Raw genomic sequence first — 57,671 nt, 5'->3', positions numbered from 1 at the left:
GATGTTCTGGCCGCGCATCAGCCGTGCCGCCTCGACGACCGAGGCGTCCGGCCGTACGGCGACCACCCCGGGGGTCATCACGTCCTTCACGTACCGGGCCATGGTCAGCAGGCCTCCCTGTGCCGGACGGTCACGCCGTCTCCGTCTCCCGGGACCGGGTCAGCGCCTCGGCCAGCTCCTGGACACCGGTGTACCGGTCCTTGCGCGGCAGCCGCTCCAGCGCTTCGACGAGCGCGTCGGGGGCGTGCCGCCGGTCCAGGGCACGCATGAGTTCACGGGGACCCGCGGGGAACACCCCACGGCCCAGGATCCGGGCCAGTTCCAGTCGCGTCGACTCCAGCGACGTCGGACCGCGGCCCGGTGTCACGGGGCCGCGCGCGACCTCGGGGTCGTCGTCGGCGACGGGCTCCGGGTCGTGCCACTCCTCGGTGCGGGTCGGGTGCCCCGACCGCAGCAGGCCCTGCAGTTCGTGCTTCATCTCGTCGTCACGGTGGACGCTCAGCCGGTCACTGCCTCGCTGCATGTCTCCCTCCAGGTCCTTCGGGGGTGCCGACCGCGTACCCGAGGAGCGCGGGCCGACACCGGTACAAGGGCCGCGATCCGGGACGGATCCGAGCCGGACCGGAGTCGTCCTCCGAACGGCGGTCCGGGTCCCGACCGTGGGGAACCGGGCGGGGCCGGAGCGGGACCGGCCGACGTCCGCGTATCGCCGGGGTTTGGCGCAGGGACGCCGGGAGACCCGGAGCGCACGCCCCCCACGCGGCTTCCGGAAGGACCGGCCATGGCGGTGCTCGCCCTGCTCGTCCCGTCCCTCATGCTCGGCGTGATCCTGATGCTGGGCCGCTACGAGGACTTCGTCCTGCCACCCCGGGAGGCCGATCCCGAACCACGTGAGTCCCCCGCGGGACGTTTGCGCGGCTGACGCGGGGGCAGGCGGTCTTGAAGTGCTTCGGACAGGAGGCACGTCCGTGGTGGCGGAAACCCCCGCCGCGGCGCCCCTGTCCCCGGCGGGTGCGTCCGCCACGGTGACGGTCCGTCCCCGAGCACCTCCGAGGGAGCTGCGACGCACCATGCGCACCCGAACCGGCGCCAAGGCGCATCCCCACGACGACGCACCCGACACAGCTGCGGCCTTCCTCAGGCTCGCCGCACTGCCCGAAGGACCCGAGCGCGACGTGCTGCGGGACGAGATCGTGGAGGCCTGGCTGCCCATGGCGCACCGCCTCGCCGGACGGTTCCGCAGCCGCGGCGAGAGCTACGACGACCTGCGCCAGGTCGCCGCCCTGGGCCTGCTCAAGGCCGTCGACCGGTACGACCCCGAGCTGGGCAACGCCTTCGAGAGCTACGCCGTGCCCACCGTCACCGGCGAGATCAAGCGGCACTTCCGCGACCACATGTGGACCCTGCACGTGCCGCGCCGCGTCCAGGAGCTGCGCAACCGCGTCCGGCACGCCGCCCAGGACCTCTCCCAGACCGTCCAGGGCCGCGCCCCCACCGTGAGCGAGATCGCCGAGCACGCCGGACTGACCGAGGACGAGGTGCGCACCGGACAGGCGGCCTCGGAGAGCTTCAGCGCGCTGTCCCTCGACGCCGAGTTGCCCGGCAGCGACGACGGCTACTCCCTGAGCGACGCCCTGGGCGGTCCCGACCCGGCGCTGGACACCGTGGTCGACCGCCAGGCGGTCAAGGACCGGCTGGCCGAGCTGCCGGAGCGTGAGCGGGCGATCCTGTACATGCGCTTCTTCGACGACATGACCCAGAACAGCATCGCCCAGGAGCTGGGCCTGTCCCAGATGCACGTCTCCCGGCTGATCACCCGCAGCTGCGGCCGGGTGCGGGAGCAGGTCATGGGCGACATGGGCGACACCGACGAGGAGTGACCTCCCTTCACCCGCACGGGCGCGTCCGGTCCCGCCAATGGTGTCCGGCCGCGCGCGGGCCGGAGGCGGGCGGGCTGTGATGGCACCGGGACGACCGACGCGTCCCAGCCGCCGCTCGAAGGAGCCCGCACCATGCGCCGCACCGCCCGTGCCCTGTCCGTCGCCGCCGTCGCCGGCACCGTCCTCGGCGCGCTCGCACCGGCCGCGTCCGCCGGGACGGCCCCGGGCAGCGCCGGCGCGTGGGGGACCGCCCCGCCCTCGCCGTGCGCGTCGCCGACCGGCGGGCACAGCCGGCCGGGGCACCCGTCATGGAGCGCGGCGCCGAGCCCCGTGAAACCGGGCGCGCACGAAGCCGAGGAGTACGAGGCGGAGACCCTCGTGGAGGAGTTCACCGAGGCAGACCTCTACGGCGCGACATCCCTCGACGCCTCCGAGGGCCTCGCGCCCGAGGAGGCCGGGGAGGCGGACCCGCTCGCGCCCGAGTCGGCGGCGGAGCCGCCCGCGGCCCCCGACACCGCCTGGGAGGAGCTGATCCCCGACGCCGACGCCGAGGAGCGCGCCGGGGCCCCGGGCGCGGAAGGCGCACCCGGAGCACCCGGAGCGGCGGGTACGGCGGCGGACCCCGGTGCCGCGAACCCGTACGCCGCGGATCCGTACGCGGCCGACCCCTACACCGCCGACCCGTACGCGGCGGACCCCGCGACCATGGACCACAAGGCCCCTCCCCGCACGGCCGTGGACCCCGAGGCCACCGGCCCCGGGGCGGCCCCGCTCCGGACCACCCCGCCGAAGCCCACCCCGTCGCCCACGCACAAGCCCACCTCCTCGCCGAAGCCCACGGCGACGCACGGCACCCCTTGCCCGTCGCCGACCGCTCACCAGGGCGTCCAGGCCGGCCGGGGCGGTGCCTTCACCGACTCGGTGCCCGCCCAGGTCGCGGGCGGTCTGCTGATGGCGGGCGCGATCGGCGCCGCCGCGCACCGCGTGCTGCGCAGGCGCACCGGCGGAACGCATGCCTGACCCCCGGCTCGGCGCCCGGTCCCTCGGTCCCGCCGCCCTGCCCCGTGGCCCCGCACGCCGTGCCGCGCGGCGCGCGATCCGGCACCGTGCTCATGACGGGCCGATCACGGGGTACTGAGTTCGCCGAGGGCGGCACGAGCGGACGCCGGGACACGGCACCGGGGCACCAGAAACTGCGCGGAGGTAGGGATGCGGCGGACGGAACCGGAAGGCCACGGCCCGGTCCGCTTCGGGCCGCCGCTCCCCGACGACGGGCTGCCGGTGCTGCCCGAACTGGCCGGCGTCCTGGCGGCGGCCGCCGCGCGCGGCGGGGCCGAACCGGTCGGCGGCGGGGCTGCCCTGCTCGACGCCGCCTGCGGCCACGGAGACCGGCGCGGACTGCCCGCCGTCCCCGACCGCACCGCTCTCGCCCCCGGCGCGCCCGCCCTGCTGACCGCGCTGACCGCCGCCATCGACGGCGACGTCCTCGTACCGAGGCCCTGCGCCTCCTGGTGGCCGCCGTACGCGCGTCTGCTCGGCAGACCCGTCTTCCACGTGCCGACCCCCGCCGAGAGCGGCGGCGTCCCCGACCCCTACGCCCTGCTGGAGACCGTGCGCCGGATGCGCGCCGAGGGCCGCGACCCGCGCCTGCTGGTGCTGTCCGTGGCCGACGACCCCACGGCGACCGTCGCCCCGCCCGAGCTGCTGCACGCGACCCTGGAGGCCGCGGCCGACGAAGGGCTGCACCTGGTCAGCGACGAGACCTGGCGCGACACCCTGCACGACCCGCACGACACGGTGCTGCTCAGCCCCGCCGAGATGCTGCCCGACCGGGTCACCGTCGTCACCGACCTCGCCGGTTCCCTGCTCCCGCCGGGCTGGCCGGCCGCCGTGGCCCGCTTCCCCGCGGGCGAGGAGGGCGCCGCGCTGCACGCGCGCGTGCTCGACGTGCTCACCGCGCTCGACGCCCGGGTGGCCGCCCCCGTCGCCGCGGCCGCCGGGTACGCGCTGTCCGAACCCGAACCGGTCACCGCGCGCGTCGCCGCCACCGTCCGCGTGCACGCGCGCGTGGCCGCCGCCGCGCACCACGCCGTGGTGTCCGCGGGCGCCCTGGCCCGCCCCCCGCGGTGCGGCCGGCACCTCTACGTCGACCTCACCCCCCTGGCGCCCGCACTTTCCCAGCGGGGCATCGGCGACGCCCAGGAACTGGAGGACTTCCTCACCGCCCGGCTCGGCATGCCCGCGCCCGGCGGCCACCGCTTCGGCGACGACTTCGAGACGCACCGCGTACGGCTGTGCACCGCCCCCCTGCTGGGCGACAGCCCCGAGGAGCGCGCCCGGTGCCTGGACGCGGACGACCCGACGGAACTGCCACAGGTGCGACGCGCGTTGAACCATCTGACATCGGTCTTCGACGATCTCCGTGACGACGCTCGGCGATGGGAGTCCTCTCGATGACGCAGCGGCACGAGTCGACCGGAACGACGTCCACAGCGGGGGACGCGGGGCCCCCGTCCGGCGGCTCCCACCCCCCGCTCGCCGAGCCGCGTCCGCTCGCCGAGCGCCGGGTGTGGCCCCGCGCCTTCCACGACCGGCTGACCGCCCCGCTGCCCGGGCTCAAGGCCGTCGCCCGCTTCGCCCGCGAGGGCGCGGTACGGCCCACCCCGGAAGGCCTCGCCGGCATCCCCGACCTGCCGTACGCCCCCGGCCCGGTGCCGGACGTGGACGCCCGCACGCTCGCCGTGACCTGGGCGGGTCACGCCAGCTGGGTGGTGCGGATCGGCGGGCTCACCGTGCTCACCGACCCGGTGTGGTCCCGGCGCATCCTCGGCACCCCCGCCCGCGTCACACCCGTCGGCGTGGCCTGGGAGGCGCTGCCGCGCGTGGACGCGGTGGTCATCAGCCACAACCACTACGACCACCTCGACGCCCCCACCCTGCGCCGGCTCCCGCGCGACACCCCGATGTTCGTGCCGGCCGGTCTGGGCCGCTGGTTCCACCGCCGCCGGTTCACCCGGGTCACCGAGCTCGACTGGTGGGAGGCGGCCGAACTGGGCGGTGTGCGCTTCGACTTCGTACCGGCGCACCACTGGTCCAAGCGCACGCTGACCGACACCTGCCGTTCACTGTGGGGCGGCTGGATGCTCACCGACCCCGACGGCCGGCGGGTGCATTTCGCCGGCGACACCGGCTACGGGCACTGGTTCTCCCGCATCGGCCGCCGCTACCCGGGCATCGACCTGACCCTGATGCCGATCGGCGCGTACGACCCGCGCTGGTGGCTGGCCGACGTGCACTGCGACCCGGAGGAGGCGGTCCGCGCGGCCCAGGACCTCGGCGCGCGCCACATGGCGCCCATGCACTGGGGCACCTTCGTGCTCTCCGCGGAACCGGTCCTGGAACCCCTCACCCGGGTCCGCGACGCCTGGGAAGCGGCCGGACTGCCCCGGGAGCGCCTGTGGGACCTGCCGGTGGGCGGATCGCGGGTGATGGAATGACCGGGGGCGTCTGCCCGCCGGCGTGCCGCCGGGCGTCAGCCGGCCGGAGTGCCGCGCACCCGCCGCCACAGCCCGGGAGCCACGCTGAGCAGGACGGTCAGCACGACCGCCGCGAGCACCCCCTCCCAGGGCTCGTCGAACAGCGAGCCCCCGAGGACGCCGATCAGCTGGTAGGTCGCCGCCCAGGCCAGACAGGCCGGCAGATTGCCGCGCACGAAACGCCGCAGCGGCCACTTCGCGACCAGACAGGCCAGCATCACCGGCAGACGCCCGGCCGGCACCAGCCGGGACAGCACCAGCACCGCCACCCCGTGGTCGGCGAGCTTCTCCTGGGCCTGCGCCAGCCGCTCCTCGGGGGCCCGCTCCCGGATCGCCTCCAGCCACCGCGAGCCGTTCTTCGACGTCATCCCGCGCCGCCCCAGCCAGTACAGCGCCACGTCGCCCAGGAAGGCGGCCAGCGACGACGTCAGGAACACCATCGCCATCGCGTAGGGCGACGTCTGGTGGACGGCGACCACGGCCGCCGAACTGACCAGCGCGCCCGTCGGCACCACCGGGACCAGCGCCCCGATGAGCACCAGCAGGAACAGCGAGGGGTACCCGATGGCCTGCTGGGTGGACTCGGGCGCCACGGCCGCCGGCGGCACCAGGACACCGGCCGCCTGACCGAGGGCGGCGGCAGATATCACCGCGTGACCCCCAGGCGCACGCTCTCCCCGTGCCCGAGCCGGTGCACCACCGCGTCCGGCGCGTACCGGGCGGCCAGGCGCTCGAACTCGTGCCCCGGCGCGTGGAATTCGTGCGGGCGCACCGCGTCCATCCCGATCGGCCAGTACGTGCCGTAGTGCACCGGCACCGCGCTCGCCGCGCCCAGCAGCGCCAGCGCCTGGGCCGCCCGCCCCGCGTCCAGGTGCCCCTCGCCCAGGTGCGGGCCCCAGCCGCCCACCGGCAGCAGCGCCACGTCGACCGGGCCGACCTCCTTGGCCATCTCGTCGAACAGGCCGGTGTCCCCGGCGAAGTAGGTGCGCGCCTCGCCCTCCACCACGAACCCGAGGGCGGGCGCGCCCCGGCGGCCCACCGGAAGCCGCCGCCCGTCGTGGCGCGCGGGCACGGCCCGCACCACCAGCGGGCCGACGGTCGTCTCGTCACCGGGCGCCACCTCGCTCACGTCGAGCCCGGTGAGCCGGCGCAGCCCCGGCACCGCGCGGAGCGCGCCCCGGGGCACGAGCACCCGGGTGCCGGGCGCGAGCCGGGCCAGCGACGGCAGGTGCAGATGGTCGGCGTGCAGATGGGACACCAGCGCCACGTCCGCGCGCAGCGCGCGGGGCGGGGGCACCGCGCCACGCCTGCGCCGCAGATGCGCCAGCCGGCGTGCGAACAAGGGGTCGGTGAGGACGCGTGTGTGCGCGTCCTCCAGCGTGCAGGTGGCGTGTCCCCACCACGTGACCTCCACCGGCACCTCTTCGCCTCCTTCGCGCGACTCCCCGAAGCCTACGCGCAGGAGTAGGGTCGTCGGCGAAAACCGGAGGTGAGGGGGACGCCATGGCGCCGGTGCGGGTCACGACCATCGCGAGCCTGACGCCGCTGGAGGAACTGGACGCCGATCCGTTCCTGGTGGACTCCCGCGGCCAGCACACCATGTGCGCCCGCTGGGCCGCCGAGCACGGCTACGTGGTGGCCCGCGAACTCCTCGTGCACGGCCTGCGCCCCGACCACTCCCTGCTGTGGGACGGGGTACGCCCCGGCACCGATCTGTTCGTGGCGCCCAGCCTGCGGGTGCTGGAGCGCGCGCTGTCGTCCGCCGCGGAGTTCACCGCCGAGTGCGCGCGGCGCGGGGTGCGGGTGGAGACGGTGGGCCGCGCGGAGCCGTCGTACGACGCGGTGATGAAGGCCCGGGTGCACCGCAGGCTGTCCATGCCGACCGCCGGTTACGACGGCCGCTGAGGCGCCTGGGACCGCGTACCAGGGGGACGAAACGCCTCATCAGGGCGTTGTGACAGGGTGGAGGCGGTCCAGAGACCGGAACGTGAGGTGTACGGGGCGTGGGTGGCGGGCGATGGCGACGGGTCGCCAGTCAGATCGGTCGGAGTGTCACGGTGTGGGTGGTCTCCACGCTCACCATGCTGGCCCTCGCGGGCATCCTGCCGGACTTCCGGCTGCGCTCGGCCGACGGCAGCAGCGCCACCGACATCGCGGTCACCGCCGCGCTCGGGGCCGGCGCTTTCGGTCTGCTGTCCGCCCTGGTCTGGCCCCTGCTGGTACGGCTGCTGCTGCTGGTGCCCGCCCTCGTCCTCGGCCTGCTGGTGTTCTTCCTCAACGGCGCCCTGCTCTGGGTGGCGCTGCGCGTCAACCCCGTCGAACGGGGCTCCGCGGCCCCGGAGACGGCCGTCGTGGTCGCCGCCGTGATGTCCGCCGTCGCCTCGGCCACCGGCGGTGCCCTCGCCGTCCGTGACGACGACGCCTACCGCCGCCGCCTGTACCGGCTCGCGGACCGAAGACGGCGCTCCACCCCGCCCTGCCCGGCGACCCCCGGCACGGTGTTCGTGCAGCTCGACGGCGTCGGCCACGACGTCCTGCTGTCCGCCGTCGACAAGGGGCTGATGCCCACCGTCGCCCGCTGGCTCGGCACCGGCGGCGACCGCCCCAGCCACCGCCTCACCCCCTGGCGCACCGACTGGTCCAGCCAGACCGGCGCCAGCCAGCTCGGCATCCTGCACGGCAGCAACTTCGACGTGCCCGCCTTCCGCTGGTACGAGAAGGCCCGCCGCGAGGTGATGGTGTGCAACCGGCCCACCAGCGCCGCCGAGCTCCAGGCGCGCGCCATCGAGCACTCCGGCCACGCCGGCCTGCTCGCGCACGGCGGCGCCAGCCGGGGCAACCTGTTCAGCGGCGGGGCCGACGAGCAGGCGCTGGTGCTGTCCATCGCCACCCGCCGCAGGGGACCGGCGGCCCGCTCCCGCGCGGGCTACTTCGCCTACTTCTCCGACCCCGCCAACGCCGTGCGCACCGCGCTCTCCTTCGTCGCCGAGGTGGGCCGGGAGATCGGCCAGTCCGTCCGGTCCCGCATGCGCGCGCAGCGCCCGCGCGTCTCGCGCGGTGGGCTCTACCCCCTGGTGCGGGCCTTCGCCACCGTCGTCGAACGCGACGTCGTGGTGGCCGCCGTGATGGGCGACCTGCTGGCCGGCCGCAGCGCCGTCTACGCCGACCTGGTCGCCTACGACGAGGTCGCCCACCACTCCGGGCCCACGAGCCGGGACACCGACAAGGTCCTCCAGCGCCTCGACCGCGCCCTCGCCCTGATCGCGAACGTCGCCGAGCACGCGCCCCGCCCGTACCGCATCGTGGTGCTGTCCGATCACGGGCAGAGCCCCGGCGAGACCTTCCGCTCCCGCTACGGCCTGACCCTAGGCGACCTGGTGCGGGCCGGCTGCGGCCTGCCCGTGCCGCGCCGCGCCCGGCGCACGCACAGCGGCGCGGAGGCCCGCGCGGCGGTCCGCGCGGCGCTGCGCAGGCCCGTCGAGGAGGGCACCGAGCAGTACCGCCCCTCGCGCGGCTCGGAGCCGGTCGTGCTGGCCTCGGGGAACCTGGGCCTGGTGTCCTTCCCCGACGTGCCGCACCGGATGACCAAGGAGGAGATCGACGCCCGCCACCCCGCGCTGCTGCCGACCCTCGCCAACCACCCGGGCGTCGGCTTCCTGCTGGTGCGCAGCGAACGCCACGGCGGGGTGGTGCTCGGCGCGTACGGCGCGGAGATCCCGCTGGACGAGCTGGACGACAACCCCGGGCCGCTGGCAGCCTTCGGTCCCGGCGCGGCCGACGTCGTGCGGCGCACCCACACCTTCCCGCACACCGCCGACATCATGGTCAACTCCTTCCACGACCCCGCCGACGGCGAGGTGCTCGCGTTCGAGGAGCAGATCGGCTCCCACGGCGGCCTCGGCGGCGCCCAGTCCCGTCCCTTCCTGCTGTCCCCGCTGATCCTGTCCGCCCCGGTGCCCGAGGGCACGGAGCTGGCCGGCGCCGAACAGGTCCACCACGTGCTGCGCCGCTGGCTGACCGAGGCCGACGAGTCCGACACCCGCCCCCTCCCGGACCACACCGGACGAGCGGCCTGAGCGACGGCGACGGGCGTCACGGGCGAATATTCGCGTGACGGACACACCCCCCGGTTGAGAACCTCGACGGCGAACCGTCCACCCCGCCGCAAACGCGCCCGTCGAGGCGCGGAGAGGGAGTTCCTGCGTGCAGGCAGCCGTCACCGTCACCCCCGCCCGTGTCCCGGAGCTGCTGCTCGGTCTCGCCACCGTGCGGCCGGTGTTCCTCTGGGGCGCGCCCGGCATCGGGAAGTCCTCCCTGGTGAGGGAGTTCGCCGAGAGCCTCGGGCTGGAGTGCGTGAGCCTGCTGGGCACCCAGCTGGCCCCCGAGGACCTGATCGGCGTGCCGCAGATCCGCGACGGCCGCTCGGTGTTCTGCCCGCCGGAGGCGATCGCCCGCGACGAGCCGTACTGCCTGTTCCTGGACGAGCTGAACGCGGCCACCCCGGACGTGCAGAAGGCGTTCTGCGTTCTACTCGCTGATCCTCGACCGCCGCATCGGCGACTACGAACTGCCCAAGGGCTCCGTCGTGATCGGCGCCGGCAACCGCTCCACCGACAACGCCCTCGCCCGCCCCATCGCCTCCGCGCTGGTCAACCGGCTGACCCACGTGCACCTGGAGGCGTCCCCGAAGGACTGGCTGGTGTGGGCGGCGAACAACGGCATCCACCCGTGGATCACCGACCACCTCACCGACCGTCCCGACCACCTGTGGTCCAAGCCGCCCAAGACCGAGGAGCCGTTCTCCACGCCCCGCTCCTGGCACATGCTCTCCGACGCGCTGCACTCCTTCGGCCGCGACCTCGACGAGGACACCCTGAAGGTTCTCGCCCACGGCACGCTCACCCCCGCGCACGCCACCGCCTTCTGCGGCTACGTGAAGATCGTGCGCAGCCGCTTCGGCATCGACGCCGTGCTCAAGGGCGAGGCCCGCTGGCCGCACCGCCCGGAGGACCGCGACCTGCTCTACTACCTCGCCGAGTCCTTCCGCGGCCGGCTGGTGAAGGAACTGCCCGCGTCCAAGGAGCACATGTCGGCGGCCGGCCGGCAGATCGCCTACCGGGCCAAGAGCCTGCTGGTGCAGCTCGCCGAGATCTCCGTCGAGGTCGCGCAGACCGTCATCGCCCCCGACGCCGACGGCAACCCGCTGCTGCCGTCGTGGTTCCTCGTCGAGGCGGCCCGCGACATGCCCCGCCTGGTGGAGGCGCGCCGGTGAGCCGCACCCGCGGCAAGGGCCCGCAGCCCAAGGGCGGCAAGGGGCAGCGCAAGCGCGACCTCGCGGCGGAGCGGTTCGCCGACGGGCTGCGGCTGATGCGGGCCAACCCCGCCCTGGCGGCCGTCGAGGTCGACGTCTGCCGCCGCGAGGACTGCGAACTGGCCCCGCGGGACGGTCTGGTGCGCGTCGACTCGGACGCCGTGCTGCACGTCCACCCCGACCGGCGGGCCGACCCGGAGACCTGGGCGTGGGCCCTCGCGCACGCCGTCCTGCACCTCGGCTTCGGCCATGTCCCGGCCGCCGAGGGGCCCCGCACGCAGCCGGACCGCTGCGAGCTGGCCGCCCGCTGCGTCGTCGTCAACCGTTTCCTGCTCGGCTTCCCCGTCGGCAAGGTGCCCGAGGACCTGCCCGCCGCCTACCCCGACGGCGACGAGGAGCGGCTCGCCGCCGCCTGGCGGCGGAGCGGGATCCCCGCCGTCTACGAGCGCTGCGGCACCGCGGGCGACGAGGCGGACCTGCACCTGGAGCGGTGGCAGGGCTGGTACGGGCAGCCGCCGGACCACCAGCTGGCGTTCGCCACGGCGCTCACCCGCACGGTGTCCGCCGCGATGGACATGGCGGGCGGCCGCCGGGACAGCCTGGACGGCGCGCCGGCCCCGCGCCGCCCCTGGCAGAAGGCGCTGAGCTGGTTCGTCTCCTCCTATCCGCTGCTCGGCGGCATCGCCTCCGGCATGACCCTGGTCGCCGACGCGGAGCTGGCCCGCGCGCACGGGATCTCCGTCGCCGCCGTCAACGCCGGGGCCGGCGAGATCTACGTCAACCCGCTGCGGCACCTGGAGGACGAGGAGTGGCGGTTCGTGCTGGCGCACGAGATGCTGCACGCCGCCCTGCGCCACGGCGACCGCTGCGGCCCGCGCGATGCGTTCCTCTTCAACGTCGCCTGCGACTTCGTCGTCAACGGCTGGCTGGTGGAGATGGACATCGGCACCATCCCCGAGGGCCTGCTGTACGACAAGGACCTCGCCGGTCTGTCCGCCGAGGAGGTCTACGACCGCGTCGTGGGTGACCGCCGCGCACGGCGCCTGGCCACCCCGCGCGGCAAGGGACTCGGCGACGTGCTCGGCGCCCCGCTCGGTCCGCCCCGTGACTGCGTCGACCTCGACGGCTTCTACCGGCGCGGTCTCACCCAGGGCATGGACCTGCACGACCGTCAGGAGCGCGGGCTGCTGCCGGCCGGGCTGGTCCAGGAGATCCGCACGCTCAGTCATCCGCCGCTGCCCTGGGACGCCCGGCTCGCCCGCTGGTTCGACGAGTTCGTGCCCCGCCCCGAGCCGCTGCGGTCGTTCGCGCGGCCCTCCCGGCGTCAGGCGTCCACTCCGGACATCCCGCGCGCGGGCCGCTGGTTCCCGCCCGAGGAGGTCGCCCGCTGCACGTTCGGCGTCGTCCTCGACACCTCCGGCTCCATGAACAGCGTGCTGCTCGGCAAGGCGCTCGGCGCGATCGCCTCCTACGCCGGGTCCCGGGACGTGCCGGCCGCCCGCGTGGTGTTCTGCGACGCGGCACCGCACGACGCGGGCTACCTCCCGGTCGCCGAGATCGCCGGGAGGGTGCGGGTGCGCGGCCGGGGCGGCACCGTGCTCCAGCCCGGCATCGACCTCCTCCGGCGCGCCGACGACTTCCCGCCCGGCGCGCCCGTGCTGGTCATCACCGACGGCTGGTGCGACGTACTGCGGGTCCGGTGCGAGCACGCCTACCTGATCCCGCAGGGCGCGCGGCTGCCCTTCACCCCGAGGGGGCCCGTCTTCCGGGTGAGTTGAGCCGTGATGTGATCGGATGGGACAGGACGCCCGGGTGATCCGGGCGTCCGGACCGAGCACCGCCGGACACCCGGCCGGACATTTCTCGAAAGGAATGCGTCATGGCAACCACGCGCGCCGCACACACCGTCTGGGAAGGCAGCCTCTTCAAGGGCAGCGGGGTCGTCGCCTTCGACTCCTCGGGCGCCATCCCCGAGCAGCCGGTCACCTGGGCCTCGCGCGCCGAGGACGCGAACGGGAAGACCAGCCCCGAGGAACTGATCGCCGCCGCGCACTCCAGCTGCTTCTCGATGGCCCTGTCCAACGGCCTCGACAAGGCGGGCAACCCGCCCACCCGGCTGACCACCAACGCCGAGGTCACCTTCGTGCCCGGCCAGGGCATCACCGGTATCCACCTCACCGTCGAGGGCACCGTCCCCGGCCTGGACGAGGCCGGCTTCGTCGCCGCCGCCGAGGACGCCAAGGTGAACTGCCCGGTCAGCCAGGCGCTGAAGGGCACCGAGATCACCCTGACGGCGAAGCTCGCCTGACCGTCCGTACCGCCAGGTCACCGCAGGCAGCCCCCGCCGGGTCACCGCAGGCCGCCCCCGCCGGGGCGGCCTGCGCCGCGTCCGTCCCCGAAAGCCGCCACCATGACGCCACGCCCCGCCGTCTCCGCCCACCGGGGAGGCACCGAGCGCGCCGCCCCGGCCACCTGGGAGGCGTACCAGGACGCGCTCGCCACCGGCGCCGAGTACGTCGAGTTCGACGTCCGGCGCACCGCCGACGGGGTGCTCGTCGTCCACCACGACCCCCGGGTGGGCGGCACCGGCCCCTTGCTGTCCACCCTCACCCGCGCCGAACTCGACGCCCGCGCCGGACACCCGGTACCGCTCGTGGACGACGTGATGGCGCTGGTGGCCGGGAAGCTCGTCGCGCACCTGGACCTGAAGGAGACCGGGTACGAGCGGGAGCTGACCGACCGCGCGGTCGCCCTGCTGGGTGAGGACGGGTTCGTCGCCACCACCCTGGAGGACCGCTCCGTCGCCGCGGTCACCGCCGCCCGCCCGGGCGTACGCACCCTGCTCTCCCTGGGCCGTGACGGCCGGGGCCTCGGCCGGCGCCGGCTGGTGCGGACCCGGATCAGCGAACTGCTGCCCCTGCGCCGCGTCCGGGCCTGCGGCGCCCACGGGGTCGCCGTGCACCAGCGGCTGGCCCGCGCCACCGTGCTGCGCGAGGCCGCCCGGGCCGGACTGTTCACCATGGTGTGGACGGTCAACGAGGACACGGCGATGCGGGCCTTCCTCCGTGACCCGCGGGTGGACGTCCTGGTCACCGACCGCCCCCGCCGCGCCGTGCGGCTGCGCGACCACCCGGACGGGCCCACCGGGCGCTGACAGCTCCCCACCGGCACTCTTGACAACGGCCCGCTCAAGTTTTGTGCTGGAAGTGTTCGGAAGTCCGGAGAGGTGCCCTGGCGGAAGGGGACAGCGATGGGACGTGCCGTCGGAATCGACCTGGGAACCACGAACTCGGTGGTCGCCGTGCTCGAGGGCGGTGAGCCCACCGTCATCGCCAACGCGGAGGGCGCCCGCACCACGCCCTCGGTCGTGGCCTTCGCCAAGAACGGCGACGTGCTGGTCGGGGAGGTCGCCAAGCGGCAGGCGGTGACCAACGTCGACCGCACCGCACGTTCCGTCAAGCGGCACATGGGCGACGCCGGGTGGCGGTTCCCCGAGCAGGGCGACATCGACGGCACCCGCTACCGGGCGCAGGAACTGTCCTCCCGGGTGCTGCAGAAGCTCCGCCGGGACGCCGAGTCCTACCTCGGCGAGGAGGTCACCGACGCGGTCGTCACCGTACCGGCGTACTTCGACGACACCCAGCGCCAGGCCACCAAGGAGGCGGGCGAGATCGCCGGCCTCAACGTGCTGCGGATCGTCAACGAGCCCACGGCCGCCGCCCTGGCGTACGGGCTGGACAAGGAGAACGACCAGACCGTCCTGGTGTTCGACCTGGGTGGCGGCACCTTCGACGTGTCGCTGCTAGACATGGGGGAGGGCGTCATCGAGGTCAAGGCCACCAACGGCGACACCCACCTGGGCGGCGACGACTGGGACCAGCGGGTCGTGGAGTGGCTCGCCAAGCGTTTCAAGGGCCAGTACGGCGTCGACCTGGCCCAGGACAAGATGGCGGTGCAGCGACTGCGGGAGGCCGCCGAGAAGGCCAAGATCGAGCTGTCCTCCTCCACCGAGACCACGATCAACCTGCCCTACATCACCGCCTCCGCCGAAGGCCCCCTGCATCTCGACGAGAAGCTCACCCGGGCCCAGTTCCAGGAGCTCACCGCGGACCTGCTGGACCGCTGCAAGCAGCCCTTCCACCAGGCCGTCAAGGACGCCGGGGTGCGGCTGTCCGACGTCGACCACGTCATCCTCGTCGGCGGCTCCACCCGGATGCCCGCCGTCACCGACCTGGTCCGCGAGCTCACCGGCAAGGAACCCCACAAGGGCGTCAACCCCGACGAGGTGGTGGCCCTCGGCGCCGCCCTCCAGGCGGGCGTCATCCGCGGCGACGTCAAGGACGTCCTGCTGCTCGACGTCACGCCGCTGTCCCTGGGCATCGAGACCAAGGGCGGCATCATGACCAAGCTGATCGAGCGCAACACCACGATCCCCACCCGCCGTTCGGAGATCTTCACCACCGCCGTCGACAACCAGCCCTCGGTCGGCATCCAGGTCTACCAGGGTGAGCGCGAGATCGCCGCGTACAACAAGAAGCTCGGCGTCTTCGACCTCACCGGCCTTCCCCCGGCCCCGCGCGGCGTCCCGCAGATCGAGGTGGGGTTCGACATCGACGCCAACGGCATCATGCACGTCTCCGCCAAGGACCTGGCCACCGGCCGCGAGCAGAAGATGACCGTCACCGGCGGCTCGGCCCTGCCGAAGGACGACATCGACCGCATGATGCGGGAGGCCGAGCAGTACGCGGAGGAGGACCGCAGGCGCCGCGAGGCCGCGGAGACCCGCAACCAGGCCGAGCAACTCGTCTACCAGACCGAGAACTTCCTGCGGGAGAACGGCGACAAGGTGCCCGGGGACACCAAGGCCGAGGTCGAGGAGGCCGTCACCGCGCTCAAGGGCCTGCTGGGGCAGGAGAACCCCGACACGGCCGAGCTGCGCACCGGCGTCGAGAAGCTCGCCTCGGTCAGCCAGCGGATGGGTCAGGCGATGTACGCGCAGACGGCGTCCGCCCCCGAGGGCGAGGCCGCCGGCCCGGGCACACCGCCGCAGGAGGACGACGGGGTGGTGGACGCGGAGATCGTCGACGACGACACGCACACCGGTGAGGGGAGCCGCAAGGACGGCGCCGCCTGAGTCCGCACCCCGCACCCGCGCCCCCGCCTGAGCCGGCGTCGGCCGAGCCGGCCGGTGCACGCCGCGCGAAGGGGGTGTGGGCAGCGGGGGCCGGGAGGTCCGCGCGACGACCCGGTGCGGCGGGCGCGGATGACGCACACGCCCTCCCGGCCCCCGAGGCCGGCCCCGCCGGGCTCAGCAGCGTTCCCGGCACTCCCGCAGCAGCTTCTCCGTGCGCTGGGTCGTGGCCGCCCGGGCCGTCATGTGGTCCAGTACCTCCAGGTGCACCGAGACCTCCTTGCGGGAGTCCAGGTACAGGGCGCCGGTCAGGTACTCGGTGAACACCATGTCCGGCAGCTCCGGCTCGGCGAACCGGAACAGCGAGAACGGCGCGTACGTCCCCGGGTGCGGGCCGTCCGCGAACTCGGCGACCTGCAGCGTGATCCGGTCCCGTTCGGAGTACTCCAGCAGCTTGTCCAGCTGCTCGCGCATCACCCGGCTGTCCGGGCTCACCGGACGGCGCAGCACCGTCTCCTCCATCAGCACCCACAGGTGCGGCGGGTCCGGGCGCTCCAGCAGCCGCTGGCGTTCCATGCGCAGCGCCACGTGCCGCTCGACGGCCTCCGGGCCCGCCGTGCCGATGGTCCCGGCCTCCAGGACCGCCCGCGCGTAGTCCTCCGTCTGGAGCAGGCCGGGCACGAAGTGCGGCTCGTAGGAGCGGATGATCCGGGCGGCGCCCTCCAGACTCACGTACAGGCTGAACCACTCGGGCAGCACGTCGTGGTACCGCTGCCACCAGCCGGGACGGTTCGCGTCCTCGGCGAGCAGGACGAACGTGTCGGTCTCGCTGTCGGGCACCCCGTAGGCCGTCAGCAGCATCTGCACGTACGGGATCTTCAGGGCGACCTCGGCGGTCTCCATCCGGCGGACGGTCGCCGGCGCCACCCGCAGGATCCGGGCGGCCTCCTCCCGGGAGAGCCCCGCGGCCTCCCGCAACTCGTACAGCCGCCGTCCCAGGACCACCTGGCCCACGGTGGGTGCGGCCCGCCGCTCACTCAACGCCACGCCTCCCCAACGCGCCCGGGCATGCGCTCATCCTGTCATGTCCCTCAGAGACTCTCACGCGCCGTGGACGACCGCCCTGTCCCACCGCCTCGCGCCGCATTACCCCGCACGTAATCGACCCGGTCCGGCCCGCACGGGATCGTGGACGCACCACATCCGGTGACCGCTCCCGACGGAGGATGATGCCCGTGTCCGCGACCCCGCTCGCCGCGCCCGCCCGCACCGTGGAACCGCTGCGGACGCTGCGCCGCCTCCTGGCCCTCGACGCCGTGGTGACCGGCGCCAACGCCGTCGCCTACCTCGCCCTGTCCGGACCGCTCGGCCGCTTCCTCGGGGTCGGGTCCGGCCTGCTGCTCGGACTCGGGGCCTTCCTCGCCGCCTACGCGGCCGGCGTGGGCCTGCTGGCCGCCCGGCCGCATCCGCCGGTGCCCGGCGTGCGGATCGTCGTCGAGGCCAACCTCGCCTGGACGACCCTGAGTTTCGCCGCCCTCGCGCTGTGGCTGACGCCGACCGCCGCCGGCGCGCTGTGGATCGCCCTCCAGGCGCTCGCCGTGGCCGGCCTCACGCTGCTCCAGTACCGAGCCCTGAAAGCGCGTCAGCTCAGCCAGGTCTGAAGGTACTCGGCCGTCGCCGGGTCCGCCGGGAGCAGCGTCTCCACGGCCAGCTCGGCGACGGTCACGTCCATCGGGGTGTTGAAGGTGGAGATGGACGACACGAACGACAGCGTCCGTCCCCGGTGCTCGATCACCATCGGCAGCGCGAAGTACGCCACCGGCTCGGCCGGTTCCTCCGGGCCCGCGGTGTCCGGTACGGGGTACGCCGCCACCTCGTCGTACAGCGCCCGCAGCCGGTCCGAGCGGCGCAGGGCGATGTTGCGCCGCATCTGCTCCAGCAGATGCCCGCGCCACTCCCGCAGGTTGCGGATCCGCGGCGCCAGCCCCCGCGGGTGCAGGGTCAGCCGCACCGCGTTCAGCGGCGGCGTCAGCAGCGCCTCGGGGACGCCGTCGAACAGCGCCAGGACCCCCCGGTTGGCCGCCACGACGTCGTACATCGCGTCCACCACCAGCGCCGGATACGGCTCGAACCCGCCGATCAGCCGCTCGATGCCGGCGCGCACGACCTCCAGCGCGGGATCGTCCAGCGGGGTCTCCGGGTAGCGGGGCGCGTAACCGGCCGCCAGCAGCAGCGCGTTGCGCTCCCGCACGGGCACGTCCAGGTGCTCGGCGAGCCGCAGCACCATCTCCTCGCTGGGCCGGGAACGGCCGGTCTCGACGAAGCTGATGTGGCGGGCGGAGGAGTCGGCGCGCAGGGCCAGCTCCAGCTGGCTGACCCGCCGCTGCTGCCGCCAGGCGCGCAGCAGCGGACCCACGCCCTCGGTGCGGGAAGCGGTGTCGGTCGTGACGGTGGTCATGCCAGGACGGTAGCCGAGGAGCCGACGCGCGGGGGAGGCGCCCGCCGTCCGCCCAGGGCACGAGGGGGGCTTCTGTGGCAGCCTGGACGCGGCACGAGAGCCGACCCCGGCGAAGGAGCACCGACCATGCCCGTCGAACCGCTGTCCCGGACGGAGATCGAGGCCCGGCTCGCCGAGCTGCCGGGCTGGACGCTCGACGGCGACCGCCTCACCCGCGCCTACCGGCTGAGCTCGCACATGGCGGCGGCGGCCATGGTCGTCCATGTCGCCCGGGTGCAGGACGAGCTGGACCACCACTCCGACCTCACCCTCGGCTACCACACCGTCTCCCTGTCCGTGCACACGCACAGCGCGGGCGGCGCCGTCACCGAGAAGGACCTCGAGCTCGCCCGCAAGGTGGACGACCTGGCGCCCGCCCACGGGGCACACTGAGGCGCGTGCTGGACTACGACGAGGAAGCCGAGCGCTACGACGCCCTGCGCGGTGGGGAACCCCGCGCGGCGGCGGCCGCCGAGGCCGTACTGAGCCTGGTCCCGCGGCAGGCGCGGCACCTGCTGGACGTGGCCTGCGGCACCGGCATGGTCACCCGGCTGTTCCCGCGCGCCCGCCCCGGGCTGCGGGTCACGGGCGCGGACCTCTCCGCGTCGATGACCCGGCGGGCCGCGGGCCGGCTGCCCGGGGCCGTGGTCCGCGCCGACAGCCGCCGGCTGCCCTTCCGCGACGCGTGCTTCGACGCGGTGGTCAGCGTGTGGCTGCTGCACCTGCTCACCGACCCCGGTGACGTGCGCGCCGTCATCCGCGAGTGCGCCCGCGTGCTGCGGCCCGGGGGCGTCTACGTCACCACCGTGCACAAGGGGCTCTCGCACAACGTCGGCAGCGACATCGACGCGGTGCTCGCCGACCGCCCTCCGAGCCCCGTGCCCGACGCCGCGGAGGCCGTCGCGTCCTGCGCGGCCGGGCAGGGCCTGGTCCCCGCGGGTCAGGCCCGCTTCCGGGGCCACGGCCAGGGCCGCAGCCCCCGCCGCACCGTGGACGACCTGCGACGCGGCTGGTTCGTCACCCTCCCGCCCGGCCACCCCCTCGTGGACGACTTCGCCACCCGCCTCTCGGCCCTCCCGGACCAGAACCGCCCCCGCCCGGACCCGGTCTTCACGCTCAGGGCGTTCCGCAAACCGTAGTGTCCCCCGCCCCGGACACGGCGCCCACCGACTCCCGGAGCTGTTCGAAGGCGGTGGGGGAGGGGCGGTGGGGCAGGAAGGCGGCGATGGCGCGGGCGCAGTCCGCCGGGCTCGTCGTGGTCGTGTCGCACTCGACGTCGTACAGGCCGTGCGCGTGCACCCGCCCGTGCTGCCGCGCGGCGAGCCCCGCCGGACGGTCGCCCCTCTCCCGCTCACGCCGCTCGGTCTCCTCGAGGGAGCACCTCACACCGACCAGAACCACCTCCCGCGGGTCGAACAGCCCGAGACAGTCGGCGAGTCGCCACTCCTCACTCAGCACATGGTCGACGACTACGTTGTTTCCCGCCGCGGCCATTCCCGCGACCGCCCGGTGGTATCCCCGCCAGGTCCGGTGCAGTACCTCCGGAAGCCGGTCGGCGTCGATCTCCCGGCTCGTCCGCATCCGGTGGAAGGCGTCCACGGGCATGTGGAAGTACGGCTCGTCCAGGACGTGCAGCAGTTCCCTCGCGATGCTGGACTTTCCCGAACTGGACGTCCCGTTCAGGAAGATGATCCGTCCGTGCATCGGGGCTCCTTCGGGGTCGCCGGCGGTGGCGGCCCCATCATCCCCCGCCGGCGGTCGCTCTTCGCACGGCGGGGGTGTCCTTCCTCGTGGGGGGAGGGTCGGGGTCGGAGCGTGCGAGGGCCGGACGGCCCCCCGCGTGAGGGGGCCGCCCGGCCCGGTGGTGGCCCCGGCGTCAGGTGCCGGGGCCGGTACACGGAGCGTCGGCGGGGACTATTCGAGAAGCTCCGCGTACGCGCCCATGGCCGTGGCGATGTCCGCCTGGGCCCAGAACCGGTGGTACGTGAAGACCGGCGCGGCGCCGCCCTTCAGATAGCTCTCGATCTTCGACCAGGCCGGGTCGTCCTTGTAGAAGGACCGGATGGACAGGAACGTCGACGACGAGTCGATCCGGTCGCCGTTCGGCATGGTGCCGGTCCAGCCGGACGGGACGTGCACCGGGTCGTCGAAGCGCTCGTAGTCGCTGCGGGTCTCCGGGACGGCGATGCCGAGGTCGTCCTGGTTGTTCTCCCACATGCCGTCCAGCAGCGCCTTCGCCGTGTCCGCCGCCTCGGTGTCACCGGAGCGGGCGGCGTAGTACGTCAGGATCTTGGCGTAGGAGCCGGCCACACCGACGTCGTTGGTGTAGTCGACGACCTCGACGTGCAGCCCGTTGTTGGCGCCGGGCGAGGACGCGTTCCAGGTGTCGGGGCTGCCGGACCACTTCAGCGTGGACGGGAAGAGGAAGGAACCGTCCGGGTTGACCGTGGTCTCGGACAGCGCCCAGTCGACCCACTTGTCGAGGACCGACTTGGCGAGCGCGTTGCCCGTCTGCTGGTACACCTCGGCCACCCGCTCCAGCGACCATGCCTGGAAGCCGAACCACTGGTTCGACGGCGGGTCGTGGTACACCGGCTTCTCGTCGTAGTACATGCCGTAGAAGGTCGGTGTGCCGGACGGCGGGGTGGTGTAGCGGCCCGCCCAGCTGTTGGTCGCGCCGCCCGCGATGCCGCCCTCGTCGGACTGCAGCCAGCGGTAGAACTCCAGCTGGCGCTGGAACGACTTGCCCCAGTCCTCCGCGCCCGTCGCCGACTTCGGTTTCAGCGGCGCGTGGTGGGCCAGCGCGTACGCGGCGAGCGGGTTCTGGTAGCCGCCGTGCGCGTGGCTGGAGCCGATGCGCCAGGCCCAGCCCGCCGAGGTGTCGGTGGCGCCGCCCCAGGCGTAGTACCAGGAGAGCAGGTAGTGCGAGGCGTCCTTGCCGGTGCCGGCCGGGCAGGACGTGCTGGAGCAGTTGCCGATCTTCTTGAAGTACTTGTCGTACATCGCGTAGCGCAGGTAGTCGCCCATCTTGGCGGCCTTGGCGACGGTCCCGGCGACCTCGCCGCCCTTGCCCTGCTCCTTCGCCCACAGGTCCGCCCAGTACGCCGCCTGCACCGCGCGCGCGTCGGCGTCGGGGGCGTTGGTGAACTTCCACTGCTTGGCGTAGGACGCGTCCTTGGTGAACAGGTCCAGGTAGCCGTTGGTGCCGCCGTACTTGAAGGCGTCACAGGTGGGCTGGGTGACGGTCTCCCACACCGACTCCTGCGGGCCGCGCTGGAAGGTGTTGATGTAGGACGGGCCGGTGTCGGAGGGGCCGGCCTCGCACTTGCCGGGCGAGTTGCCGTAGCCGTAGACGTTGTCCACGTCCTGGATCCAGTGCATGCCGTACACGTTGTCGGTGCCGTACGCCGACTTCAGCTCCGCCGCGATCGGGTCACGGCCGACGGAGACATTCGAGTCGAGCTGCGACGGGTACTCGTCCGGGGTGTCGTGCTCGGGCGCGTACGTCGCCGGCTTCGAGGGGTCGTAGAAGGAGGTGGTCGGCTGGTCGGCGGCGGTCGGGATGGCGTACTGCTCCATCGTCTCCCAGGCCTCGTTGAACCGCGCCCAGTCCCCGGTGATCCTCCCGTACATGGCCTGCAGCCACAGCAGGTAGCTGTACGCCTCCGACGTGGTCTCGTGCCCGTGGTCGGGCGCCTCGACGATCAGTGTCTCCACCGAGTGGTACGGGATGCCCTCGGGGGAGAAGTAGCCGTTCGCCGGGTCGGTGATCTTGTCGTAGAGCTCCAGGAAGCGCGCCTCGTACGACTTGGTCGCGCCCAGCTGGGTCACGGTGACCGCGGCCTTGGCGTGACCGGGCGCCGAGGACTCGAAGACGGCCGAGCCGGTGCCGGAGTCGTCGGCGGCGACGGTCACCTTCTGCGCGGTGTTCCAGTTCGACGGCGTGAAGGTGAGGGCCGCGCCGGAGGACACCGACAGCCCGGTGTTGCCGCTCGCCCGGGCCGTCGTGACGGTCACGTCCGCGCTCGGCTGCTTGGACAGCTTCACCTCGAAAGTGCCCGACTCGCCCTGGCGCACGCCGAGTTGGGAGGGGCTCGCGACCACTGTGGGTCCCGAGGCCACCGTGATGCCGACCGGGGTGGAGGAGGCGGAGGCGCCCAGGCTGTCGTACGCCTTCGCGACCAGCGAGTGGGCGCCGACGGTCAGTCCGCCGACCGCCAGCGTGTACGGGGCGGAGGTGTCCGTGCCGAGCAGTTCCGTGTCGTCGTAGAACTCCACCTTGGTGACCGTGGCCTGGTCGGCCGCGGCGGCGGTGGCGGCGAGCGGCACCGTCTCGCCCTGGGTGAAGACCGAGCCGGCCTCCGGGCTGGTCAGCAGGGCGATGGGCGGCTGGTGGGCGCCGGTGCAGGTGGTGCCGTTGACCGCGAAGGAGGCGGGCGCCGCGTTGGAGCCGCTGTAGGAGAACTGGGCGCCGGTGGTGACGGCGGCGCCGGCGGCGATCCGGCCGTTGTGGCCGGCGTTCCGGACGGTCACGGTCGAACCGGACTGGGACCAGCTGCCGTTCCAGCCGTTCACCAGGCGCTGGTTGCCCGTGTAGGAGTACGTGAGGGTCCAGCCGTCGATGACGTCCGTACCGCGGTTGGTGACCGTCAGGTCGGTCGTGAAGCCCGACCCCCAGTCGTTCGTCTTGTGGTCCACGCTGCACTGGACGGCCGCCGCGCGGGCGGGGGTGGAGCCCGTCGAGAGCATCGTCAGGGGCAGGGCGAGAGCCGTCACGGCGACGGCCAAGAGGCGCCGCACGCCACCGCGTCTGCGGGGTGGGGGATGCATGTGCTGGTCCTTCCTGCGACTCGACATGTCAAGGCTTGAACCAGTGGGAGCGCTCCCATAGTGGGGACGGGGTGGTGACCGGTCAAGCCTTGGGGCAAATCGAAAAGATTCGACGGACGCGGAACCGCCAAAGTCCGCACACCCTCTGTTCTTCATCGTCACTTGGCGCTAGCTTCGTGTGCACCAGTGGGAGCGGTTCCATCAGTCGACGCGTCCGTCACGACGCGTCCGAGCTGCAAGGAGTCGCTCGATGCGCCACCCCCCGCGTTCAGTACTTTTAGCCACCCCCGTGCACGTGTGGAGCACCTGACGCGGGGGCGCTCATCCCCGTGGGATCCCTGTGCCGTCGTGCTGCCCGGAGACGTCCGGCCGGCATCACGGACCCGCCCGTGCGGATCCGGGACGGCATCCCCCACCCCGTAAGGCACCAGGCCGCGCGATCGTCCGCGCGCGCCCTTGAAGGAAAGCCCCCTACGGATAGGAAACCCGCACAATGAGTCGCACCAGAACCGCGCTCCTCGCCGCCATGGCGCTGGTCGCCGGCGCCACGGGTTCGGCGATCGCCGCCGTCCCGGGCGACGCCGGCGCGGCCGCCGTCCCCTGCACCGTCGACTACACGGTGCAGAACCAGTGGGACACCGGCTTCACCGCGTCCGTGACGGTGACCAACCACGGCGCCGCGAAGTCGTCGTGGGCCGTGAACTGGACGTACGCCGGGAACCAGAGGGTGACCAGCGGCTGGAACGCCAGGGTCACCCAGTCCGGCGCGAACGTCACGGCGGCCAACGAGTCGTACAACGCCACGCTCGCCACCGGAGGCTCCGCCACCTTCGGCTTCCAGGGCAGTTACAGCGGCACCAACGCCGTACCCGCCACCTTCACCCTCGACGGCGTGACCTGCAACGTCGACTCCGGCGGCCCGACGGACCCGACCGACCCGACCGATCCCACGGACCCGACCGACCCGGGTGACCGCGTCGACAACCCGTACGACGGCGCCAAGGTCTACGTGAACCCCGAGTGGTCCGCGAACGCGGCCGCCGAGCCGGGCGGCAGCCGCATCGCCGACCAGCCCACCGGCGTCTGGCTGGACCGCATCGCCGCCATCAACGGGGCGGGCGGCAAGATGGGGCTGCGGGACCACCTCGACGAGGCCCTGGAACAGCAGGGCTCCGACGAACTCGTCGTCCAGCTCGTCATCTACAACCTGCCGGGCCGCGACTGCGCCGCCCTCGCCTCCAACGGCGAGCTGGGCCCGACGGAGATCGACCGCTACAAGAGCGAGTACATCGACCCGATCGCGGAGATCCTCTCCGACCCGAAGTACGCCTCGCTGCGGATCGTCACCACGGTCGAGATCGACTCGCTGCCCAACCTGGTCACCAACGTGTCGCCGCGGGCCACCGCCACGCCGAACTGCGACGTGATGAAGTCCAACGGCAACTACATCAAGGGCGTCGGCTACGCCCTCAACAAGCTGGGTGACGCGCCCAACGTCTACAACTACGTGGACGCGGGCCACCACGGCTGGCTGGGCTGGGACGACAACTTCGGCCCCTCCGCCGAGCTGTTCAAGCAGGCCGCGACGGCCGAGGGCGCGACCGTCGCCGACGTGCACGGCTTCATCGCCAACACGGCCAACTACAGCGCGCTGGAGGAGGACCACTTCTCCATCGGCGACAGCGTGGGCGGCACGTCCGTGCGCGAGTCGAAGTGGGTCAGCTGGAACCGCTACGTCGACGAGCTGTCGTACGCCCAGGCGCTGCGCGAGGAACTGGTCTCGCTCGGCTTCGACTCGGACATCGGCATGCTGATCGACACCTCCCGCAACGGCTGGGGCGGGGCGGACCGGCCCACCGGGCCCGGCGCGACGACCAGCGTGGACACCTACGTCGACGGTGGCCGCTACGACCGCCGCTTCAACACGGGCAACTGGTGCAACCAGGCCGGAGCCGGACTGGGTGAGCGGCCCCAGGCGTCCCCGGAGCCCGGTATCGACGCCTACGTGTGGATGAAGCCCCCGGGTGAGTCCGACGGCGCGAGCGAGGCCATCGACAACGACGAGGGCAAGGGCTTCGACCGGATGTGCGACCCCACGTACACCGGCAACCCGCGCAACGACAACAACATGTCGGGGGCGCTCGGCGACGCCCCGATCTCCGGACACTGGTTCTCCGCCCAGTTCCAGGAGCTGATGCAGAACGCCTACCCGCCGCTGTCGTGACGGCCTGACCCCGGTCCGCCGGGCCCGGACCTCTCGCGGGGCCCGGGCCCGGCTGACCCGTGTCCCGTCCGGATTTGCGGGAGTGGCAACACCGTTTGCCCCTTCCCGGTGCGTCGTCGCACGCTGACCGCATCCGAGCGGAGAGGCTGACCACCATGGCGCACCACCACCACACACCCGGGCACGACGACGACCACCGGCGGCACGATGACCAGCGGCACGGACACGGGCAGCACGGGCACGGGCAGCAAGGGCACGACCACGAAAGCCTCGACTGGGCCGATCTGGCACCGCTGCTGGAGTCGCAGGCGGAACTGTTCACCCCGCTGTACGAGCGGGCCCTGACCTGGCTGGCGAAGGAGGTCACCGAACCGGGGCTGGTCGTGGACGCCGGCAGTGGTCCCGGCGTGATCTCCGGCCTGTTCGCCGAGACCTTCCCGGGCGCCCGGATCGTGGCCGTCGACGGCTCCGAGCCGCTTCTGGAGCGGGCCCGCGCCCGCGCCGAACGCCTGGGGGTCGCCGACCGCTTCGACACCCTGACCGGCGACATGCCCGGTGTGCTGGCCGAGCTGGACTACCCGGCCGACCTGCTGTGGGCCAGCCGCAGCGTGCACCACCTCGGCGACCAGGGCGCGGCGCTCGCGGCCTGCGCCGAACGCCTCGCTCCCGGCGGCACCCTGGCCGTGATGGAGGGCGGGCTGCCCGCCCGTTTCCTGCCCCGGGACATCGGTTTCGGCCGCCCCGGACTCCAGGCGCGGATCGACGCCGTGGAGGAGGAGCGGTTCACGCGGATGCGCGAGGAGCTGCCGGACGCGGTGGCCCAGGTGGAGGACTGGCCCGCGCTGCTCACCGCGGCGGGGCTGCACCACACCCGCTCGCGCACCTTCCTCCTCGACCTGCCGGCTCCGGTGCCGGAGCGTGCCCGCGCCTACGTGGTCACGTCACTCACCCGCACCCGCGAGATGCTCGGCGAGTACCTGGACGCCGACGACCGCGCGACCCTGGACCGTCTGACCGACCCGGACGACCCGGCGAGCGTCCACCACCGCCCGGACGTGTTCGTCCTGGCCGCGCACACCGTCCACGCGGCGGTGCGCCCGGTGTGACCGTGTGTCGCTTGACTTGGAGAGCGCTTCAAGTGGTGGACTTCCCCGCACTCACACACAAGGGGGACAGATGACCGACGACACGCGCGTCACGCTCGTCACGGGTGGCGGGAGCGGGATCGGGGCCGCCGTGACACGGCGGCTGCTGGAGGCGGGTGAACGGGTCGCCGTCACCGGGCGTGGGGAGGAGCGGCTGCGGACGTTCGCCAAGGAACTGGGCGATCCGGAGCGGCTGTTGACCCTCCCCGGGAACGCGGCGGTGTACGACGACGTACGGGCGGCGGTCGACGCCGTGCTGGAGCGGTTCGGCCGGCTGGACACCGTCGTCGCCAACGCCGGGTTCGCCACCCACGACACGGTCGCCGAGGGCGATCCCGCCGGGTGGACCGAGATGGTGCTGACCAATGTGCTGGGCCCGGCCCTGCTGGTCCGGGCGTCCGTCGACGCGCTCAGGGAGAGCGGCGGGCGGATCGTGCTGATCGGCAGCGTCGCCGGGTTCGTGCCCACCCCGGGCAATCTGTACGGGGCCACGAAGTACGCGGTGACCGGGCTCGCCGAGAACACCCGGAGGCAGGTCACCGAGTGGGGCGTCGGGGTCACCCTGATCGCGCCGGGCCGGGTGGAGACCCCGTTCTGGGACGGCGGGGACGGTCTGCCGCCGGGCAACCTGCTCACCGCCGGCCAGATCGCCGACTCCGTGGTGTGGGCCCTCGGGCAGCCGGAGGGGGTGGACGTCAACACCGTCGTCGTCCGGCCGGTGGGACAGCCGAACTGACCGGCCCGCACACGCCGGTGGGACAGTCGGACTGACAGCCCCGCACACGCCGGTGGGACAGTCGAACCGTCAGCCCCGCACACGCCGGTGGGACAGTCGGACTGACAGCCCCGCACACGCCGGTGGCCGGCCACCCGTCACCACGGGGGCCGGCCACCGGCGCCTGTGCCGTCAGGCCTGGTTGAACTCCGCGGGGTTCAGACCCACCCGCCGGTCCTCGTTGAGCGCGCTGATCGCCGCGAGGTCCTCGGCGTCCAGGGTGAACCCGAAGACGTCGATGTTCTCCTTGATGCGGGACGGCGTCACCGACTTCGGGATGACGACGTTGCCCAGCTGGAGGTGCCAGCGCAGCACCACCTGGGCGGGGGTGCGGCCGTGCTTCTGCGCGATCGCCACGATCGCCGGGATCTCCAGGATGCCCTTGCCGGAACCGAGCGGGGAGTAAGCCTCCGTGGCGATGCCCTGCTCCGCGTGGTACTCACGCGTGGCGGCCTGCTGCAGATGCGGGTGCAGCTCGACCTGGTTGACCGCCGGGACGACCGACGTCTCCGCGATCAGGCGCTCCAGGTGCTCCGGCAGGAAGTTGGACACGCCGATCGCGCGGGCCCGCCCGTCGGACAGCAGCTTCTCGAACGCCTTGTACGTGTCGACGTACAGGTCGCGGGCCGGGGTCGGCCAGTGCATGAGGTACAGGTCGACGTAGTCGAGGCCCAGCTTGGCCAGCGAGGTGTCGAAGGCCTTCAGGGTGGAGTCGTACCCGTGGTCGCTGTTCCACAGCTTGGTGGTGACGAAGATGTCCTCGCGGGGGACGCCCGACCGCGCGATGGCCTTGCCGGTGCCCTCCTCGTTGCCGTAGATCGCCGCCGTGTCGATGCTGCGGTAGCCGGCCTCCAGTGCCGCCGCCACGGCCGTCTCGGCCTCCGTGTCCGGTACCTGCCAGACGCCGAACCCCAGCTGGGGCATCTCGACGCCGTTGTTCAGGGTGATCGGGGGGACCTTGCTCACGAGCTCTCGATCCTTAAGGTTGTGGTCAGGTGATACCCCCATCGTCAACGATCACGGTGCCCGGCGCATTCCTGACCGCGGAATTCATGCCCGGTAGAGCGCCTCGACCTCTTCCGTGTAGGCCTTCTCGATCGCCTTGCGCTTCAGCTTCAGCGACGGCGTGAGCAGTCCGTGCTCCTCGGTGAACGGCTGCGCCAGGATGCGGAAGGTGCGGATCGACTCGGCCTGCGAGACCAGGGTGTTGGCCGCGACCACCGCGCGCCGCACCTCTGTCTCGAGGTCCGCGTCGCGCACCAGTTCGGCCGGGGGAAGCTGCGGTTTCCCGCGCATCGACAGCCAGTGCTCGACGGCCTCCTGGTCGAGGGTGACCAGCGCGGCGACGTACGGCCGGTCGTTGCCGACCAGGAGGCACTGGTTGACCAGCGGATGGTCGCGCACCCGCTCCTCCAGCACTCCCGGTGAGACGCTCTTGCCGCCGGACGTCACCAGGATCTCCTTCTTTCGCCCGGTGATCGTCAGATAGCCGTCCTCGTCCAGCGCGCCCAGGTCGCCCGTGGCCAGCCAGCCGTCGTGCAGCGTCTCGTCGGTGGCCTTGGGGTTGTTGAGGTAGCCCTGGAAGACGTTCTCGCCGTGCAGCCAGATCTCACCGTCGTCGGCGATGTGCACGCTCACCCCGGGGATCGGCTGCCCCACCGTGCCGTAGCGGGTGCGCTCGGGCGGGTTGGCGCTGGCCGCCGCGGTCGACTCGGTCAGCCCGTAGCCCTCGTAGATCTGCACGCCGGCGCCCGCGAAGAACAGGCCCAGCCGGCGGTCCATGGCCGAACCGCCCGACATGGCGTGCCGGATCCTGCCGCCCATCGCGGCGCGGATCTTGGTGTAGACGAGCTTCTCGAAGAGCTGGTGCTGCATCCGCAGCGACGCCGACGGGCCGGGCCCTGTGCCCCAGGCCTTCGCCTCCACCGCGTCCGCGTACCGCACCGCCACCTCGACGGCTTTCTCGAAGGGCCCGCCGCGCCCCTCGCGCTCGGCCTTGCGCCGCGCCGCGTTGAACACCTTCTCGAAGATGTACGGCACGGCCAGGATGAACGTCGGTCTGAACGCGGCCAGGTCCGGCATCAGCGCGGCCGCGTTCAGCTGCGGCTGGTGGCCGAACTTCACCTTGCCGCGGATCGCCGCGACCTCGACCATCCGCCCGAAGACGTGGGCGAGGGGGAGGAACAGCAGCGTCGACGCCTCGTCGCCCCGGCGGGAGTGGAACACCGGCTCCCAGCGCTCGATGACGGTGTCCGCCTCGTACATGAAGTTGCCGTGCGAAAGCGCGCAGCCCTTGGGGCGGCCGGTGGTGCCCGAGGTGTAGATGACGGTCGCCACCGAGTCCGGGGTGACCGCCCGGCGGTGCCGGTGCACCACGTCGTCGTCGAGGTGCGCCCCCGCGTCGTACAGCTCCTGCACCGCGCCGGCGTCGAGCTGCCACAGCCGGCGCATCCGAGGCAGCCGGTCGATGACCGTGGCGATGGTCATCGCGTGGTCCTCGTGCTCCACGATCGCGGCCGTCACCTCCGCGTCGTGCAGCATCCAGGAGCACTGCTCCGCGGAGGACGTGGGGTAGACCGGGACGACCTGCGCGCCGATCGCCCACAGCGCGAAGTCGAACAGGGTCCACTCGTAGCGGGTGCGGGACATGATCGCGACCCGGTCGCCGAACCGGATGCCGCCCGCCAGCAGGCCCTTCGCCAGGGCGAGCACCTCGTCACGGAACTCGGCGCAGGTCACGTCGCGCCAGTGGCCGTCGTCGTCCTTGCGGCCGAGCGCCACGCGCAGCGGCTCCTCCTCGGCGTACCGGAACACCACGTCGGCCAGACCGCCCACCGAGGGCGCCTGTGACAACGGAGGGTTGGTGAACTCGCGCAATCCCGCTCCCCGCTTCCTGGCGCTCGGACCGGTGCGGCAACACCGTCGTCCCGCACAGCGCGGTGAAAGCTACCCCACGGGTCCGAGGGGCGGAACCGGGTCGAAAGCCACGAATGGGGCGGCCTGGTGCCGGCCGGTGAAGGAGAAACCTCCCACATGGGGAGGGGTCCGGCACATTCCTGACGGCGGAGTAAGTTTCGGTGCGGCAATCTCCACGGAATCTGTACGACCCCATGACCGCCCCATGGCCGTCGCGACGGTCCTCACCCAGCTCAGCGCACGGACGGCCCGGACCGTCACCCCCGCCCGCCGCGGTGCAGCCGGTCGCCGCCCGCGAGGATCGCCGCCGCCAGCGCGTCCGCCGCGCCCTGCGCCGAGGGGCGGCGCCGGCCGTGCACCACCACGAAATCCACCGCACCCGGCTCCGGCAGCCCGGCCCGCTCCGGCATCCGCACCAGCCCCGGCGGGACCAGCCCGCGCGCGTGCACCATCACTCCGAGCCCCGCCCGGGCCGCCGCGAGCAGTCCGTTGAGGCTGCCGCTGCTGCACACGATCCGCCACTGCCGTCCCTCCCGCTCCAGCGCCCGTAGCGCCAGGTCCCGGGTGATGCCGGGCGGCGGGTAGACGATCAGCGGCACCGGGCGGTGCGGGTCGAGGCGCAGGCCCGGCGTGCCGATCCACACCAGTTCGTCCTGCCACACCAGCCGGTGCGGGTCCGCGCGCGGATCCTCCGGCCGCCGCTTGGCCAGCACCAGGTCGAGGCGGCCGGCGGCGAGCTGCTCGTGCAGGGTGCCCGACAGCTCGACCGTCAGCTCCAGGTCGACCTCGGGGTGCTCGTGCCGGAACCGTTCGAGGATCTCCGGCAGCCGGGTCAGCACGAAGTCCTCGGACGCCCCGAAGCGCAGCCGCCCGCGCAGCCGGGTGCCGGTGAAGAACTGCGCCGCCTGCTCGTGCACGTCCAGGATGCGCCGCGCGAAGCCGAGCATCGCCTCGCCGTCCTCGGTCAGCTCCACGGAGTGGGTGTCCCGGGTGAACAGCAGCCGCCCGGTCGCCTCTTCCAGCCGCCGCACGTGCTGGCTCACGGTCGACTGGCGCAGCCCGAGCCGCCGCGCCGCCTGCGTGAAGCTCAGCGTCTGGGCCACGGACAGGAAGGTCCGCAGGTGGGTCGGCTCGTACATGCCCGGCAGCCTACCCCCGTCATCACGTTCCGCGATCACAGTGAGAGCGGTGTACGGGATTCCCGATCACGGGACGGACGAGCAGGATGGAGCGGGGACGCCTTGTCCCCGGCCGCCGGGGGACCCGTCCTCGGCGACCGCACCGCCGAGCACACACACCCGAGCACGTGGAGCACCGTGAAACGCCCGCACTGGCCGCGATGGATGCCGATCGACCCGTACATCACGCTGCTGCTCGGCACGGTGGGTCTGGCCGCGCTGCTGCCCGCCCGCGGCACCGGCGCGGACATCGCCTCCGGCGCCTCCACGGCCGCGATCGCGTTCCTCTTCTTCCTCTACGGCGCCCGGCTCTCCACCCGCGAGGCACTGGACGGGCTGAAACACTGGCGGCTCCACGTCACCGTGCTGATCTGCACCTTCGCCGTCTTCCCCCTGCTGGGCCTGGCCTCCCGCGGACTGGTCCCGGTGCTGCTCACCGACCCGCTGTACCAGGGGCTGCTGTTCTGCACGCTCGTCCCCTCCACCATCCAGTCGTCGATCGCCTTCACCTCGATCGCCCGCGGCAACGTGCCCGCCGCGATCTGCGCCGGCTCCTTCTCCTCGCTGGCCGGCATCGTCGTCACCCCGCTGCTCGCGGCGGCGCTGCTCGGCGGCGGCGCCGGCGGCTTCTCCGCGGACTCGGTGGTGAAGATCGTGCTGCAGCTGCTGGTGCCGTTCCTCGCCGGGCAGTTCACGCGCCGCTGGATCGGCGGCTTCGTCGCCCGCCACCGCAAGGTGCTGGGACTGGTGGACCGGGGCTCGATCCTGCTCGTCGTCTACACCGCGTTCAGCGAGGGCATGGTGCAGGGCGTCTGGAGCCAGGTGAGCCCCGCCCGGCTCGGCGGACTGCTCGTCGTCGAGGCCGTGCTGCTCGCGGTGATGCTGGCGCTCACCTGGTACGGCGCCAAGGGCCTCGGCTTCGGCCGGGAGGACCGGATCGCCATCCAGTTCGCCGGGTCGAAGAAGTCGCTGGCCGCCGGACTGCCCATGGCGAGCGTGCTGTTCGGCGCGCACGCCTCGCTGGCCGTGCTGCCGCTGATGCTGTTCCACCAGATGCAGCTGATGGTGTGCGCGGTGATCGCCAAGCGCCGCTCGAAGGACCCGGTCCCGGAGGTCACCCCGGAGTCCCGAGCCGCACGGTCACGAACCGAGGTCGGTACGGGGACACGTAGCGGCTGAGCAGCACCGCCGCCGCGGACGTCTCCGGCCGGCCCAGGTCGTGGCTGAGCACCAGAGGCTGGTCCAGCCGTCGCGCCGAGCGCCCTGGTCGCCGTGGCGGGCGAAGGCGGAGGTGAGCCCGTCGTCGGGCGCCCGCGAGACGGCCGTACGGGGCGCGCACGCCGCGCCGTCGTCCCCCTGCCGCTCTCCGGCCGGCGCGACCCCGAGGGCCAGGGGCAGCGCCGGTGCGATCCCGGCCCCCCGTCCGCCCTCGTGCGCGTGCGGTGTCGTCGGGCATGCCCGGTGACGGCAGTGGTCGCCGGAGCCCGGGGTCCGCCTGTTCGCGGCGGGGCCCCGCGGCGCAGGGGGCGCTCCCCGCCGGCTGGGGCCCCGCCGCCGTGCAGCGGGGGGACCGGTCAGGCCCGGACGGCCGCGGCCCGCAGGGCGATCCGCTCCTCACCCGCGTACACGTTCATGGAACTGCCCCGCAGGAAGCCCACCAGCGTCATGCCGGTCTCCGCCGCCAGGTCCACGGCCAGCGAGGACGGCGCCGAGACCGCCGCCAGCACCGGGATGCCGGCCATGACCGCCTTCTGCGCCAGCTCGAACGAGGCCCGCCCGGACACCATCAGCACCGTCCGGGACAGCGGCAGGTTCCCCTGTTGCAGCGCCCGGCCGACCAGCTTGTCGACCGCGTTGTGCCGGCCCACGTCCTCCCGTACGTCCAGCAGCTCGCCGTGCTCGTCGAACAGGGCCGCCGCGTGCAGTCCGCCGGTGCGGTCGAAGACCCGCTGGGCCGCCCGCAGCCGGTCCGGCAGCTCCGCCAGCAGCTCCGGCGTCACCCGCAGCGGCGGGCTGTCCGCGATCGGGTGACGGGTCGTGGTGCGCACCGCGTCCAGGCTGGCCTTGCCGCACAGACCGCAGGAGGACGTCGTGTAGACGTTCCGCTCCAGCGTGATGTCCGGGATCTCCACCCCGGGGGTGGTCGTCACGTCGACCACGTTGTACGTGTTCGACCCGTCGGCCGTGGCCCCGGCGCAGTAGACGATGTTCCGCAGGTCCGTCGCGGCCGCCAGCACGCCCTCGCTGACCAGGAAGCCGGCCGCCAGCGCGAAGTCGTCCCCCGGGGTGCGCATGGTGATCGCCAGGGGCTTGCCGTTCATCCGGATCTCCAGGGGTTCCTCGGCGACGAGCGTGTCCGGGCGGGTGGACACCGCCCCGTCCCGGATGCGGATCACCTTGCGTCGTTCCGTGACTCGTCCCATGTCCCTGTCCGTTCCGTTCAGTCCCGGTTCTGCACGTGCTGGTAGCCGAACCGGCCCTTGATGCACAGGTTGCCGTGGGTCACCGGGTTGTCGTGCGGCGACGTGACCTTCACGATCTCATTGTCCTGCACATGGAGCGTCAGGTTGCAGCCCACGCCGCAGTAGGCGCACACGGTCGTCGTGCGCGTCTGCCGCGACTCGTCCCACGTACCCGCCCCCCGCATGTCGAACTCCGACTTGAACGACAGCGCCCCCGTAGGGCAGACCTCGATGCAGTTGCCGCAGTACACGCACGCCGAGTCGGTCAGCGGGGCGTCGTGCTCCACCGCGATACGGGAGTCGAAACCGCGCCCGGCGACGGAGATCGCGAAGGTGTTCTGCCACTGGTCGCCGCAGGCGTCCACGCACTTGTAGCAGAGGATGCATTTGCCGTAGTCGCGCACGTAGAGGTCGTTGTCGACCCGGGGCTCCTCGTTCAACCGGGCCGCGTCCGGTCCGAAGCGGTCCGGTTTCGCCTCGTACTCCTTGAGCCATTCGGCGACCCGGGGCGTCGTCGACAGGTCGACCGACGAGGCGAGGAGCTCCAGGACGACCTTGCGGCTGTGCCGCGCCCGCTCGGTGCCGGTACGCACCTCCATGCCCGCCTCCGCCCTGCGCGAGCAGGCGGGGACCAGGGTGCGCGAGCCCTCGACCTCCACCACGCACACCCGGCAGGCGTTCTTCGGGGTGAGCGTGTCGCCCTCGCACAGCGTCGGGATGTCCTTCCCCGCGGCCCGGCAGGCGTCCAGGATCGTCGATCCCTCGGGCGCCCGGACCGGCTCGCCGTCCAGGGTGAACTCCAGCAGGCGGCGGGGGATCCCCAGCGGTGTCACGGTCATTCGTACGCCCCCAGACGGTCGATGGCGGATTCCACGGCGTTCCACGCGGTCTGGCCCAGACCGCAGATCGAGGCGTCACGCATCGCGCGCCCGACCTCGCGCAGCAGGGTGATGTCGGCGGCGGCGTCCGCGCCGGTGCGCTCGGCGATCCGGTGCAGCGCCTCCTCCTGGCGGACCGTGCCGACCCGGCAGGGCACGCACTGCCCGCAGGACTCGTCACGGAAGAACTCCGCGATGCGCAGCAGGAGACGGGGGAGCGGGACGGTGTCGTCGAAGGCCATGACGACTCCGGAGCCGAGGGTGGTGCCGGCTTCCCGGGTGCCTTCGAAGGTGAGGGGGATGTCCAGTTCGTCGGGGCGTACGAATCCGCCGGCGGCCCCTCCGAGCAGCACCGCCCGCAGACCGTCCCGTACGCCGGCGAGCGTGAGGAGCTCGCCGAGGGTCGCGCCGAACGGCAGCTCGTAGATCCCGGGGCGGGCCACGCTGCCCGAGACGCAGAACAGCTTGGGGCCGGTGGACGCCCCCGTGCCGATCGCCGCGTACGCCGGGGCGCCCAGGGTGAGGATCGGCAGGACGTTGACCAGCGTCTCCACGTTGTTCTCGACGGTCGGCTTGCCGAACAGCCCCTTCTCCACCGGGAAGGGCGGCTTGGAGCGGGGCTCGCCCCGATACCCCTCGATGGAGTTGAACAGGGCCGTCTCCTCGCCGCAGATGTAGGCGCCCGCACCGCGCCGGATCTCGATGTCGAAGGAGAAGCCCTGGCCGAGGACGTCGTCACCGAGCAGGCCGCGTGCCCGTGCCTGGGCGATGGCATGCTCCATGCGCTCCAGGGCGCGCGGGTACTCGCCGCGCAGATACAGGTGGCCGTGTCGGGCGCCGGTCGCGTACGCCGCGATCGTCATGGCCTCGACCAGCGCGTACGGGTCGCCCTCCATCAGCACCCGGTCCTTGAACGTGCCCGGCTCGGACTCGTCGGCGTTGCAGACCAGGTAGTGCGGGTGGTCCGGCCGGGACGCGGTGGCCTGCCACTTGCGGCCCGTCGGGAAGGCGGCGCCGCCGCGTCCGAGCAGACCGGAGTCGGTCACCTCCCGGATCACCCCGGCGGGCCCGAGGGCGAAGGCGCGGCGCAGCGCGGTGTAGCCGCCGTGCGCCCGGTAGTCGTCCAGGTCGGCCGGGTCCACGGTGCCGACGCGGCGCAGGAGCAGCAGCCCGGGATCGCCGGCCTGCGGGACCGCCGTGGCGGCCGGCGGCTCGTGAGGGGCGTTCTCCGGGGCGAGCGCCGCGCTGACCACGGCGTCCGGGGTGGCGGGCGCGCACACGGCGGTGGCCCGGGGAACGGCGCCGGGCACTCCGCCGTCAGGGGCCGTGGAAACGTCCTCCCCGGCCCGGACCACCAGCGCCGCCGGGGCCCGCTCGCACAGGCCCAGACAGGGGCTGCGCTCCACCGCCACCCCGGACCGCGGGCCCAGACGGGCCTCCACCGCCTCGCACAGCTTCGGCGCGCCCGCCGCCGCGCAGGCCAGGTCCGTGCACACGTGCAGCACCGTGGCCGGGCGCGGGCGTACGGAGAACATGGCGTAGAAGGTCGCGACCCCGTACGCCTCGGCCGGCGGGACCGTCAGCCGGCGGCACAGGTAGTCCAGCGCGCCCTCGCTGATCCAGCCGACCCGGTCGTTGAGCGCGTGCAGCCCCGGCAGCAGCAGGTCGCGGCGGTCGCGCGCCGCCCGCCCGCCGCGCGCCCACCGCAGGTCCGCCTCGGAACGGTCGGCGCCCTCCCAGGACGACTCGGGCGGGCCCAGCAGGGCGTCCACGGCGGCGCGTTCCTCGTCGGTCGGTTTGCTGTCACCGAAGTGCAGGTCCACGCTTGCTCACCTCACGTGTGTCGGAGCCGGGAGCTTCTCGATCCGGATCGCCGACGCCTTGAACTCCGCCGTCCCCGCGATCGGGCAGTTCGCCTCGATCGTCAGCTGGTTGGTGTCCACCTCGTCGGGAAAGTGGAACGTCATGAAGGCGAGCCCCGGCCGCAGCGCGGGGTCCACCCACACCGGCGCCAGCACGGACCCGCGCCGCGAGGTCACCCGCACCTCCTCGCCCACCATGACGCCGTACCGCTCGGCGTCCTCCGGGCACAGCTCGACGGACTCGCCGCGCCGCAGCGGGGAGGCGAAGGAGCCGCTCTGCACCCCGGTGTTGTAGGAGTCGAGGCGGCGCCCGGTGGTGAGGCGGATCGGGTACCGCTCGTCGGTAAGGTCCACCGGCGGGTCGTGCTGAACGATCCCGAACGGCGCCGGACGGCCACGGCGTCCGGGGTCCTTCTCCCACAACCGGGCGTGCAGGTACGGCGGTTCCAGCCCGTCCGTGCTCGGGCACGGCCACTGGATGCCCTGGTGCTCCTCCAGGCGGGCGTACGTCATGCCGTGGTGGTCCGGGGAGACCGAGCGCAGTTCGTTCCAGACGGCCTCGGAGTCGGCGTACTTCCAGTCGTGGCCGAGGCGCGTGGCGAGGTCGCAGAGGATGTCGATGTCCTCGCGCGCCTCACCGGGCGGGGTCACGGCCCGGCGGACGCGCTGCACCCGGCGTTCGCTGTTGGTGGTGGTGCCCTCCGTCTCGGCCCAGCCGGCGGTCGCGGGCAGCACCACGTCGGCCAGTTCGGCGGTCCTGGTGAGGAAGATGTCCTGGACGACGAGGAAGTCCAGCTCCTTCAGCCGGCGGACGGCCTGGTCGCTGTCCGCCTCCGACTGGGCCGGGTTCTCGCCGATGCAGTAGACGGCACGCAGCGAGCGGTCCTCCATCGCCTCGAACATCTCGGTCAGGGTCATGCCGTGGTGCGGCTGGATGACGGTGTCCCAGGCGGCCTCGAACTTGGCGCGCACGCCCGCGTCGAGGGGGTCCTGGAAGCCGGGGAGCCGGTTGGGGATCGCCCCCATGTCGCCGCCGCCCTGCACGTTGTTCTGGCCGCGCAGGGGCTGCAGGCCCGAGCCGTAGCGGCCGACGTGCCCGGTCAGCAGGGCGAGGTTGATCAGGGCGCGCACGTTGTCGGTGCCGTTGTGGTGCTCGGTGATGCCGAGCGTCCAGCACAGCTGGGCGCGTTCGGCGCGGGCGTAGGCGTGCGCCAGTTCGCGGATCGCCGCGGCCGGGACGCCCGTGACCTTCTCGGCGAGGGAGAGCGTCCAGGGCTCGACCAGCGCCTTGTACTCCTCGTAGCCGGTGGTGGCCCGCCGGACGAACGCCTCGTTGACCAGACCGGCGTGGATGATCTCGCGGCCGATGGCGTGGGCCATCGCGATGTCCGTGCCGACGTTGAGCCCGAGCCAGCTCTCCGCCCACTCGGCGGTGGACGTCCGGCGCGGGTCGACGGCGTACATCCGGGCGCCGTTGCGGATGCCCTTCAGCACGTGCTGGAAGAAGATCGGGTGCGCGAAGCGGGCGTTGGAGCCCCACATGACGACGACGTCGGTGTGCTCGACCTCCTCGTACGACGAGGTGCCGCCGCCCGAGCCGAACGCGGCGGACAGTCCGGCGACCGAGGGCGCGTGGCAGGTGCGGTTGCAGGAGTCGACGTTGTTGGTGCCCATGACGACCCGGGCGAACTTCTGCGCCACGTAGTTCATCTCGTTGGTGGCGCGGGAGCAGGAGAACATGCCGAACGCGCAGCGTGTCGCCGACAGTTCGCGCGCGGTGCGGTCCAGGGCCTCCTCCCAGGTGGCCCTGCGCAGCGGCTCGTCCCGTGAGTCGCGGACAAGGGGGTGGGTGAGGCGGGTGTAGGTCTTCGGGGTCCGGTCGCGTTTCCTCATGCGGCGCTCCTCAGCGCGAGCAGGTCGGACAGGGCGTGCACGGTGCGCAGGGTGGGCACGGGGACACCCGTGATCTCCGCCAGCTCGACCACGGCCGCGAGCAGCACGTCGAGCTCCAGCGGTTTGCCGCGCTCCAGGTCCTGGAGCGTGGAGGTGCGGTGGTCGCCGACCTTCTCGGCGCCGGCCAGCCGCCGTTCGATGGAGACGCCGACCTCGCAGCCGAGGGCGTGGGCGACCGCCAGTGTCTCGGCCATCATCGTCTCGATGACCCGGCGGGTGCCGCCGTGGAGGCACATCTGCCGCATGGTGGCCCGCACCAGGGCGCTGATCGGGTTGAAGGAGATGTTGCCCAGCAGCTTGAGCCAGATGTCGTTGCGCAGGTCCGTCTCGACCGGGCACTTCAGGCCGCCCGCCCGCATCGCCTCGCTCAGCTCCCGGCAGCGCGCGGAGACGCCGCGGTCGGGTTCGCCGATCGAGAAGCGGGTGCCTTCGACATGGCGTACGACACCGGGCCGTTCGAGTTCGGTGGCCGCGTACACCACGCAGCCGACGGCCCGTTCGGGCGCGAGGACCGCGCTGACCGCGCCGCCGGGGTCCACGCTTTCCAGGCGGCGGCCGTCGTACGGGCCGCCGTGCCGGTGGAAGTACCACCAGGGGATGCCGTTCTGGGCGGCCACCACGGCGGTCGTGCCGTGCAGCAGCGGCTCGATCAGCGGCCCGCACGCCGCGTACGCGTTGGCCTTCAGGCCCAGGAACACGTAGTCGACCGGGCCGACCTCGGCCGGGTCGTCGGTGGCACGGGGACGCGCGGTGAAGTCACCGCGCGGGCTGAGCACCCGGACCCCGTCCTGCCGCATGGCCGCCAGATGCGGTCCACGGGCGATGAGATGCACGTCGGCGCCCGCACGGTGGAGCGCGGCACCGACGTAGGCGCCGATCGCCCCGGCGCCGAGGACTGCGACTTTCATGGCGAAGGGAGCTCCGTTCGGTCGAGGGATACCGAAGAACCGGGAGAATCGCCGAATCTCTGTCGACGAAATATTGTCTACAGTATGGAGGCAGGCCCGACAAGGCTTTGTGCAGTACCGGTGGTTGTCCGCTCAACCGTCTTCTCAAGGGGCGGGTCGCTCCCTACGGTTGGGGACTCATGAGTCCCCCCGTCGCACCGCCGGGCTGGAGCCGCTGGCTCGTACCGCCCGCCGCACTCGCCGTACACCTCTCCATCGGCCAGGCCTACGCCTGGAGCGTGTTCAAGCCGCCGCTGGAGTCCGCGCTCGACCTCAGCGGCACCCAGAGCGCCCTGCCCTTCCAGCTCGGCATCGTGATGCTCGGGCTGTCCGCCGCCTTCGGCGGCACCCTCGTCGAACGCCGGGGCCCGCGCTGGGCGATGACCGTCGCCCTGATCTGCTTCTCCTCCGGCTTCCTGCTCTCCGCGCTGGGCGCGGCCACCGAGCAGTACTGGCTGATCGTCTTCGGCTACGGCTTCGTCGGCGGCGTCGGCCTGGGCATCGGCTACATCTCGCCCGTCTCGACGCTCATCAAGTGGTTCCCGGACCGGCCCGGCATGGCCACCGGCATCGCCATCATGGGCTTCGGCGGCGGCGCGCTGATCGCCTCCCCCTGGTCGGCGCAGATGCTCGAATCGTTCGGAAGCGACAACGTTGGCATCGCGTACGCCTTCCTCGTGCACGGGCTGACGTACGCCGTCTTCATGTCCCTCGGCGTGCTGCTGGTGCGCGTGCCGCCCACCGTGCGGCCGGCGGCCGACGCGCCCGCCGTCACCGCAGGACCGCGGGTCTCCGCCCGGTCCGCCGTGCGCACCCCGCAGTTCTGGCTGCTGTGGCTCGTGCTCTGCATGAACGTGACCGCCGGCATCGGCATCCTGGAGAAGGCCGCGCCGATGATCACCGACTTCTTCGCCGACACCTCCGCGCCGGTGTCCGCCACGGCCGCCGCGGGCTTCGTCGCCCTGCTGTCCGCCGCCAACATGGCGGGCCGCATCGGCTGGTCCACCACCTCCGACCTCATCGGCCGGAAGAACATCTACCGCGCCTACCTCGGCGTCGGCGCGCTGATGTACGCCCTCATCTGGTCGCTGGGCGACTCCTCCAAGCCGCTGTTCGTGCTGGCCGCGCTCGTCATCCTGTCCTTCTACGGAGGCGGCTTCGCGACGGTCCCGGCGTACCTGAAGGACCTGTTCGGCACCTACCAGGTGGGCGCCATCCACGGTCGGCTGCTCACCGCCTGGTCCACGGCCGGCGTCCTCGGACCGCTCATCGTCAACTGGGTCGCCGACCGGCAGGAGGAGGCCGGCAAGCACGGCCCGTCCCTCTACGGGGTGTCCCTGGTCGTCATGATCGGGCTGCTGGCCGTCGGCTTCGTCGCCAACGAACTGGTCCGCCCCGTCCACCCCCGCCACCACGAACCCGCCGCCGGCGCCCCGGCCGGGACCCCGAAGGAGGCCGCCGATGACCGGCGAGAGCAGTCAGAGTCCGCCTGAGTCCGACCGCCGCGCGCTGATCGCCTTCTCCTGGCTCTGGGTGGGCCTCCCGCTCGCCTACGGCCTGTACGAGCTGGTGCGCAAGGCGACGCAGCTGTTCACCGGGTGACCGGCCGGTGGCCGAGGGAACGGGCGCGGGGACGCCTGACGGAGCCTTCCGGGGGCTGACGGAAGCCGACAAGCCTCGCGCCCGTTTCCTGTCGCTTCACCTGCGGTCGTACCCGTGAGTCACTGATCAGACTGGTGCATCCCGCAACCGGATCACCAAGGGGATCACCATGAGCGGCTCGCGCATCACCGCCGTCGGCCACTACCAGCCCGCCCGGGTCCTGACCAACGAGGACCTGGCGGGCCTGGTCGACACCAGCGACGCGTGGATCACGAGCCGGGTGGGTATCCGTACCCGCCACATCGCCGGTCCCGACGAGCCCGTCGACGAACTGGCCGCGCACGCCGCCGCCAAGGCGCTCGCCGCGGCCGGCCGCACGCCCGCCGAGATCGACCTGGTCCTGGTCGCCACCTCCACCGCGATCGACCGCTCGCCCAACATGGCCGCCCGGGTCGCCGCCCGCCTCGGCATGCCCGGCCCCGCCGTGATGGACATCAACGTGGTGTGCGCCGGCTTCACCCACGCCCTCGCCACCGCCGACCACGCCGTGCGGGCCGGCGGGGCGCGGCGGGTGCTGGTGATCGGCGCCGACAAGATGTCCGAGGTGACCGACTGGACCGACCGCACCACGTGCGTCCTGGTCGGCGACGGGGCGGGCGCGGCCGTCGTGGAGGCGACCGAGGACGGCGCCGAGGGCGTGGAGGGTGCCGGGGCCGGCATCGGGCCGGTGCTGTGGGGCTCGGTGCCCGAGATGGGGAACGCGGTGCGGATCGAGGGGACCCCGCCGCGGTTCGCGCAGGAGGGGCAGAGCGTCTACCGCTGGGCGACCACCCGGCTGCCGGAGTTCGCCCGGCAGGCGTGCGAGAAGGCGGGGCTGACGCCCGAGGACCTCGCCGCGGTGGTCCTGCACCAGGCCAACCTGCGGATCGTGGAACCCCTCGCGCGCAGGCTCGGCGCGGTCAACGCGGTGGTCGCGCGGGATGTCGTCGACTCCGGCAACACGTCGGCCGCGAGCATTCCGCTCGCCTTCTCCAAACTCGTCGAGCAGGGAGCGGTGTCGGCCGGGGACCCGGTGCTGCTGTTCGGCTTCGGCGGGAACCTGTCGTACGCGGGGCAGGTCGTGCGGTGCCCGTGAGCGGGCCACACATGACGCCGGTGTGACGAGGGCAACCCGGACGGGGGGCGGCGGCGCGCCGTAGACTGTAGACGAAAGACAATCACCACCCAGGACGTCTGCGGTGTCTCCGGCTCGTGCGCCGGGTGCACGGGCGCCGCCGAGGAGGGGGACCGATGTTGTCGACAGGACTGCCCCAGGGGGCGGTGCCCCGGCTCGAACGGCCGGGCCCGCTGCGCGACCGCGTCTACGAGGCACTGCTCGAACTCATCACCACCCGCGCCCTCCGGCCGGGTCAGCACCTCGTCGAGAGCGAACTCGCGGGCCACCTCGGGGTGTCCCGCCAGCCGGTGCGCGAGGCGCTGCAGCGTCTCAACACCGAGGGCTGGGTCGACCTGCGCCCCGCCCAGGGCGCGTTCGTGCACGAGCCGACGGAGGAGGAGGCCGACCAACTCCTCACCGTCCGCACCCTGTTGGAGGCGGAGGCGGCCCGGCTGGCCGCGAGCAACGCCGACAGCGAGGGGGTGCGGGCCCTGGAGGAGATCCTCGCCGAAGGGCTCGAGGCCGTCGAGGCCGACGACGTGGACGCCGCCGTGGCGCTCAACGCCCGTTTCCACGCGAAGGTGATGGAGCTGGCCGGGAACGCCGTGCTCGCCGAACTGGCCGCCCAGGTCGACCGGCGGGTGCGCTGGTACTACACGCCGGTCGCCCGGCAGCGCGGCGCCCAGTCCTGGGTGGAGCACCGGGAGTTGATCGCGGCGATCGCCGCGCGCGACGAGCAGTCGGCCACCCGCCTGATGCGGGAGCACACCGAGCACACCCGCCGGTCCTACCACGCCCGGACGGACGGCTGAAGGGCCGGGAAGCATACGGGTTTCCGGCCAGACCCCGGGCGACCCGGGCGCGTCGAGCCCGCCCCGCCCCTCGGCGCGCGGCACCGCACGATGCCTGGTCCCGGCGCGTCCGAACCCGTACCGACCGGGCCCTCCCAGGGCCTCGCACCCCCCTCTTTGTCCTGAGAGTGGAAAAAGTAGGGGGCAATTCCTGCGCGACTTCTTCCCACCTCCGGCAGGCGCTGCTACTTTCCCATCCGAAGGCACGCCACACACGTGGCCGGAATCCGGCGCGCACAGCCGACGAGGCGGGGAGGGGCTCGTGAGACGCATGACTGCGCGACCCGCGAACGCCCATCAGGCACGACTGCTCAGGCTGCTGCGCGACGGCGGACCCAACTCCCGTGCCCAGCTGGGCGACCAGGTCGACCTGTCCCGGTCGAAGCTGGCCGTGGAGGTGGACCGGCTGCTGGAGACGGAACTCGTCGTGGCCGACGGACTCGCCGCCTCGCGCGGCGGCCGCCGCTCCCACAACATCCGCCTCAACCCGCACCTGCGCTTCCTCGGCGTCGACATCGGCGCGACCTCGGTCGACGTCGCCGTCACCAACGCCGAGCTGGAGATCCTCGGGCACATCAACCAGCCCATGGACGTGCGCGAGGGGCCGGTCGCGGTCTTCGAGCAGGTGCTCGCCATGGCCGCGAAGCTGAGGGCCACCGGGCTCGCGGAGGGGTTCGACGGCGCCGGCATCGGCGTCCCCGGACCGGTCCGCTTCCCCGAGGGCATCCCGGTGGCGCCGCCGATCATGCCCGGCTGGGACGGCTTCCCCGTGCGGGAGGCGCTCAGCCAGGAGCTCGGCTGCCCGGTCATGGTCGACAACGACGTGAACCTCATGGCGCTGGGGGAGCAGCACGCGGGCGTCGCCCGCACCGTCGCCGACTTCCTCTGCGTCAAGATCGGCACAGGCATCGGCTGCGGCATCGTCGTCGGCGGTGACGTCTACCGCGGTACGACGGGCAGCGCGGGCGACATCGGGCACATCCAGGCCGTGCCCGACGGCCGTCCGTGCGCCTGCGGCAACCGGGGCTGCCTGGAGGCGCACTTCTCCGGCGCGGCCCTGGCCCGGGACGCGACGGAGGCCGCCGAACAGCGGCTCTCCGCCGAACTCACCACCCGGCTGGAGGCGAACGGCACGCTCAGCGCCGCCGACGTCGCCGCCGCGGCCGCCGCCGGTGACGCCACCGCCCTCGACCTGATCCGTGAGGGCGGCAACCGCACCGGCCAGGTCATCGCCGGCCTGGTCAGCTTCTTCAACCCCGGCCTGGTGGTGATCGGCGGCGGGGTGACCGGCCTCGGCCACACCCTGCTCGCCGCGATCCGCACCCAGGTCTACCGCGGCTCACTGCCCCTGGCGACGGGCAACCTGCCCATCGTCCTGGGGGAGTTGGGCCCCACCGCCGGCGTCATCGGCGCGGCCCGCCTCATCAGCGACCACCTGTTCTCACCCGCGTAGGCCCACGCCGGGGCGGCCCCGCCGCGACCGGCCCCCAGCACCACCCGGCGCGGACCACCCCGCCCGGCACCGGCACCACCCGGGACGGGTTCGCCCGCCCGGCACCAGCACCGACCGGGGCGAGTGCACCGCCCCGGCACCACCCGGCGCGGGCCCGCCCGCACCGACCCGAACTGCACCACCGCCGGCACGGGCGCCGCCCCGTGCCGGCGTGCAGGGCACCACCCGCCGGCACGGGCGCCACATCGTCGCCGGCATGCAAGGCAGCACCACCTCGCCGGTGCGACACCCAGCCGCACCGGTTGTCAGGCACCGCCGTGCCGATGCGACGGCCACTCGCGTCCGCACGCGGTGCGCGACGTGCCCGGACGGAAGCCGTCCGTCCTGGCACACGAGGCACCACCCGGCGCGGACGCCGTTCCGCCGCCGGCGTGCAAAGCAGTAACCGTGCCGGTGCGATCGCCACCCGCGTCGGCACACAGCACGACCCGCCGGTACGGAAGCCGCCCGTTCCGGCGCACGAGCCGCACCACCCGTCGACGCGGGCACCGCCCCGCACCACCCGCCGGCGCGGGCGCCACCCCGCTCCGGTGCGAGCCGCACCACCCGCCGCGAAACCACACCACGCCGTCGCTCAGCTCCGCCCTGCCAGAAAACGCTTGCCCCACGCGGGGCCGGGACAGCCGGCCCCGTCGAGGGCCAGGCACCGCCTGCCCCGCGAGGGGCCACCGGCCCCGTACCGCCCGCCGAGGGGAATCCGCATGGCACCAGAACCACCGCTGCTCACCATGTCCGGCATCACCAAGTCCTTCCCGGGAGTCCGGGCCCTGGACGGCGTCGACCTCGACGTCCAGGCCGGCGAGGTGCACTGCTTGCTCGGCCAGAACGGCGCCGGCAAGTCCACCCTGATCAAGGTGCTGGCCGGCGCCCATCAGCCCGACACGGGCACGATCCGCTGGCGCGGCGACGACGTCATCCTGCGCTCACCGATCGCCGCCATGCGCCTCGGCATCGCCACCATCTACCAGGAACTCGACCTGGTGGAGCACCTGTCGGTCGCGGAGAACGTCCACCTCGGCCACGAACCCACCGCCGCCGGCTTCGTCGTCCGCGGACGGGCCGCCAAGGCGTCCACCGCCGACCTGCTGAAGCGGCTCGGACACCCGGAGATCGACCCCGGCCGTCTGGTCGGAGACCTCTCCGCCGCGCACCAGCAGATCGTGTCGATGGCCCGCGCCCTCTCCCACGACGTACGGCTGATCGTGATGGACGAGCCGTCCGCCGCGCTCGACCCGGACGAGGTCGACAACCTCTTCCGTATCGTCGGCGACCTGACCGCCGGCGGTGTCGCCGTCGTGTACATCTCCCACCGCCTGGAGGAGATCCGCCGCATCGGCGACCGCGTGACCGTGCTGAAGGACGGCAGGGCGGTGGCCCGCGGGCTGCCCGCGAAGTCGACGCCCACCAGCGAGGTGGTGTCGCTGATGACGGGACGCAACGTCGAGTACGTCTTCCCGCCCCGGCCCGCCGCCGCACCGACCACCGGCGAACCGGTGCTGACCGTCGAGAACCTGTCCCGCCAGGGCGAGTTCGCCCCGCTGGACCTCCAAATCCGCCCCGGCGAGATCGTGGGTCTCGCCGGACTCGTCGGGTCCGGGCGGTCCGAGATCCTGGAGACCGTCTACGGCGCCCGCAAACCGGACACCGGCCGGGTCCTCGTCGACGGCAGGCCCCTCCGGCCGGGCAGCGTCCGCGCGGCCGTCCGCGCCGGACTCGGCCTCGCGCCCGAGGAACGCAAGGCGCAGGCCCTGCTGATGCTGGAGTCGGTCACCCGCAACGTGTCCGTCTCCTCGATGTCCCGCTTCGCGCGGGCCGGCTGGATCGACCGCGGCGCCGAACTGGGGGCGGCGCGCGCGGCGGTCCGCGAACTGTCCCTGCGGCCCGACAACCCCGACGTGCCCGTGCGCACCCTGTCCGGCGGCAACCAGCAGAAGGCCGTGCTCGCCCGCTGGCTGCTGCGTGGCTGCCGGGTGCTGCTGCTCGACGAACCCACCCGCGGCGTCGACGTCGGCGCCCGGGCCGAACTGTACGCCGTCGTCAGGAGGTTGGCGGACGAAGGGCTCGCCGTGCTGCTGGTCTCCAGCGAGGTCCCCGAGGTCCTCGGCCTCGCCGACCGCGTCCTGGTGCTGCGCGAGGGCACCGTCGTCCACACGGCGCCCGCCCGCGAACTCGACGAACACCGTGTACTCGACCTGGTCATGGAAGGAAGCCCGGCGTCATGACGCAGAACGTCTCCCCGCCGCGGGACAGCACCTCCAAGGTGCCGTCGGCCGGCGAACAGCCCGCCTGGCGGGCCGTGTTGTTCCGCGCCGACGTGCGCACCCTGTCCCTGCTCGGCGTGCTCGCCGTACTGATCCTGATCGGCGGCCTCACCAAGCCGGAGCAGTTCCTGGACACCCGCAACCTCCAGCTGGTCCTCACCCAGGCGTCCGTCATCGGTGTCGTCACCGTCGGCATGACCTTCGTGATCATCTCCGGCGGCATCGACCTGTCGGTCGGCGCGATCGTCGCCCTCGCCTCGGTGTGGGCGACGACCGTCGCCACCCAGGAGTACGGCTTCGCCGGCATCCTCTTCACCGCCGTCCTGGTGGGGCTCGGCTGCGGCCTGGTCAACGGGGTGCTCATCGCGTACGGCGGGATGGTGCCGTTCATCGCCACCCTCGCCATGCTCGCCTCCGCCCGCGGCCTCGCCCTGCAGCTCACCGACGGGCGGACGCAGATCGTCACCGTCGACAGCGTCCTCGACCTCGGCGAACGCGACGCCTACGTGCTGGGCATCCCCCCGCTGGTGCTGGTGTTCGCCGCGGTCACCGTCATCGGCTGGCTGGTCCTGAACCGCACCACGTTCGGCCGCCGCTCCGTCGCCGTCGGCGGCAACGCGGAGGCCGCCCGCCTGGCCGGCATCGACGTCCGCCGCCAGCGGCTCTACCTGTACCTGCTGTCCGGACTGTGCTGCGGCATCGCCGCGTTCCTGCTGATCGTGCTGGCCGGCTCCGGTCAGAACACCAACGGCAACCTCTACGAACTCGACGCCATCGCCGCCGCGATCATCGGCGGCACCCTGCTCACCGGGGGCCGCGGCACCATCGTCGGCTCCGTCCTCGGCGTCCTGATCTTCACCACCATCACCAACATCTTCGCCCTGAACAACCTGCAGACCGACGTCCAGCAGATCGCCAAGGGCGCGATCATCGTCGCCGCCGTGCTGGTCCAGCGGCGTACCGCGAGCACGACCTGAGGGAAGGGTTCACCGCCATGCCAGAGCCGACGTTCACCAGCCGCAGAGGGCTCCTCTTCGGAGCCGCCGCCGTCTCCGCCGGCGCTCTCGTCACCGGCTGCACCAGCAACGAGCCCAGCGGCGGCGACGAGCCCGCCGCCGACAACCAGCCGGCCGCCGACGACAAGCCCGGCAAGCAGGTCACCATCGGCTTCGCCGGACCGCAGGCCGACCACGGCTGGCTCAACGCGATCAACGACAACGCCAAGAAGCGCGCCGAGAAGTACTCCGACGTCACGCTGGAGAGCACCGAGGGCTCCAACGACACCGCCCAGCAGATCGGCCAGATCGAGACCCTCATCAACAAGAAGGTCGACGTCCTGGTCATCCTGCCGGCCGACGGCAAGGCGCTCACCCAGGTCGGCCTGAAGGCCATGCGCGCCGGCATCCCGGTCGTCAACCTCGACCGCATCTTCAACACCCCGCAGGCGTACCGCTGCTGGGTCGGCGGCGACAACTACGGCATGGGCCTCAACGCCGGGCACTACATCGGCGAGAAGCTCAAGGACACGTCCGACGCCAAGGTCATCGAGCTGGCCGGCCTGGACAACCTGGAGCTGACCAAGCAGCGCACCCAGGGCTTCGACGACGCGCTGAAGAACTACCCGAACATCCGCAAGGTGGCCCGCCAGGCCGCCGAGTTCACCGTCGAGTCCGGCCAGGCCAAGATGGCCCAGCTGCTGCAGGCCCAGTCTCAGTTCGACGCGCTGTGGAACCACGACGACGACCAGGGCGTGGGCGCCCTGCGCGCCATCGAGCAGGCAGGGCGGGACGACTTCCTGATGGTGGGCGGCGCCGGGGCGCTCTCCGCGTTCGAGGCCATCAAGGCCGACAACGGCGTCCTCAAGGCCACCGTCCTGTACCCGCCGACCATGGCCGCCTCCGCCATCGACCTCGCCCGCGCCCTCGGCCAGGGCAAGGGCATCGGCGGCCTGGCCGAGTTCGAGATTCCCTCGTCGGTGACCTGCTACTCGGCCGTCGTCGACAAGGAGAACGTCGACCAGTACATGCCCACCGGCTTCCGGTGAGGAGCCCCGCCCCACGGGCCTGACCAGCCCACCGGGCGGGGACCGCCCCGCCCGCCACGACGACGAGGAGGACTTCCGAATGGCACAGCCGCAAGCGTCCGAAGGGGCGGAAACGGGGAAGCCACCGCTGCGCATCGGCATGGTCGGTTACGCCTTCATGGGCGCCGCCCACTCCCAGGGCTGGCGCACCGTGGGACGCGTCTTCGACCTGCCGCTCCGCCCCGACATGGCCGTGATCTGCGGCCGGGACGCCGACGCCGTGCGGGCGGCGGCCGACCGGCACGGCTGGGCGGAGGCCGGGACCGACTGGCGCGCCCTGGTGGAGCGCGACGACATCGACCTCGTCGACATCTGCACCCCCGGCGACAGCCACGCCGAGATCGCGCTGGCCGCGCTGGCCGCGGGCAAGCACGTGCTGTGCGAGAAGCCCCTCGCCAACACCGTCGCGGAGGCGGAGGCGATGGCCCGCGCCGCACAGGACGCGCAGGCCCGCGGCCAGGTCGCCATGGTCGGCTTCAACTACCGCCGGGTGCCCGCCACCGCGCTGGCCCGGCGGATGGTGGAGGAGGGCCGCATCGGCACCCTGCGGCACGTGCGGGTGGTCTACCTCCAGGACTGGCTGGTGGACCCGCAGTTCCCGCTCACCTGGCGGCTGCGCCGGGAACAGGCGGGATCCGGCTCGCTCGGCGACCTCGGCGCGCACATCGTCGACCTCGCCCAGTACCTGGCCGGCGAGCAGCTCGCGGGCGTCTCCGCGCTCACCGAGACGTTCGTCAAGGAGCGGCCGCTGCCCACCGCGTCCAGCAGCGGCCTGGCCGCCGTCTCCGCGGCGGGCACCGGGCCGGTCACCGTGGACGACGCCGCCCTGTTCACCGGCCGGTTCACCTCCGGCGCCCTGGCGTCCTTCGAGGCCACCCGGTACGCCACCGGACGCAAGAACGCGCTGCGGATCGAACTCAACGGCGAGCGCGGCTCGCTCGCCTTCGACCTGGAGCGGCTCAACGAGCTCGAGTACCACGACGGCACCGCGCCCGCGACGCACGGCGGCTTCCGCCGGATCCTGGTCACCGAGCCCGACCACCCCTACCTCGACGCCTGGTGGCCGCCGGGCCACGGCCTCGGCTACGAGCACACCTTCGCGCACCAGGCCCGCGACCTGGTCCACGCCGTCGCCGACGGCCGCAGCCCCGAGCCGTCCTTCGCCGACGGACTCCAGGTGCAGCGGGTCCTCGCCGCGGTGGAGGAGAGCGCCGAGAAGAACGCCGTCTACACCCCGATCGCCGCCTGAGGAGGATGGATACGGATGCCGCGCAACTTCACCCTGTTCACCGGCCAGTGGGCCGACCTGCCGCTCGAGGAGGTCTGCCGGCTCGCCCGTGACTTCGGCTACGACGGCCTCGAACTCGCCTGCTGGGGCGACCACTTCGAGGTGGACAAAGCCCTCGCCGACCCGTCCTACGTGGCGGGGCGCCACCAGCTCCTCGACAAGTACGGCCTGAAGTGCTGGGCGATCTCCAACCACCTGGTGGGCCAGGCGGTCTGCGACGCCATCATCGACGAACGCCACCAGGGCATCCTGCCGCCCCGCATCTGGGGCGACGGCGAACCCGAGGGCGTACGGCAGCGGGCCGCCGCCGAGATCAAGGACACCGCGCGCGCCGCGGCCCTCCTCGGCGTCGACACCGTCATCGGGTTCACCGGCTCCGCCATCTGGCACCTGGTCGCCATGTTCCCGCCCGCCCCCGAGTCGATGATCGAGCGCGGCTACGAGGACTTCGCCGAGCGCTGGAACCCGATCCTGGACGTCTTCGACGCCGAGGGCGTGCGCTTCGCGCACGAGGTCCACCCCAGCGAGATCGCCTACGACTACTGGACCACCGTGCGCGCCCTTGACGCGGTGGACCGGCGCCCGGCGTTCGGGCTGAACTTCGACCCGTCCCACTTCGTGTGGCAGGACCTCGACCCGGTCGGCTTCCTGTGGGACTTCCGCGACCGGATCTACCACGTCGACTGCAAGGAGGCCCGCAAGCGCCTGGACGGCCGCAACGGCCGGCTCGGCTCCCACCTGCCGTGGGGCGACCCCCGGCGCGGCTGGGACTTCGTCTCCGCGGGCCACGGTGACGTGCCCTGGGAGGACGTCTTCCGCATGCTGCGCTCCATCGACTACCAGGGCCCCGTCTCCGTCGAGTGGGAGGACGCGGGCATGGACCGTCTCCAGGGCGCACCGGAGGCGCTGAAGCGCCTCAAGGCCTTCGACTTCGACCCGCCCACCGCGTCCTTCGACGCGGCCTTCAACAGCTGACCGACCCAGGTCCCACGACAGGTCGGGGACGGGGGCCGGCGAAGCCGTCGGCCCCCGCTCCGGCCTGCCCGGAACCCGCTTTGTCCTCTCGTGGGAAAAAGTTGAACCAGGCGCGGTCCAAGGGGTGTTGCCCCCGGAAGAACGCGGTTACCGTCCCTGAAGTGTTCAGGACACCCACGCCTCCGGGGTGACGGCGCACCCCGGCGCCCGCACGCACCGCACGATCAGCACCTGTTCCGTACGGCCCCATCCCGTTCCCGGAGGGACTTCGTGCACAGAAGAAGACTCAAATCCACCCGCACCACGAGGCGCCCCGCCTTCCGCACCACCCTCGCCCTCGTCACCGGCCTGCTGCTGGCCGTGGGCACCCCGGCCACCGTCGCCGGCGCCCACCCCGGCCACCCGGAGCACGACCAGCCGGCCGCCGCCGAAGGCCAGTTCCAGCAGGTTCCGCTCGCCAAGGGCGAGCCCGAGACCGGCGAGCCGATGTCGCTCGCCGTGCTGCCGGACCGCAGCGTCCTGCACACCTCCCGGGACGGCACCCTGCGCCTCACCGACGCGGGCGGCACCACCAAGGTCGCCGGCCGCCTCGACGTGTACAACCACGACGAGGAGGGTCTGCAGGGCGTCGGGGTCGACCCCGACTTCGAGACCAACCGGGCGATCTACCTCTACTACGCCCCGCCGCTCGACACCCCCGCCGGGGACGCCCCGGAGAACGGCACCGCCGCGGACTTCGCCAAGTTCGACGGCGTCAACCGCCTCTCCCGGTTCGTGCTGAACCCCAACGGCACCCTGGACCTCGCCAGCGAGAAGAAGGTCCTCGACGTCGCGGCCTCCCGCGGCACCTGCTGCCACGTCGGCGGCGACATCGACTTCGACGCCGAGGGCAACCTCTACCTGTCCACCGGCGACGACACCAACCCCTTCGCCTCCGACGGCTACACGCCGATCGACGAGCGGCCGGACCGCAACCCCGCGTTCGACGCGCGCCGCAGCTCCGGCAACACCAACGACCTGCGCGGCAAGATCCTGCGCATCAAGGTCGCCGAGGACGGCTCCTACACCGTCCCGGAGGGCAACCTCTTCCCGCCGGGCACCGACAAGACCCGCCCCGAGATCTACGCGATGGGCTTCCGCAACCCGTTCCGCATCAGCGTGGACGAGGAGACCGGCATCGTCTACGTCGGTGACTACGGCCCCGACGCCGGCGCCGCCAGCCCCACCCGCGGCCCGGCCGGACAGGTCGAGTTCGCCAAGGTGACGAAGGCCGCCAACTTCGGCTGGCCGTTCTGCACCGGTGACAACGACGCCTACGTCGACCACGACTTCGCCACCGGCGCCTCCGGCGAGAAGTTCGACTGCTCCGCGCCGAAGAACACCTCGCGGCACAACACCGGCCTGGTCGACCTGCCGCCCGCCCAGCCCGCCTGGATCCCCTACGACGACGGCTCCGTCCCGGAGTTCGGCAGTGGTTCCGAGTCCCCGATGGGCGGCCCGGTCTACCGCTACGACCCCGACCTGGAGTCCTCGGTGAAGTTCCCCGAGGAGTTCGACGGCGACTTCTTCGCGGGTGAGTTCGGACGCCGCTGGATCAAGCGCATCGAGCAGAACGAGGACGGCTCGGTCGCGAAGATCAACGACTTCCCGTGGACCGGCACCCAGATCATGGACATGGAGTTCGGCCCCGACGGCGCGCTCTACGTCCTCGACTACGGCCTGTCCTGGTTCCAGGGTGACGAGTTCTCCGGGCTGTACCGCATCGAGAACGCCGAGGACGGCTTCTCCCCGATCGTCGGGGTGAGCGCCGACCGGACGTCCGGCGCGGCCGGCCTGAAGGTCGGGTTCACCGCCACCGCCGAGGACGCGGACTCCCCGGACCTCACCTATGCCTGGGACTTCGGCGACGGCACCAAGGGCGAGGGGCTGAACCCCACCCACAAGTACAAGAAGGTCGGCACCTACACCGCGACGTTCACCGCCACCGACCCCGAGGGCAACACCGGCAACGCGAGCGCCCGGATCGTCGTCGGCAACACCGAGCCGACGGTGAAGATCGAGGTGCCCGGCAACGGCAGTCTGGCCGCCTTCGGCGAGCCCGTGCCGTTCAAGGTGACCGTCACCGACCCCGAGGAGACGATCGACTGCTCCAAGGTCAAGGTCGCCTACAGCCTCGGCCACGACTCCCACGCCCACGAACTGACCAGCGAGACGGGCTGCGAGGGCACCCTCAAGCCGCCCGCCGGTGACGGCGGCCACGACCCCAACGCCAACATCTACGGTGTCGTCGGCGCCAGTTACACCGACGGCGGAGCCAACGGCCAGGAGGCGCTGACCGGCACCGCGCGCACCGTCGTCCAGCCGCTGCACCGCCAGGCCGAGCACTTCACGTCCCAGTCCGGCGTGAACGTCTTCGACAAGACGCAGGCCAACGGCGGCAAGACCGTCGGCGACATCCACGACGGCGACTGGATCTCCTTCAGCCCCTACCGCTTCGACGGGCAGAAGAAGATGACCGTACGCGCCTCCTCCGGCGGCTCCGGCGGCTTCGTCGAGCTGCGCTCCGGCTCGCCCGAGGGCCCGCTGCACGGCTCGGCGTACATCCCGCCGACCGGCAGCTGGGAGACGTTCCAGGACGTCGACGTCCCGCTGCGGGCACTGCCGAAGAAGACCACCGAGATCTACCTGGTCTTCAGGGGTGGTGACGGCGCGCTGTACGACGTGGACGACTTCGAGTTCTCCAGCGAGCCGTTCAAGCAGGGCAAGAAGGTCCTGGTCTTCTCCAAGACCGCCGGCTTCCGGCACGACTCCATCGAGACCGGCGTCGCCGCCCTGAAGGAACTCGGCGCCCCGGCCGGCATCTCGGTCACGGCCACCGAGGAGGCCGGACAGTTCACCACCGCCAACCTCGCCAAGTACGACGCGGTCGCCTTCCTGTCCACCACCGGTGACGTCCTCAACGCCGACCAGCAGAAGGCGTTCGAGAACTACGTCAAGAACGGCGGCGGCTACCTGGGCATCCACGCCGCCGCCGACACCGAGTACGACTGGGAGTTCTACGGCGGACTCGTCGGCGCGTACTTCCACTCGCACCCGGCCATCCAGAAGGCCACCGTGCGCGTCGAGGACCACGACCACCCCGCCACCGCCCACCTGGACGACGCGTGGGAGCGGACCGACGAGTGGTACAACTACCGCACCAACCCGCGTGAGCAGGCCAAGGTCCTCGCCACCTTGGACGAGACCACCTACCAGGGCGGCAACATGAAGGGCGACCACCCGATCGCCTGGTGCCAGGCCTACGGCGGCGGCCGCTCCTTCTACACGGGCGGCGGCCACACCAAGGAGTCGTACGCCGACGAGGCCTTCCGCGCCCACCTGCTCGGCGGTCTGCAGTACGCCACCGGCCAGGTGAAGGCGGACTGCAAGCCGGACAAGGGCTACCGGAAGATCTTCAACGGCCAGACCCTGGACGGCTGGAAGCAGGCCGGCCCCGGCAAGTTCAACGTCGTGGACGGCACCCTGCAGTCCGAGGGCGGCATGGGGCTGCTCTGGTACCAGGCCAAGGAGCTGGGGTCGTACTCGCTCAAGCTCGACTGGAAGATGAGCGGCGACGACAACTCCGGTGTCTTCGTGGGCTTCCCGGCCTCCGACGACCCGTGGTCCGCGGTCGACAGGGGTTACGAGGTCCAGATCGACGCGACGGACGCGGTGGACCGCACCACGGGTGCGATCTACACGTTCAAGGCGGCGAACATCAAGGCCCGTGACCAGGTGCTGCGCCCGCCGGGGCAGTGGAACTCCTACGAGATCAAGGTCCAGGGCGAGCGGCTGCAGGTGTTCCTCAACGGAGTCAAGATCAACGACTTCACCAACAAGGACCCGCAGCGGAGCCTGACCGAGGGGTACATCGGCCTGCAGAACCACGGGGCCGACGACCATGTGTCCTTCCGCAACATCCAGCTGAAGGAACTGCCCTCCTAGGGCACCGAGAACGGCGGCGGGCGAAGGACGCCGGACCTCCGCCCGCCGCCTCCCCGGGCCTCACGGCCCGACACCCCGCCGGCCCGTGGCCTGGCACCCTCGCCGGTACGTGGCCGGCAGCCTGGTCGGCCCTTGGGCCAGGCATCCGCCGACCCCGGCCCGGTGTCCCGCCGGTCCGTGGCTCGGCACCCGCCGGTCTTCGGGTTCGGCATCCGCCGGTCTTCCGCCCGGCACCTGGTTCGTCCTCGGGACCGAGCACACGCCCGGTCCCGAGTCCGGCACAGCACCTGAGCCCCGGCCCCGGTACAGCGACCTGCCCACGGCTCAAGCACATGTCCGGCCCGTCGCCCAGGCATAACGCCTGGTCCCCGGGCGCACCGGTCCTGGTCGTCGGGGCAGGTGCCGGCCCGCGGGCCGGGCACCTGCCCGGCCCCCGGGCCGGCGTACCGCCACCCGGTTCGCGTTCGACAAGGAGGCTGCCCATGTCCGCCGAACCGTCGTCCACCCCCACTCCCACCATCCCCACCGCCCCTTCCTCCTCCGCTCCCCGCCACGGCGTCTGGTTCGTCGGCGCCCGTGGGTCCGTGGCCACGACCGCCGTCGCGGGCTGTGCCGCCGTCGCCGCCGGACTCCACCCGGCGACCGGCATGGTCACCGAGACCGACGACTTCGCCGCGTGCGGTCTGCCATCGTTGTCGTCCCTCGTCTTCGGCGGGCACGACACCGTCGACTGCCCGCTCCCCAAGCGCGCCGAGCACCTTGCCGACGGCGGTGTCCTGCCGCACGGCCTGCCCGCCGCCGTGCAGGCCGAACTGGTCGCCGCCGACCGGGAGATCAGGCCCGGCGGCCCCGTACCCGACGGCACGGACACCGTCCCGGCCCGCACCGACGACGACTGGATCGAGGTCTTCGCCGCCGACATCCGTGACTTCGTGCGCCGCAACGACCTCGCGGGCGCCGTCGTGGTGAACGTCGCCTCCACCGAGCCCGCCCCCACGGACGGCGCCCTGCCGCCCAGCTCCCTCTACGCGGCCGCCGCCCTGCGCGCCGGCTGCGCCTACGCCAACTTCACCCCCTCCACCGGCCTGCACCACCCGGCGCTGGCCGGCCTCGCCGCATCCTCCGGGGTGCCGTACGCGGGCCGCGACGGCAAGACCGGGCAGACCCTGCTGCGCTCCGTGCTCGGTCCGATGTTCCAGCAGCGGGCCCTCGCCGTGCGTGCCTGGTCCGGCACCAACCTGCTGGGCGGCGGCGACGGCGCCGCCCTCGCCGATCCCGCGGCGGCCGCCGCGAAGAACGCGGGCAAGGAACGCGTCCTCGCCGACACCCTCGGCGCGGCACCGCAGGGCGAGGTGCACATCGACGACGTGCCCGCGCTGGGGGACTGGAAGACCGCCTGGGACCACATCGCCTTCGACGGTTTCCTCGGCTCCCGCATGATCCTGCAGACCATCTGGCAGGGCTGCGACTCCGCCCTCGCCGCGCCCTTGGTGCTCGACCTGGCCCGGCTGCTGGTGCGCGCCCAGGAGAAGGGGCTGACCGGCCCGCTGGGCGAACTCGGCTTCTACTTCAAGGACCCGGTCGGCGACGGCCCGTCGTCCCTGGGCGAGCAGTACACGGAGCTGCGACGCTTCGCCGCACGCCTGCGCGACGACGCGGGGGACAGCGGGGCCCGGCGATGACCCGACTCGCGTCCCCGCACCGGCCCGCCCCGCCCGCCCCCGCGGCCCCGGACACCACGTCCGGGGCCGGCACCCCGGCGCCCGGGACCGCCCCGCGAGCCGCCCCACGCCCCGGCCACGCCGCCGCCTGGGCCGAACTGGTGCGCCTGCCCGCCCTGTTCACCGTCCCCGGCGACACCCTGGCGGGCGTGGCAGCGGCCGGCCGGACCCCGGGCCTCCGCGCGCTGCTCCCCGTCGGCTCCTCCCTGTGCCTGTACGCGGCCGGCATGGTGCTGAACGACTGGGCCGACCGCGACGAGGACGCCGTGGAGCGCCCGCACCGTCCCCTCCCGTCGGGACGGGTCCGCCCCGCCGCCGCGTTCGCCGCCGCCTGCGGACTCACCGGCGCCGGACTGCTGTTCGCCGCCCGCGCCGGCCGGCCCGCCCTCGCGGTGGCCGCGCCGCTGGCGGCGACCGTCTGGGCGTACGACCTGGCGCTGAAGCACACGCCCGCGGGCCCCGCGGCCATGGCCGCCGCCCGTGCGCTGGACCTGCTGATGGGCGCGGCGGCGGCCGGTGACACCAAGGCCGCCGTGCCCTCCGCGGCCCTGCTCGGCTGCCACACCCTCGCGGTCACCGCCGTCTCCCGGCGCGAGACCACCGGGGGCTCGGCGGCGGCCCCGCTCGCGGCCCTCGCGGCGACGGGCGTCCTGACCGGCCTGGTCACCCGTGGCCGTACCCGACTCCCGGCAGGCCGGCGGGCAGCAGCCGC

At 72.9% G+C, this 57,671-nt stretch carries 47 protein-coding genes and 1 pseudogene (2 of these 48 cut by a window edge); 32 read left to right on the top strand and 16 right to left on the bottom strand.

The window, feature by feature from the left end; genetic code table 11:
- Positions 1 to 102, bottom strand: partial view of a CBS domain-containing protein gene (locus B100_RS0107565; RefSeq protein ID WP_024883833.1) — the 5' portion only. Its footprint begins 324 nt before the window's first position; the window shows 102 of its 426 coding nt (coding positions 1-102); its start codon is at positions 100 to 102; the stop codon falls past the left edge of the window.
- Between the two features lie 28 nt (positions 103 to 130).
- A complete protein-coding gene (locus tag B100_RS0107560) occupies positions 131 to 523 on the bottom strand; it encodes a DUF2795 domain-containing protein (protein ID WP_024883832.1) in 393 nt (130 codons plus the stop codon).
- Positions 524 to 781: 258 nt separating this feature from the next.
- Here B100_RS0107560 and B100_RS37210 point away from each other — a divergent pair, with 258 nt between their 5' ends.
- The 5 genes from B100_RS37210 (at position 782) to B100_RS0107535 (ending at position 5,377) form a co-directional block, all read left to right on the top strand.
- Positions 782 to 922: a hypothetical protein gene (locus tag B100_RS37210; RefSeq protein WP_199785221.1), complete on the top strand. Its 141-nt coding sequence runs from the start codon at positions 782 to 784 to the stop codon at positions 920 to 922.
- Between the two features lie 148 nt (positions 923 to 1,070).
- Positions 1,071 to 1,880 (top strand): RNA polymerase sigma factor SigF, encoded by an 810-nt coding sequence (locus B100_RS0107550; protein WP_024883831.1) that lies wholly within the window; start codon positions 1,071 to 1,073, stop codon positions 1,878 to 1,880.
- A gap of 132 nt (positions 1,881 to 2,012) precedes the next feature.
- Positions 2,013 to 2,900, top strand: coding sequence for a hypothetical protein (locus tag B100_RS0107545; protein ID WP_024883830.1), 888 nt, complete (start codon positions 2,013 to 2,015; stop codon positions 2,898 to 2,900).
- 189 nt (positions 2,901 to 3,089) lie between these two features.
- Positions 3,090 to 4,337 (top strand): aminotransferase class I/II-fold pyridoxal phosphate-dependent enzyme, encoded by a 1,248-nt coding sequence (locus B100_RS0107540; RefSeq protein WP_024883829.1) that lies wholly within the window; start codon positions 3,090 to 3,092, stop codon positions 4,335 to 4,337.
- On the top strand, positions 4,334 to 5,377 hold the full coding sequence (locus B100_RS0107535) for an MBL fold metallo-hydrolase (protein WP_024883828.1): 1,044 nt from the start codon (positions 4,334 to 4,336) through the stop codon (positions 5,375 to 5,377). Before B100_RS0107540 ends, B100_RS0107535 begins: the two co-directional genes overlap by 4 nt.
- A gap of 35 nt (positions 5,378 to 5,412) precedes the next feature.
- On the opposite strand, the gene B100_RS0107530 is transcribed toward B100_RS0107535, so the two are convergent.
- Together B100_RS0107530 and B100_RS0107525 are read right to left on the bottom strand one after the other, a co-directional pair.
- Positions 5,413 to 6,066 (bottom strand): VTT domain-containing protein, encoded by a 654-nt coding sequence (locus B100_RS0107530; protein WP_024883827.1) that lies wholly within the window; start codon positions 6,064 to 6,066, stop codon positions 5,413 to 5,415.
- Entirely contained in the window at positions 6,063 to 6,836 is a 774-nt protein-coding gene (locus B100_RS0107525; protein ID WP_024883826.1) for an MBL fold metallo-hydrolase, read from the bottom strand. The genes B100_RS0107530 and B100_RS0107525 overlap by 4 nt, the downstream gene beginning before the upstream one ends.
- 83 nt (positions 6,837 to 6,919) lie before the next feature.
- Here B100_RS0107525 and B100_RS0107520 point away from each other — a divergent pair, with 83 nt between their 5' ends.
- The 7 genes and pseudogenes from B100_RS0107520 (at position 6,920) to dnaK (ending at position 15,861) form a co-directional block, all read left to right on the top strand.
- Complete coding sequence (locus tag B100_RS0107520) at positions 6,920 to 7,321, top strand: hypothetical protein (protein WP_024883825.1); 402 nt, start codon at positions 6,920 to 6,922, stop codon at positions 7,319 to 7,321.
- A gap of 98 nt (positions 7,322 to 7,419) precedes the next feature.
- Positions 7,420 to 9,492, top strand: a complete 2,073-nt coding sequence (locus B100_RS0107515) for a phage holin family protein (protein ID WP_078540755.1) — start codon at positions 7,420 to 7,422, stop codon at positions 9,490 to 9,492.
- A 127-nt stretch (positions 9,493 to 9,619) separates the two neighbouring features.
- A pseudogene (locus tag B100_RS33750) lies at positions 9,620 to 10,688 on the top strand (ATP-binding protein).
- Positions 10,685 to 12,505: a DUF2201 family putative metallopeptidase gene (locus tag B100_RS0107505; RefSeq protein WP_024883823.1), complete on the top strand. Its 1,821-nt coding sequence runs from the start codon at positions 10,685 to 10,687 to the stop codon at positions 12,503 to 12,505. Before B100_RS33750 ends, B100_RS0107505 begins: the two are co-directional and overlap by 4 nt.
- Positions 12,506 to 12,606: 101 nt before the next feature.
- The gene (locus B100_RS0107500; protein ID WP_024883822.1) at positions 12,607 to 13,035 is read left to right on the top strand and encodes an OsmC family protein; all 429 of its coding nucleotides are present in this window, start codon (positions 12,607 to 12,609) and stop codon (positions 13,033 to 13,035) included.
- Between the two features lie 102 nt (positions 13,036 to 13,137).
- Positions 13,138 to 13,881: a glycerophosphodiester phosphodiesterase family protein gene (locus tag B100_RS0107495; RefSeq protein WP_024883821.1), complete on the top strand. Its 744-nt coding sequence runs from the start codon at positions 13,138 to 13,140 to the stop codon at positions 13,879 to 13,881.
- 96 nt (positions 13,882 to 13,977) lie between these two features.
- Positions 13,978 to 15,861 (top strand): molecular chaperone DnaK, encoded by a 1,884-nt coding sequence (dnaK, locus tag B100_RS0107490; protein WP_024883820.1) that lies wholly within the window; start codon positions 13,978 to 13,980, stop codon positions 15,859 to 15,861.
- A gap of 174 nt (positions 15,862 to 16,035) precedes the next feature.
- Here the strand turns inward: dnaK and B100_RS0107485 are convergent, their stop codons facing one another.
- A complete protein-coding gene (locus B100_RS0107485; protein ID WP_024883819.1) occupies positions 16,036 to 16,899 on the bottom strand; it encodes a Scr1 family TA system antitoxin-like transcriptional regulator in 864 nt (287 codons plus the stop codon).
- 194 nt (positions 16,900 to 17,093) lie between these two features.
- Between B100_RS0107485 and B100_RS0107480 the strand changes: the two genes are divergently transcribed.
- Positions 17,094 to 17,519 (top strand): hypothetical protein, encoded by a 426-nt coding sequence (locus B100_RS0107480; RefSeq protein ID WP_024883818.1) that lies wholly within the window; start codon positions 17,094 to 17,096, stop codon positions 17,517 to 17,519.
- On the opposite strand, the gene B100_RS0107475 is transcribed toward B100_RS0107480, so the two are convergent.
- Entirely contained in the window at positions 17,501 to 18,316 is an 816-nt protein-coding gene (locus tag B100_RS0107475) for a helix-turn-helix transcriptional regulator (RefSeq protein WP_024883817.1), read from the bottom strand. The genes B100_RS0107480 and B100_RS0107475 overlap by 19 nt on opposite strands.
- A 126-nt stretch (positions 18,317 to 18,442) precedes the next feature.
- On the opposite strand from B100_RS0107475, the gene B100_RS0107470 reads away from it, so the two are divergent.
- Complete coding sequence (locus B100_RS0107470; RefSeq protein WP_024883816.1) at positions 18,443 to 18,748, top strand: 4a-hydroxytetrahydrobiopterin dehydratase; 306 nt, start codon at positions 18,443 to 18,445, stop codon at positions 18,746 to 18,748.
- A 5-nt stretch (positions 18,749 to 18,753) separates the two neighbouring features.
- On the top strand, positions 18,754 to 19,494 hold the full coding sequence (locus tag B100_RS0107465) for a class I SAM-dependent methyltransferase (protein WP_024883815.1): 741 nt from the start codon (positions 18,754 to 18,756) through the stop codon (positions 19,492 to 19,494).
- On the opposite strand, the gene B100_RS0107460 is transcribed toward B100_RS0107465, so the two are convergent.
- Complete coding sequence (locus B100_RS0107460) at positions 19,472 to 20,059, bottom strand: phosphotransferase-like protein (protein WP_024883814.1); 588 nt, start codon at positions 20,057 to 20,059, stop codon at positions 19,472 to 19,474. The genes B100_RS0107465 and B100_RS0107460 overlap by 23 nt on opposite strands.
- 210 nt (positions 20,060 to 20,269) lie before the next feature.
- A complete protein-coding gene (locus tag B100_RS0107455) occupies positions 20,270 to 23,185 on the bottom strand; it encodes a glycoside hydrolase family 48 protein (RefSeq protein ID WP_024883813.1) in 2,916 nt (971 codons plus the stop codon).
- 493 nt (positions 23,186 to 23,678) lie between these two features.
- Between B100_RS0107455 and B100_RS0107450 the strand changes: the two genes are divergently transcribed.
- From B100_RS0107450 to B100_RS0107440, 3 genes are all read left to right on the top strand, one after another.
- On the top strand, positions 23,679 to 25,409 hold the full coding sequence (locus B100_RS0107450; protein ID WP_024883812.1) for a glycoside hydrolase family 6 protein: 1,731 nt from the start codon (positions 23,679 to 23,681) through the stop codon (positions 25,407 to 25,409).
- 155 nt (positions 25,410 to 25,564) lie between these two features.
- On the top strand, positions 25,565 to 26,515 hold the full coding sequence (locus B100_RS0107445; RefSeq protein ID WP_024883811.1) for a class I SAM-dependent methyltransferase: 951 nt from the start codon (positions 25,565 to 25,567) through the stop codon (positions 26,513 to 26,515).
- Positions 26,516 to 26,585: 70 nt separating this feature from the next.
- Positions 26,586 to 27,290 (top strand): SDR family oxidoreductase, encoded by a 705-nt coding sequence (locus tag B100_RS0107440; protein WP_024883810.1) that lies wholly within the window; start codon positions 26,586 to 26,588, stop codon positions 27,288 to 27,290.
- 171 nt (positions 27,291 to 27,461) lie between these two features.
- Here B100_RS0107440 and B100_RS0107435 read toward each other — a convergent pair whose 3' ends face one another.
- The 3 genes from B100_RS0107435 to B100_RS0107425 form a co-directional block, all read right to left on the bottom strand.
- Positions 27,462 to 28,337, bottom strand: a complete 876-nt coding sequence (locus tag B100_RS0107435) for an aldo/keto reductase (RefSeq protein WP_051489948.1) — start codon at positions 28,335 to 28,337, stop codon at positions 27,462 to 27,464.
- Positions 28,338 to 28,379: 42 nt separating this feature from the next.
- The gene (locus B100_RS0107430; RefSeq protein WP_024883808.1) at positions 28,380 to 30,206 is read right to left on the bottom strand and encodes a long-chain fatty acid--CoA ligase; all 1,827 of its coding nucleotides are present in this window, start codon (positions 30,204 to 30,206) and stop codon (positions 28,380 to 28,382) included.
- Positions 30,207 to 30,502: 296 nt separating this feature from the next.
- Positions 30,503 to 31,384 (bottom strand): LysR substrate-binding domain-containing protein, encoded by an 882-nt coding sequence (locus tag B100_RS0107425; RefSeq protein ID WP_024883807.1) that lies wholly within the window; start codon positions 31,382 to 31,384, stop codon positions 30,503 to 30,505.
- Between the two features lie 204 nt (positions 31,385 to 31,588).
- Here B100_RS0107425 and B100_RS0107420 point away from each other — a divergent pair, with 204 nt between their 5' ends.
- Complete coding sequence (locus tag B100_RS0107420; protein ID WP_199785222.1) at positions 31,589 to 32,602, top strand: bile acid:sodium symporter family protein; 1,014 nt, start codon at positions 31,589 to 31,591, stop codon at positions 32,600 to 32,602.
- Between the two features lie 395 nt (positions 32,603 to 32,997).
- On the opposite strand, the gene fdhD is transcribed toward B100_RS0107420, so the two are convergent.
- The 5 genes from fdhD to B100_RS0107395 are packed head-to-tail and all read right to left on the bottom strand — an operon-like array spanning position 32,998 to position 39,486.
- Positions 32,998 to 33,846, bottom strand: a complete 849-nt coding sequence (fdhD, locus tag B100_RS0107415) for a formate dehydrogenase accessory sulfurtransferase FdhD (RefSeq protein WP_024883805.1) — start codon at positions 33,844 to 33,846, stop codon at positions 32,998 to 33,000.
- 17 nt (positions 33,847 to 33,863) lie between these two features.
- Positions 33,864 to 34,724 (bottom strand): 2Fe-2S iron-sulfur cluster-binding protein, encoded by an 861-nt coding sequence (locus tag B100_RS0107410; protein ID WP_024883804.1) that lies wholly within the window; start codon positions 34,722 to 34,724, stop codon positions 33,864 to 33,866.
- A complete protein-coding gene (locus tag B100_RS0107405) occupies positions 34,721 to 36,586 on the bottom strand; it encodes an NAD(P)H-dependent oxidoreductase subunit E (RefSeq protein WP_024883803.1) in 1,866 nt (621 codons plus the stop codon). Before B100_RS0107405 ends, B100_RS0107410 begins: the two co-directional genes overlap by 4 nt.
- Before the next feature lie 6 nt (positions 36,587 to 36,592).
- Positions 36,593 to 38,518 (bottom strand): molybdopterin-dependent oxidoreductase, encoded by a 1,926-nt coding sequence (locus B100_RS0107400; RefSeq protein WP_024883802.1) that lies wholly within the window; start codon positions 38,516 to 38,518, stop codon positions 36,593 to 36,595.
- Entirely contained in the window at positions 38,515 to 39,486 is a 972-nt protein-coding gene (locus B100_RS0107395) for a 2-dehydropantoate 2-reductase (RefSeq protein WP_024883801.1), read from the bottom strand. Before B100_RS0107395 ends, B100_RS0107400 begins: the two co-directional genes overlap by 4 nt.
- 179 nt (positions 39,487 to 39,665) lie before the next feature.
- Here B100_RS0107395 and B100_RS0107390 point away from each other — a divergent pair, with 179 nt between their 5' ends.
- From B100_RS0107390 to B100_RS0107330, 13 genes are all read left to right on the top strand, one after another.
- The gene (locus B100_RS0107390; RefSeq protein ID WP_024883800.1) at positions 39,666 to 41,018 is read left to right on the top strand and encodes an OFA family MFS transporter; all 1,353 of its coding nucleotides are present in this window, start codon (positions 39,666 to 39,668) and stop codon (positions 41,016 to 41,018) included.
- Positions 40,987 to 41,127 (top strand): MFS transporter small subunit, encoded by a 141-nt coding sequence (locus B100_RS37205; RefSeq protein WP_199785220.1) that lies wholly within the window; start codon positions 40,987 to 40,989, stop codon positions 41,125 to 41,127. The genes B100_RS0107390 and B100_RS37205 overlap by 32 nt, the downstream gene beginning before the upstream one ends.
- A gap of 169 nt (positions 41,128 to 41,296) precedes the next feature.
- Positions 41,297 to 42,262 carry a beta-ketoacyl-ACP synthase III gene (locus tag B100_RS0107380; protein WP_024883799.1) on the top strand — a complete coding sequence of 322 codons (966 nt, stop codon included), beginning with the start codon at positions 41,297 to 41,299 and terminating at the stop codon, positions 42,260 to 42,262.
- A gap of 155 nt (positions 42,263 to 42,417) precedes the next feature.
- Positions 42,418 to 43,095, top strand: a complete 678-nt coding sequence (locus tag B100_RS0107375) for a GntR family transcriptional regulator (protein WP_024883798.1) — start codon at positions 42,418 to 42,420, stop codon at positions 43,093 to 43,095.
- 310 nt (positions 43,096 to 43,405) lie between these two features.
- A complete protein-coding gene (locus tag B100_RS0107370; protein ID WP_024883797.1) occupies positions 43,406 to 44,587 on the top strand; it encodes an ROK family protein in 1,182 nt (393 codons plus the stop codon).
- A 761-nt stretch (positions 44,588 to 45,348) separates the two neighbouring features.
- Positions 45,349 to 46,869 carry a sugar ABC transporter ATP-binding protein gene (locus tag B100_RS0107365; protein ID WP_024883796.1) on the top strand — a complete coding sequence of 507 codons (1,521 nt, stop codon included), beginning with the start codon at positions 45,349 to 45,351 and terminating at the stop codon, positions 46,867 to 46,869.
- Positions 46,866 to 47,885 (top strand): ABC transporter permease, encoded by a 1,020-nt coding sequence (locus tag B100_RS0107360; protein ID WP_024883795.1) that lies wholly within the window; start codon positions 46,866 to 46,868, stop codon positions 47,883 to 47,885. The genes B100_RS0107365 and B100_RS0107360 overlap by 4 nt, the downstream gene beginning before the upstream one ends.
- A 17-nt stretch (positions 47,886 to 47,902) precedes the next feature.
- Positions 47,903 to 48,952: a substrate-binding domain-containing protein gene (locus tag B100_RS0107355; RefSeq protein WP_024883794.1), complete on the top strand. Its 1,050-nt coding sequence runs from the start codon at positions 47,903 to 47,905 to the stop codon at positions 48,950 to 48,952.
- A 79-nt stretch (positions 48,953 to 49,031) separates the two neighbouring features.
- Entirely contained in the window at positions 49,032 to 50,240 is a 1,209-nt protein-coding gene (locus B100_RS0107350) for a Gfo/Idh/MocA family protein (protein ID WP_024883793.1), read from the top strand.
- Positions 50,241 to 50,255: 15 nt separating this feature from the next.
- Positions 50,256 to 51,254: a sugar phosphate isomerase/epimerase family protein gene (locus B100_RS0107345; protein WP_024883792.1), complete on the top strand. Its 999-nt coding sequence runs from the start codon at positions 50,256 to 50,258 to the stop codon at positions 51,252 to 51,254.
- A gap of 270 nt (positions 51,255 to 51,524) precedes the next feature.
- Entirely contained in the window at positions 51,525 to 55,238 is a 3,714-nt protein-coding gene (locus B100_RS0107340; RefSeq protein WP_024883791.1) for a ThuA domain-containing protein, read from the top strand.
- Between the two features lie 482 nt (positions 55,239 to 55,720).
- Positions 55,721 to 56,920: an inositol-3-phosphate synthase gene (locus B100_RS0107335; RefSeq protein WP_024883790.1), complete on the top strand. Its 1,200-nt coding sequence runs from the start codon at positions 55,721 to 55,723 to the stop codon at positions 56,918 to 56,920.
- Positions 56,917 to 57,671, top strand: the 5' portion of a protein-coding gene (locus tag B100_RS0107330) for an SCO3242 family prenyltransferase (RefSeq protein WP_024883789.1). Its footprint extends 304 nt past the window's final position; the window shows 755 of its 1,059 coding nt (coding positions 1-755); its start codon is at positions 56,917 to 56,919; its stop codon lies off the right edge, out of view. Before B100_RS0107335 ends, B100_RS0107330 begins: the two co-directional genes overlap by 4 nt.

The organism is Streptomyces sp. CNH189 (genome assembly GCF_000527195.1).
The sequence above is the reverse complement of the archived record's forward strand: the minus strand, read 5'-3'. Positions and strand labels throughout refer to the sequence as shown.

Bases quoted from the DNA above. Each gene is read 5' to 3' on its own strand.
- B100_RS0107560 (WP_024883832.1), bottom strand. From the start codon at position 523: ATGCAGCGAGGCAGTGACCGGCTGAGCGTCCACCGTGACGACGAGATG.
- B100_RS37210 (WP_199785221.1), top strand. From the start codon at position 782: ATGGCGGTGCTCGCCCTGCTCGTCCCGTCCCTCATGCTCGGCGTGATC.
- B100_RS0107550 (WP_024883831.1), top strand. From the start codon at position 1,071: ATGCGCACCCGAACCGGCGCCAAGGCGCATCCCCACGACGACGCACCC.
- B100_RS0107545 (WP_024883830.1), top strand. From the start codon at position 2,013: ATGCGCCGCACCGCCCGTGCCCTGTCCGTCGCCGCCGTCGCCGGCACC.
- B100_RS0107540 (WP_024883829.1), top strand. From the start codon at position 3,090: ATGCGGCGGACGGAACCGGAAGGCCACGGCCCGGTCCGCTTCGGGCCG.
- B100_RS0107535 (WP_024883828.1), top strand. From the start codon at position 4,334: ATGACGCAGCGGCACGAGTCGACCGGAACGACGTCCACAGCGGGGGAC.
- B100_RS0107520 (WP_024883825.1), top strand. From the start codon at position 6,920: ATGGCGCCGGTGCGGGTCACGACCATCGCGAGCCTGACGCCGCTGGAG.
- B100_RS0107500 (WP_024883822.1), top strand. From the start codon at position 12,607: ATGGCAACCACGCGCGCCGCACACACCGTCTGGGAAGGCAGCCTCTTC.
- B100_RS0107495 (WP_024883821.1), top strand. From the start codon at position 13,138: ATGACGCCACGCCCCGCCGTCTCCGCCCACCGGGGAGGCACCGAGCGC.
- dnaK (WP_024883820.1), top strand. From the start codon at position 13,978: ATGGGACGTGCCGTCGGAATCGACCTGGGAACCACGAACTCGGTGGTC.
- B100_RS0107475 (WP_024883817.1), bottom strand. From the start codon at position 18,316: ATGACCACCGTCACGACCGACACCGCTTCCCGCACCGAGGGCGTGGGT.
- B100_RS0107470 (WP_024883816.1), top strand. From the start codon at position 18,443: ATGCCCGTCGAACCGCTGTCCCGGACGGAGATCGAGGCCCGGCTCGCC.
- B100_RS0107460 (WP_024883814.1), bottom strand. From the start codon at position 20,059: ATGCACGGACGGATCATCTTCCTGAACGGGACGTCCAGTTCGGGAAAG.
- B100_RS0107455 (WP_024883813.1), bottom strand. From the start codon at position 23,185: ATGCATCCCCCACCCCGCAGACGCGGTGGCGTGCGGCGCCTCTTGGCC.
- B100_RS0107450 (WP_024883812.1), top strand. From the start codon at position 23,679: ATGAGTCGCACCAGAACCGCGCTCCTCGCCGCCATGGCGCTGGTCGCC.
- B100_RS0107445 (WP_024883811.1), top strand. From the start codon at position 25,565: ATGGCGCACCACCACCACACACCCGGGCACGACGACGACCACCGGCGG.
- B100_RS0107440 (WP_024883810.1), top strand. From the start codon at position 26,586: ATGACCGACGACACGCGCGTCACGCTCGTCACGGGTGGCGGGAGCGGG.
- B100_RS0107435 (WP_051489948.1), bottom strand. From the start codon at position 28,337: ATGGGGGTATCACCTGACCACAACCTTAAGGATCGAGAGCTCGTGAGC.
- B100_RS0107425 (WP_024883807.1), bottom strand. From the start codon at position 31,384: ATGTACGAGCCGACCCACCTGCGGACCTTCCTGTCCGTGGCCCAGACG.
- B100_RS0107420 (WP_199785222.1), top strand. From the start codon at position 31,589: ATGCCGATCGACCCGTACATCACGCTGCTGCTCGGCACGGTGGGTCTG.
- fdhD (WP_024883805.1), bottom strand. From the start codon at position 33,846: ATGGGACGAGTCACGGAACGACGCAAGGTGATCCGCATCCGGGACGGG.
- B100_RS0107410 (WP_024883804.1), bottom strand. From the start codon at position 34,724: ATGACCGTGACACCGCTGGGGATCCCCCGCCGCCTGCTGGAGTTCACC.
- B100_RS0107400 (WP_024883802.1), bottom strand. From the start codon at position 38,518: ATGAGGAAACGCGACCGGACCCCGAAGACCTACACCCGCCTCACCCAC.
- B100_RS0107395 (WP_024883801.1), bottom strand. From the start codon at position 39,486: ATGAAAGTCGCAGTCCTCGGCGCCGGGGCGATCGGCGCCTACGTCGGT.
- B100_RS0107390 (WP_024883800.1), top strand. From the start codon at position 39,666: ATGAGTCCCCCCGTCGCACCGCCGGGCTGGAGCCGCTGGCTCGTACCG.
- B100_RS37205 (WP_199785220.1), top strand. From the start codon at position 40,987: ATGACCGGCGAGAGCAGTCAGAGTCCGCCTGAGTCCGACCGCCGCGCG.
- B100_RS0107380 (WP_024883799.1), top strand. From the start codon at position 41,297: ATGAGCGGCTCGCGCATCACCGCCGTCGGCCACTACCAGCCCGCCCGG.
- B100_RS0107375 (WP_024883798.1), top strand. From the start codon at position 42,418: ATGTTGTCGACAGGACTGCCCCAGGGGGCGGTGCCCCGGCTCGAACGG.
- B100_RS0107370 (WP_024883797.1), top strand. From the start codon at position 43,406: ATGACTGCGCGACCCGCGAACGCCCATCAGGCACGACTGCTCAGGCTG.
- B100_RS0107365 (WP_024883796.1), top strand. From the start codon at position 45,349: ATGGCACCAGAACCACCGCTGCTCACCATGTCCGGCATCACCAAGTCC.
- B100_RS0107360 (WP_024883795.1), top strand. From the start codon at position 46,866: ATGACGCAGAACGTCTCCCCGCCGCGGGACAGCACCTCCAAGGTGCCG.
- B100_RS0107355 (WP_024883794.1), top strand. From the start codon at position 47,903: ATGCCAGAGCCGACGTTCACCAGCCGCAGAGGGCTCCTCTTCGGAGCC.
- B100_RS0107350 (WP_024883793.1), top strand. From the start codon at position 49,032: ATGGCACAGCCGCAAGCGTCCGAAGGGGCGGAAACGGGGAAGCCACCG.
- B100_RS0107345 (WP_024883792.1), top strand. From the start codon at position 50,256: ATGCCGCGCAACTTCACCCTGTTCACCGGCCAGTGGGCCGACCTGCCG.
- B100_RS0107335 (WP_024883790.1), top strand. From the start codon at position 55,721: ATGTCCGCCGAACCGTCGTCCACCCCCACTCCCACCATCCCCACCGCC.